Here is a 57,671-nt window from a genome sequence, read left to right as displayed (position 1 = left end):
GCGCGGACCAGGTCCTCGACGGACTCCATCGCCAGGTAGGGGTTCACCGCTGCGGCGCCGAAGCCGATCAGCAGGGCGACGTGGTGCACCTCGCGGACATCGCCCGCCTCCACCAGCAGGCCCACCTGGGTGCGCTGCTTGGTGCGGATGAGGTGGTGGTGTACCGCGGAGGTCAGCAGCAGCGAGGGGATCGGAGCGTGCTCGGCGTCCGAGTGGCGGTCGGAGAGCACGATCAGCCGGACGCCGGACTCGATGGCGGCGTCGACCTCGACACAGATGGCGTCGATGCGGGCGGCGAGCGCCTCACCGCCTCCGCTGACGCGGTAGAGGCCGGAGAGCGTGGCCGCCTTCATCCCGGGCAGGTTGCCGTCGGCGTTGATGTGGATGAGCTTGGCCAGCTCATCGTTGTCGAGCACCGGGAAGGGCAGGGTGACACTGCGGCAGGAGGCCGCGGTGGGCTCCAGGATGTTGCCCGCGGGGCCCAGCGACGAGTGCAGCGAGGTGACGAGCTCTTCGCGGATCGCGTCCAGCGGAGGGTTGGTGACCTGCGCGAACAGCTGGGTGAAGTAGTCGAACAGCAGCCGGGGGCGCGCGGAGAGCGCGGCGATCGGGGAGTCGGTTCCCATGGAGCCGAGGGGCTCTCCACCCGTCCTCGCCATCGGCGCGAGGATGATGCGGAGCTCCTCCTCCGTGTACCCGAAGGTCTGCTGACGGCGGGTGACCGAGGCGTGGGTGTGGACGATGTGCTCGCGCTCGGGCAGATCGCTGAGCTCGATGGTGCCGGCGTCCAGCCACTCCGCGTAGGGCTGCTCCGCGGCGAGGGTGGACTTGATCTCGTCGTCCTCGATGATGCGGTGTTCCGCGGTGTCGACGAGGAACATCTTGCCGGGCTGGAGGCGGCCCTTGCGGATGACCTTCGCCGGGTCGATGTCGAGGACGCCGACCTCGGACGAGAGCACGACCAGACCGTCGTCGGTGACCCAGTAGCGACCGGGGCGCAGACCGTTGCGGTCGAGGACCGCGCCGACCTGGACACCGTCGGTGAAGGTCACACAGGCGGGGCCGTCCCAGGGCTCCATCATCGTGGAGTGGTACTGGTAGAAGGCGCGCCGGGCCGGGTCCATCGAGTCGTGGTTCTCCCACGCCTCGGGGACCATCATCAAGACGGAGTGGGGCAGGGAGCGTCCGCCGAGGTGGAGGAGTTCCAGCACCTCGTCGAAGGAGGCGGAGTCGGAGGCGTCCGGGGTGCAGACCGGGAAGATCCGCTCCAGCTGCTGGGCGTCACCGCCGAAGAGGTCGGAGGCGAGCTGGGACTCGCGGGCCCGCATCCAGTTGCGGTTGCCCTTGACGGTGTTGATCTCACCGTTGTGGGCGACGAAGCGGTACGGGTGTGCCAGCGGCCAGCTCGGGAAGGTGTTGGTCGAGAACCGCGAGTGGACCAGGGCCACGGCGGTGGCGATCCGCCGGTCGGAGAGGTCCGGGAAGAAGGGCTCCAGCTGGCCGGTGGTCAGCATGCCCTTGTAGACGATCGTGCGGGCGGAGAGCGAGGGGAAGTAGACCCCGGCCTCGCGCTCGGAGCGCTTGCGCAGCACGAATGCCTTGCGGTCCAGGGCGATGCCCTGGCTGGCACCGTCACCGACGAAGATCTGTCGGAAGACGGGCATGGTGGCGCGGGCGGTGGCGCCGAGCAGCTCGGGGGCCACGGGGACCTCGCGCCAGCCGAGGACGGTGAGTCCTTCCTCCGTGGCGATGGTCTCGATCCGTGAGACGGCGTCGTCGGTCCCCTGCTCCGGCAGGAAGGCGATTCCGACGGCGTACGCCCCGGCCTCGGGCAGTTCGCATCCGCTGACCTCGCGCAGGAACGCGTCCGGAACCTGGAGCAGGATGCCGGCGCCGTCTCCCGAGTCGGGCTCGGAGCCGGTGGCACCGCGGTGCTCAAGGTTGCGGAGTACGGTCAGCGCCTGTTCCACCAGCTCATGGCTGGCCACACCGGTCAGGGTGGCCACAAACCCGACACCACAGGCGTCGTGTTCGTTACGAGGGTCGTACATCCCCTGAGCAGCGGGGCGACCGTCCATGGGCGACCAGGCGTCGGAACGCATCGGCTCTCCCGTCGTCGTCGTGGCATGTTCAGTGCCGAGGGACGACGTTGGCCCTCTGCGAAATTTCGTGCAGGTTACATGATGGAGTGATTCTCGGAAAGTGGATTCTTCATTCCAACATGCGGACACCCTGGGGGGTGCGGTGAGGTCGCCTTCGGTCAGATCGAGGCCCTGGTGCGGAGCGGGCTTCTTTGCCAGCAGCGCCTACGGCTCATGCCCTGTGATGACGGAATCGAAACCGCCGGGTTACATGACTGTTCTTGCGGCGCCATGCATAGTGTCTCACCCTCGCCGGAATCCGGCTCGGGGACGTCCGTCACACTGGCGTGGCCTGCGAAGACCCACAGTCACCGCGCCTAGCGCGCCGGGGCAGCGCCGTAGGCGCACACGGGGCGCGTCACCTGCGGAGACCGTACGAATTGCGGCGCCGGGGCCGCGCCAGGGAGTGCCTTCGAAGACCCGGCCTAGAGCGCCGCACCGAGCAGGGATCCGAGCCCATAGGTGATCGCCGCCGCCACTGAGCCCAGCGCCAGCTGCCGCAGTCCGCTGTACCACCAGCTGCGCGCCGTCACCCGGGCCACCAGGGCGCCGCAGGCGAAGAGACCCACCAGTGCCAGCAGCACCGCGGGCCAGAGCTCCGCCGCCCCCAGCAGATACGGCAGGACAGGCAGCAGCGCACCCAGCGCGAACGCGCCGAACGACGAGACGGCGGCCACCAGCGGTGACGGCAGATCGTCGGGATCGATCCCCAGCTCCTCGCGGGCATGGATCTCCAGGGCCTGCTCGGGGTCCCGGGAGAGCTGGAGGGCCACCTCGCGGGCGAGCGCGGGCTCCACACCGCGGGAGACGTAGAGCCCGGCGAGCTCCTCCATCTCGTCGACGGGATGCTTGCGCAGCTCCTTGCGCTCCACTTCCAACTCCGCCTGGACCAGCTCCCGCTGGGAGGCGACCGAGGTGTACTCGCCGGCCGCCATCGAGAACGCGCCCGCGGCGAGCCCTGCGAGGCCGGTGATGACGATGGTCTGCGGGGCGACCGCGCCGCCCGCGACTCCGGTCATCAGCGCCAGGTTGGAGACGAGTCCGTCCATCGCACCGAAGACCGCGGGGCGCAGCCAGCCACCGTTGACATCGCGGTGGGAGTGGTTGTCCCGGTGCGCCTCGTGCAGCGGCGCCGCGGTTTCCATGATGGACACGCTGTCCCCTCTCTTCCTGCCGTGTTCGGCGTGTTCCCGGCTGCGGATCAATCGACCTCGCCACCTGTCGAACACCTCGAAAATACGCGCGAAGTAAGGGGCGCGCCAGGAAGGCAGGCCGTACTTACCTCCTCGACGCTGGAGAACATTTGGGGTGACAAGAGGTGATTGTCTGACTCGTGATGCCTGCCTCGGGGCACAGATGGTCGCAACCTGACTCGCGCGTGAAAGGGGCCCGCCCCATGGAGTTGGCCGTCTGCCACCCCACAGACCCTCTCGGGAGCAGGCATCGGCGCCCCTCGGCGCCACCCGCCCCCGTGCCGTACTCGATGCTCAGGGATCGCGCGTGCGGCGCCCTCATCGGACTGGCCGTGGGCGATGCCCTCGGCGCCCCGGCGGAGAATCTGCGCCCCTCGGAGATCCGTAGGCGCTGGGGGCGCATCGAAGGCTTCGTCACCGACGATCCGGCCGGCACGGACGACACCGAGTACGCGATCTTCTCGGGGCTACTCCTGGCCCGGCACGGCTCCGCGCTCACCGTGGCCCACGTGGAGAAGGCGTGGCACCACTGGATCGCCGATCTGGACGAGGGCCCGTTCCGCGGCGCGGGATTCAGCGAGCGCGGCACCCTGGAGAACCTGCGGCGCGGTCTGGCCGCCCCCATCTCGGCCCAGCACCGGCACGCCTGGAGCGACGGACTGGCGATGCGGGCGGCGCCTTTCGGGGTGTTCGCCGCGGGGCGTCCGCTCGAAGCGGCCAGGCTGGTCGCCATCGACGGCACCGTCAGCCATGACGGGGAAGGCATCTACGGAGGCCAAGCGGTGGCGGCTGGAGTGGCAGCCGCCATGGCCGGCGCCGGTCCGGCCGGGGTGATCGGCGCGGCGCTCTCGGTGATCCCCCTCGACTCCTGGACCTCCCGCTCGTTGCGCCGCGGTGTGGTGGCGGCCCAACGGGTGTACGAGGACACCCTGACCATGGAACGCGCCGTGCGCTCCTCGGTAGTGATCGGCGGCTACCCCTGGACGGACCTGGCACCGGAGGCGGTGGGGCTGGCGTTCGGCGCCTTCGCCGCGGCCCGGGGGGACTTCCGCACCTCCGTGCTCACGGCGGTCAACATGGGGCGCGACGCCGATACGACGGCGGCGGTCGCGGGCGCGCTGGCGGGCGCGGTCTTCGGCGCGTCCGCGATCCCGGTCGAGTGGTCTTCGGCGATCGGCCCGGTCCGGGGCAGTTGCCTCCCGTCGATGAGGGGACAGCACATCCTGGACATCGCCGATCTGCTGATGCCAGACGACGATCCGCAGGTCGCCTCGTGAGGAACGGCCGCGCGGGCCACGGCGGGGCCCCGGCGCCCCGGGCCATCGAGGGCCTGCTGCTCGGGCTCGCCGCCGGGGACGCGGCGGGCTGGCCCGCCGCCCGCCACCGGGCCGCCCGGATGCCCGAGTGGACCCGCCGGCTCACCCGTGAACTCGACACCTTCGCCGAACAGAACGCCACCACCACCCTGCCCGTGCCCATCGCCCTCAACCAACCGCCCGAGCCACTGCGGCTCGGCCCGTCCGACGACGCCGAATGGGCCGCCTTCACCGCGGAGACCGTCCTCACCGCGGCCGGCCCGCTGTTCGCGTCCCTGCCGCCCGCCCGACGGATGCGGGCCGCCGTCGACCTCGCCTGGAACTCCCTCGCCGCCGCGATCGCCGCCGCCGCCGAGCGTGCGCCCGAGGTCGAATCGGCGGTTCTGCCCCTGCGGGCACGGATCTCGGTACGGGCGGGCCTCGGGAACCTGGCCACCGGACTGCGCCCGCCTGCCACCGGTCATGACAACCCCCACTACTTCGACGACGCGGCCTGTGTGCGGGCGGTGGTCCTGGCCGTCGCCCACCCCGGGGACCCGAGTTCGGCGGCGACGCTCGCCGAGTTCGACGCGCGCTACACCCAGGACGGGGACGGAGTGCACGGCGCACGGGCGATGGCCGCGGCGATCGCGGCGGCCCTCGGAGGCGCCCGGGTCGACGAGGCCGTGGACGCGGCGCTCGCCCAACTCCCCGACACCACCGAGATCGGCCGCAACGCCCAGCACGCGGTCAAACTCGCCCGGGACGCGGACGCCGCCTTCGACCTCGTACCCCTGTTGGAACATCAGATCGTCGACCACGTCTACAGCTACGGAATCGCCGCCGCCGAGACCGTGCCGGTGGCGCTCGCCGTCGCCACCGCCGCCCGCGGCCGGGTCGCGGAGGCGGTGCCGGCAGCGGCCTGCCTCTCCCGGGTCGCCGACTCGGCGCCCGCCCTCGCCGGGGCACTGACCGGGGCACTCGGCGGTGGAGACACCATCCCCGGCAGTTGGCGAGACGCCTGCCGCACCCTCGCGGGGTGTGCGCTTCCGCGTCTCGCGGGAACCGACCTCGTCGAACTCGCCGAGTTGCTCGCACACACGGAACTGACCGCCCCGGGTGGACAATTCCGGCATGACGCTGAAATCCGAGAGGTTCACGCTCGCGACCCCCACCCTCGATGACCGGATCACCGGCAGTCTGATCGGCGCAGCCGTCGGCGATGCGCTGGGCGGCCCGGTGGAGGGGTACTCACCCGAGCAGATCGCCGAACGGCACGGCGGCAGGATCCACGGCATCGTCGGCCCCTGGCACGGCGAACGCTGGCGCACCGCCCGCCCCCTCGCCCCGTACCACAAGGGCGACGGCCACATCACCGACGACACCCTGATGACGCACGCCCTGATCCGGGTGTACGCCCGGGTACGTGACCATCTGGACGCCTATGCGATCGCCGACCACCTGGTGCCGGACCTGATCTCCACCCCCCGGTGGATCCCCGAACTCGAAGCAGCCGCCCTGCCCCTCCAACGCATCTTCCTCGCCGAGAAGTGGCTGGTGACACGGCTCCACTACGGCCATCACGACCCGCGCGAGGCGGGCTACGGAAACATCGTCAACTGCGGCGCGGCGATGTACATGGCTCCCGTCGGGCTCGTCAACGCGGGCCACCCCGAGGCCGCTTACGCCGAGGCCCTGGACATCGCGGGCGCCCACCAGTCCTCGTACGGGCGCGAGGCGGCCGGAGTCTTCGCCGCCGCGGTCGCCGCCGCCTGTCGCCCCGGAGCGACACCCACCTCCGTCCTGGAGGCAACGCTCCTGCTGGCCAAGGACGGGACCCGGTCGGCCATCGAAGCGGTGGCCGACGTCGCCAGCGGCTACACGGACTTCGAATCGGCGCTGTCCCCGCTCAGGGCCGCGGTCGCCCCCTTCGACACCGTCGGATCCGACTACCGCGCGCCGTCCCTGGCCGCCCGCAGGGCCTCCCGGCTCCATGCGATCGAAGAACTCCCGGTGGCACTGGGCATGCTGATCGTCGGGGCGGGCGACTACCGCCACACGGTGTTGGGCGCCGTGAACTACGGCCGGGACTGCGACTCCATCGCCACCATGGCCGGAGCGATCGCGGGGGCGCTCCAGGGCGAGTCGGCCATCCCTCACGACTGGGCGAAGCAGGTCGCCGAGGCCAGCCGGCTCGATCTGCACGCCCCAGCGCTCGAACTCGCCGCGGTGGCCCGCGAGGTCTTCGCCCGGGACCGGGAGCGCAGACGCGCCCATGAATCCGCGTTCGCCCTGCTCACCGCGGAAGCACGATGAAGACCCCGGCCCCACCGCACGCCCCTGCCCCCGGTTCCACCGCAGCGCCGCCGATCCACGACCCGACCGCCGCACCCCACCCCCAGGGGGGTCGGATGGCCTCGGGCCGCGAGGGCGACCGGCAGCGCACGGACACCTCTCGTACGGACACACCGGGTACGGACACCGCGCGTTCTGCCGGATTGCGCCTGACCTGGGTACAGCCCGAGGACCTCATCGGCCATGAGCTGCGGCAGGCATCGGAGGACGGCCGGGACGCGCGGGCCATCGCCGCCCGCTGGCAGCTCGCGGGCGGCGCCGCACCTCCATCCACTGCGGGAGCGTCCACATCACCCGCACCCCCCGAACTGCGCGCCCTCGCACTACGCCTCCTCGACGAGTTGGCGGACCTGGCCGCGCCCCGGGAGACGACCGAGCCGACCGAGCTGCACGCCATCCGTGCGCTCTGCCCCGACTGGCCCGCGCCACCCGAACGAGGCTCGCCCACCCCAGACGACAGCATCGACCCGTTCGATTCACCCTCACCGTCCGAGAGCGCACCGGCGCCCCACCTCCAGGCCCTCCACGCGGCCTGGCTCGGCCGGGCGGCCGGCTGCCTGCTGGGCAAGCCGGTCGAGAAGCTCCCGCTCGCCGCGATCCGCGCCATCGGTCGCGCGACCGACAACTGGCCCCTGAACAACTGGTTCACCGCACGGGGCCTGCCGGCCGAACTGAGCCGGGCCCACCCGTGGAACCGACGCTCCGCAGCCACCTCGCTCGCCGAGAACATCGACGGGATGCCCGAGGACGACGACCTCAACTACCCGCTGCTCAACCTGCTGCTGCTCCAGCGGTACGGGCGCGACTTCCGCACGGACGACGTGGCCTGGCTCTGGCTCGACGAACTGCCCGCAGGGCGCACCTTCACCGCGGAGCGCATCGCCCTGCGCAATCTCCTCTTCGGTCTGGAACCCCCGCTCTGCGCCCGCCACCACAACCCCTTCCGGGAGTGGATCGGAGCCGCCATCCGGGCGGACGTCCACGGCTGGACCAACCCCGGCGCCCCGGGCCGAGCAGCCGCCCAGGCCCAGCGGGACGCCGCACTCACCCACACCGGGAGCGGCGTCCACAGCGCCATGTTCATCGCCGCCGCCATCGCGGCGGCTGCCGAGCCCGACGTCGACGTCCACCGGGCCCTGTCCATCGGCCTCTCCGTCGTACCCCCCGCCTCCCGGCTGGCCCGTGCGGTCCGCGACGCCATCGAGACCGCCCGGCAGGAAGCGGACTTCGACACCGTCGTCGACCATCTGCACACGGCCCACGGCCACTACCACTGGGTCCATGCGATCCCCAATGCGGCACTGCTCGCCGCCGCCCTGACCCATGCCGACGGGGACTTCACCGGCTCCATCTGCCGTGCGGTCAGCGGAGGATGGGACACCGACTCCAACGGTGCGACCGCAGGTTCCCTCGCGGGGCTGCTCGCCCGACGGCCCGAAGCGCTTCCCCGGCGGTGGACCGCACCCCTGAAGAACCGCCTCTCCACGTCCATCGGCGCGTTCGACGGCATCGGCTTCGACGCGCTCGCCCACCTCACCCACCAGGAGGCGCTCCGCCCATGACCGGCATCGCAGTGCTCGGCAGCACCAACATGGACCTGGTGGCGTACGTCGCCCGCGCACCGAAGCTCGGGGAGACCGTCACCGGGCGGGAGTTTCGCACCATCCCCGGCGGCAAGGGAGCCAATCAGGCGGTCGCCGCCGCACGCGCGGGCGGTGAGGTCACCATGATGGGCGCGGTCGGGTCGGACGCCTTCGGCGACCAGCTACGACAGACCCTGATCTCCTCCGGGGTCGACATCGATCTGCTGCGCACGGCCGACGGCCCCTCCGGCACCGCCCATATCGTCGTCGACGACGACGGGGGCAACGCCATCGTCGTCGTTCCCGGCGCCAATGGCACGGTCACCGCGCTCGCCCCCGGTGACGAGGCCCTGATCGCCACCGCCGATCTGCTCCTCCTCCAACTCGAACTCCCCCTGAGCGCCGTACTCGACGGAGCACGCGCAGCCCGTCGACACGGCGTACGGACCGTGTTGACCCCGGCACCCGCCCAGCCGCTCTCCGACGAACTCCTGTCCGCAGTCGACCTCCTGGTGCCCAACGAGCACGAGGCCGCGACACTCACCGGCACCGCCGACCCCCATCAGGCGGCGGTCGAACTGCTGCGCAAAGTGCCGGAGGTCGTGATCACCCTCGGAGCGGCCGGCAGTCTCCACGCAAGCCGTGACACCGAGCCCTTCACCGTCTTCGCTCCCGAGGTGACGGCGGTGGACACCACCGGAGCGGGCGACACCTTCGTCGGCACCCTGGCCGTCGCCCTCGGAGAGCGGCGGCCCGTGGCCGAAGCCCTGCGCTGGGCCTCCGCAGCCGCCGCCCTGTGCGTCCAGCGCCATGGCGCATCCACCTCCATGCCCTACCGCTCGGAGATCGACAACGCCTCATGACTCAGCCATCGCACACCCCCCACGCGCCCCTGCACGGGATGCGCGTCCTCGATCTGGCCACCCTCTTCGCCGGACCGCTCGCCGCCACCATGCTCGGCGACTTCGGCGCCGAAGTGATCAAAGTGGAGCATCCCCTGCGCCCGGACCCGTCCCGCGGCCACGGCCCGGCCAAGGACGGCATCGGCCTGTGGTGGAAGGTACTGGGCCGCAACAAGCGCACGATCACCCTCGATCTGTCCGCCCCCGGTGGACGCGACACCCTGCTCAAGCTCGCCACCACCGCCGATGTGGTCATCGAGAACTTCCGCCCGGGCACCTTGGAGCGATGGGGCCTTGGCTGGCCCGAGTTGAGCTCGGCCAATCCCCGTCTGGTGCTGGCGCGCGTCACGGCGTTCGGACAACACGGCCCCTACTCCCATCGACCCGGGTTCGGCACGCTCGCCGAAGCGATGAGCGGCTTCGCCGCCATCACGGGTGAGCCCGACGGCCCTCCGACCCTGCCCCCCTTCGGTCTTGCCGACTCGATCGCGGCACTCGCCACGGCCTACGCCGTACTGACGGCACTCACCGCGCGCCACACCACCGAGCGCGGACAGATGGTCGACATGGCGATCATCGAACCGATCCTGACCGTCCTCGGCCCCCAGCCGCTCTGGTACGACCAACTCGGCTATGTCCAGCCCCGCACGGGCAACCGCTCGCGCAACAACGCCCCGCGCAACACCTATCGAACGGCCGATGGGCACTGGGTCGCCGTCTCCACCTCGGCACAGTCCATCGCCGAGCGGGTGATGCGGCTGGTGGGCCGCCCCGATCTGGTCGACGAGCCCTGGTTCACCACCGGGGCCGGGCGCGCCGAACACTGCGACGTACTCGACGAGGCCGTCGGCCACTGGATCGGGCGGCGGACCCGCGCCGAGGCCCTGACCGCCTTCGAGAAGGCGGAAGCGGCCATCGCACCCGTCTACGACGTCCGCGATGTGATGGACGATCCCCAGTTCCGTGCGCTGGAGAGCATCACCGAGGTCCCCGATCCGGATCTTGGCCCCATCCGTATGCAGAACGTCCTCTTCCGACTGTCCGAGACGCCCGGAGCCATCCGATGGGCGGGCCGTGCCCATGGATCGGACACGGAGGCGGTACTGACCGAACTGGGTCTGACCGCTGCCGACATCACCGCACTACGCACCCAGGGAGCCGTATGACCCCTCCCGAGATCCCTCAGATCCCCCAGATCCCCCAGATCCCCCCGGCCCCTCAAACGTCTCAGGCGTCCCATGAATCCCAGGATCCTCAAATCTCTCAGGGTTCCCAGATCCCTCAGGGTCTGGCGAACCCCCTGACATCGACGCTCCCCCCGAAGCCCCCACCCATGACCCCCCTGACCTATCTCTATGTCCCCGGCGACCGCCCGCACGTCGTCGCCAAGGCCCTGGTGTCCGGCGCCGACGCCGTGATCATCGACCTTGAGGACGCGGTGGCCCCCGACCGCAAGGACTACGCCCTCACCGCCACCGCCGAACTGCTCGCAACGCCCCAACCGCTGCCCGTGCACGTACGCGTCAACTCCCCGCGATCCAGGCTCACCCAGCAGGCAGTGGAGGCACTCACCGCACTGCCCGGCCTCACCGCCCTCCGTATTCCCAAGGTCGCACACGCCACTGACATCCGTCGGATCGCCCGACTCGCCCCCGGTGTCCCGCTCCATCCCCTGCTGGAGACGGCCCTCGCGATCGAGCACGCGTACACCATCGCCACCGCGGACCCCGCGGTCCACGGCATCTCCCTGGGGGAGGCGGACCTCCGCGCCGACCTCGGCGTCAAGGACGGCGCCGCACTCGACTGGCCGCGGAGCCGCATCGTCGTCGCCGCCCGCGCCGCCGACCTGCCGCCCCCACCGCAGTCCGTCTTCCCCGACATCCGGGACCTGGACGCGCTGTACGCGTCCTGCGCCCACGGCCGGGCGCTCGGCTTCCTCGGTCGGGCCGCCATCCACCCCCGTCAGCTGCATGTCATCGAGCGCGCCTTCCGCCCCACCCAGCGGGAGATCGAAGCCGCCGAGGAGGTCATCACCGCAGCGGCCACCGACGAGGGAGCGCTCGCGCTGCCCGACGGTCGTTTCGTCGATGCCGCCATCGTGGCCGCGGCCCGCCGCACCCTGTCCATCGCACGCCGGGCGAACACCTTCTGAACCGTGGCCTTCCCATCTCCCGAACGCGCACCGCCCCGGACATGACACGAGGCCGCCGGATGACCTTTCGGTCTCCGACGGCCTCGTCGTCCAGCTCCCCCAAAGCGGGCGGTACGGAGCCGGTACGCACCTGGTGCGCGGGTCAGCCCTTCTTGGCCGATCCCGCATCGGCGACCGCGCCATCGGCATCAGCCGCGCCTGACTGCACATCGCCAGCGGACGGGCCGGAGTCGTCGGACCCGGCAGAGCCGCCCTTGGCGGCCTCGGAGGATTCCGCGCCCGTCTTGCCGGCATTGTCGCTCTGGTCAGCCTTCACGCTCTTGTCAGCGTTCTCGGCGTTCTCGGCGTTCTCGGCGTTCGGGCTCTTCTCTGCGGGCTCACCAGCCGCGGAAGTCCCACCGGTCGTCCCGGTCGCATCCCGATCGGGCTCCACGATCTCCTCGCGCCCCGGCCGGATCCGCGCCGAGACGACGATGTACACCACGGCCAGCACGAAGACGACGATCGAGGTCCAGACGTTGAGCCGCAGGCCCAGCACCTCGTGTGCCTCGTCCACCCGCATGTACTCGATCCAGGCACGCCCCGCGCAGTAGGCGGCGACGTACAGGGCGAAGGCCCGGCCGTGGCCCAGCTTGAAGCGCCGGTCCGCCCAGACCACCAGCAGTGCGACCCCGATGCACCACAGGGACTCGTAGAGGAACGTCGGGTGGTAGGTGCCGGCCTCGCGGTTCACACCCTCGCTGATCTTGAGCGCCCAGGGCAGGTCCGTCGGCTTGCCGTACAGCTCCTGGTTGAACCAGTTCCCCCAGCGGCCGATGGCCTGGGCGATGACGATGGCGGGTGCCATGGCGTCGGCCCAGGCCGGCAGGGGAATGCCACGGCGGCGGCACCCGATCCAGGCACCGACCGCGCCGAGGGCGATGGCCCCCCAGATTCCGAGGCCGCCCTGCCAGATCTTGAAGGCGTCGACCCAGTTCTCACCCTCGCTGAAGTACAGCTGGTAGTCGGTGATCACATGGTAGAGCCGTCCGCCGACCAGGCCGAAGGGCACCGCCCAGACGGCGATGTCGGCCACCGTGCCGGCTTTTCCGCCCCGGGCGATCCACCGCTTGTTGCCGTACCAGACGGCTACGAAGACACCGAGGATGATGCAGAGCGCATAGCCGCGCAGCGGGAGGGGTCCGAGTTGGAGCACTCCGGTCGACGGGCTGGGAATGTAGGCAAGTTCCATGGCAGCTCCGACGCTACCCTGCCGCACGGCGCAGACGGCAACCCGGACGGGCAACGTCTGCATAACGAGCCGCCCGGAGGAACGGCCTCCGCCGAGGCGCCGGCGTGCTCACCGCGCCCGGTGGGCCTGGACCGGCAGGAGCCGGGCGCGACCACCGCCCCGGAGGCCGGTGGTCGTCGCCCAGCGGGTCAAGGCGGAGGAGCGCCCGATCGGCTCCCGGCCCGAACAGAGGCGACGGCCACCAGCGGCGCGCCGAGGACAAGGGCGACCCGGCCCCAGCCCCTGCCCTCGGCTGACCCGCCTCAGGGCGCTTCGGGTGCGGGTGCGGGTCGTTCGGTGCCCCGCTCCTTGCCCTTGTTCGCCTCGGCGACCCACTTCTTCAGATTGGCGACCGAGATCTGCTGTCCGGCCTTGTCCGGGAAGATCGACTCGCCGTTCAGCAGCACCGTCGGCGTGCCGCGGAAGCCACCGTTCACAAAGGCGGTGTTCGACTTCTGGACCCAGGAGTCGTGCTTTCCGTCCTGTACGCAGCTACGGAACCCCGGGGTGTCCAGCCCCTTCACCTTGCCGGCCAACTCGATCAGCTTGTCATTGCTCCCGAAGGCGTCGTCCGGCTCCGGAGGCTGGTTCTGGAAGAGCACGTCGTGGTACGGGACGAACGAGCCCGCGTCCTGGGCGCACGCGACGGCGTTCGCCGCCCGCAGCGAACCCGTGCCGCCCATGTTCCCGTCGATGATCGTGGCCAGGTTGTACTCGACCTTGAGCTGGCCCGACTCCTCCAGCTCATGGATGGTCTTGCGGAAGTAGTTCTCGAACTGCGCGCAGACCGGGCAGCGGAAGTCCTCCCAGATCGTGAGGGTGGAGGGGGCGTCGACCGCGCCCACGGGGATCGCGAGCTGCTCCTTGCCCGCCACCCCGGAGGGGGCCAGCAGCGGCCCCGCCTGACTGGAGCCGTCCTTGTCCTTGCCGGCATTGGCCGCGATCACGCCGACCACGGCGGCCAGGGCGAGGATCGCGACCACGGCGGAGGACACGATGAGCACCCGTCGGCGCTTGTCGCGCACCTTCTCCCGCTCGCGTTCCTGCTGGAGCCGCTCCCGCGCGGTCCCTTTCGGTGCCTGATTCTTCTCGTTCACATCCCGCAAACGAACCGGGGAGGCACCTGCGCGCCTCCCCGGTCCTGGTTCCACCCGTACGAGCGACGACGTACGAGCGGGCTGTCCTAGGTGTCGGCGCGGCCCCTGCGGACGCCGGCCGCCAGTTCGCCGGCCAGACCGCGCACGGCGGCCAGCCCTGCGGCACTGTCCTGGGCTTCCAGGAGCAGCTTCACAAACGCCGAGCCGACGATCACACCGTCGGCGAAGGAGGCGACCTCCGCGGCCTGGACCGCGTTGGACACCCCCAGGCCGACGCAGACGGGGAGCGAGGTGGTGGCCTTGGTGCGCTGGACCAGGTCCTGGGCCTGGGCGCCCACCGACTCGCGCGTGCCCGTGACGCCCATCAGCGACGCCGCGTACACAAAGCCGGAACCGGCCTCGGTGATGCGGGCGATCCGAGCGTCCCTGCTGCTCGGGGCGACCACGAACACCGTGGCGAGTTCGTGCTTGTCTGCGTGCTCGCGCCACACCGTGGACTCCTCGACCGGGAGGTCGGGCAGGATGCACCCGGCTCCGCCCGCTTCGGCGAGTTCGCTGGTGAACCGCTCGATGCCGTACCGGTCGATCGGGTTCCAGTAGGTCATCACCAGTACCGGCTTGCCCGTGGCCGCATGGGCCTCACGCACGGTTCGCAGCACGTCGGCGATCTTGACTCCGCCGCGCAGCGCGATGTCGTCCGCGGTCTGGATGATCGGCCCGTCGAGCACGGGGTCGCTGTGCGGCAACCCCACCTCCACGATGTCGGCGCCGCCGTCCAGGACCGCCTTGACGGCCTCGATGCCACCGTCGACCGTGGGGAACCCGGCCGGAAGGTAGGCGATGAGCGCGGCCCGGTCCTCGGACGCGGCTCGGGCGATGGTGTCCGTCAACAGCGTTCTGTTCCCGCTCACCGGGCGGCCTCCCCTGCTTCTGATGCCTCTGCCGATCCTGCTTGTGCGTCGTACAGCCCGAAGTAGCGGGCGGCGGTGTCCATGTCCTTGTCGCCGCGGCCGGAGAGGTTGATCAGGATCAGCCCCTGCGGGCCCAACTCCCGACCGACCTCCAGCGCACCGGCCAGCGCGTGGGCGGACTCGATCGCCGGGATGATCCCCTCGGTGCGGGAGAGCAGCCGTAGGGCCTCCATCGCCTGGGCGTCGGTGACCGCCCGGTACTCCGCCCGGCCGATGTCCTTGAGGTAGGAGTGCTCGGGGCCGATGCCCGGGTAGTCGAGGCCGGCGGAGATCGAGTAGGGCTCCGTGATCTGGCCCTCGTCGTCCTGGAGGACGTACGAGCGCGAACCGTGGAGGATGCCCGGCTCGCCCGCGGTCAGGGTGGCCGCGTGCTCGCCCGTCTCCACTCCGTGGCCGCCGGGCTCACAGCCCACGAGCCGTACGGCCTCGTCCGGGATGAAGGCGTGGAACAGCCCGATCGCGTTGGAGCCGCCGCCGACACAGGCGACGGCCGCGTCCGGGAGACGGCCCGTGCGCTCCAGGATCTGTCGGCGCGCTTCGACCCCGATGACCCGGTGGAAGTCGCGGACCATGGCCGGGAAGGGATGGGGGCCGGCGACGGTGCCGAAGAGGTAGTGGGTGTGGTCGACGTTGGCGACCCAGTCGCGGAACGCCTCGTTGATGGCGTCCTTGAGGGTCCTGCTGCCGGACTTCACCGGGATGACCTCGGCGCCGAGCATCCGCATCCGGGCGACGTTGAGCGCCTGGCGCTCGGTGTCGATCTCGCCCATGTAGATCGTGCAGTCCAGGCCGAACAGGGCGCAGGCGGTGGCCGTGGCGACGCCGTGCTGACCGGCGCCGGTCTCGGCGATGACGCGCGTCTTGCCCATGCGTCGGGTGAGCAGCGCCTGACCGAGCACGTTGTTGATCTTGTGCGAGCCGGTGTGGTTCAGGTCCTCGCGCTTGAGGAAGACCCGGGCGCCGCCCGCGTGCTCGGCGAACCGGGGGACCTCGGTCAGCGAGCTGGGCCGGCCGGTGTAGTTGACCAGGAGGTCATCGAGTTCGGCGGAGAAGGCCGGATCGGCCTTGGCCTTGTCGTACTCGACGGCGACCTCGTCCACCGCGGCGACGAGCGCTTCGGGGATGAACTTGCCGCCGTAGGCACCGAAGTAGCCCGCGGCGCTCGGAACCTGACCCTCGGGGTCCGGAATGAAGAAGTCAGAAGACATCCGACGTACTCCTCAGAAGGGGTGTGAGCCCCTGATGTCTGGTGTTCACAGGACACGTTGTGCGCACTGGGCGGCCGTTCGCCGCCGCCCGGTGCGCGAGAGGGCCGACTCCCTCACGGGGTCGGCCGGGGATGCTGGGCCCGCCAGGACTACGGGCCTCAGGCGCCGCTGGCTGCTCGGTCGTACCCGACAGCGCTCGATCCGCCCCTTGTCGCGTTCGATGGCGTTCGATCACGCTCTGGGGGATGGGGCATCCGCCGTCCGCTGTCCGAGCTTCCGACCGTTCCGGATGGCCTGAGCGGATCGCCGGCTTCGGCGATCACCCTCGACCGGCAGCCCCGGTCGTGCGGCGCACGGGTCGGGCGACGCCGGAACGACATCGCCGCCCGTGGCTGTCGACCCGTCGCCGCACCTGTGGGAAGCGCGGCAGCCGGGCAGCCGGGAACGGTCAGCACTGGAGCCATGGCCCGTGCCCTGCCCGCGGTCGGCGGGCCATCGGCTCATGACCGATGGCCGACCGCACACGATCAGCCGGGGCACGGGTCAACCGACCGTACGGACAGTTGACGGGCCTAGCTCAGCGGCGCACCTGGCCGGATGCGCCATCGCATCCCGTTGACCTGGCCGGGCTCGGAACCGATGACGTAGCGCACCCGACGCCCGTGCACCCGACGAGCCGGCGCGCGGCAACCGCGGGGGCGGCAGCCGCGGGCCAGGCGGGCGTAGGCATCGGCGCCCGTCAGGAGCGCCGCGCGGGTGGGTGCGCCGGTCATGGGTGGGTTCAGCTCCGTCCGTGCCGCAGCGCCGGGTGTGCCCCGGCGGCGACCAGATCGGCGACAGCCGTGCGCGGGTCGCGCCCGGTGACCAGGGACTCCCCCACCAATACGGCGTCGGCACCCGCATTGGCGTAGGCGATCAGGTCGTGCGGACCGCGCACACCGGACTCGGCGATCTTGACGATGTGGGCGGGGATCTCGTCCACGACCCGCTCGAAGGTGGACCGGTCCACCTTGAGCGTCTTGAGGTTGCGGGCGTTCACCCCGATGATCCGGGCGCCGGCCTCGACCGCGCGCTCGACCTCTTCCTCGTCGTGGACCTCCACGAGCGGGGTGAGCCCGATCGACTCGGCCCGCTCGATCAGCGAGACCAGGGCCTCCTGCTCCAGGGCGGCCACGATCAGCAGGACCAGATCCGCGCCGTAGGCCCTGGCTTCCCAGAGCTGGTAGGCGGTGACGATGAAGTCCTTGCGCAGGACGGGGATGTCGACCCGGGCCCGGACGGCTTCCAGGTCCGCGAGGGAACCGCCGAAGCGGCGCTCCTCGGTCAGTACGGAGATGACGGCGGCGCCACCGGCCTGGTAGTCGGCCGCGAGCGCGGCAGGGTCGGCGATGGCCGCCAGCGCACCCTTGGAGGGGCTGGAGCGCTTGACCTCGCAGATGACCTGGACGCCCTCGCCGCGCAGGGCCGCGACGCCGTCCTTGGCTGCCGGAGCCTTGGCCGCGCGCTCCTTGAGCTCGTCGAGGCTGACGCGTGCCTGCCGCTCCGCGAGGTCGGCGCGTACGCCTTCGATGATCTCGTCGAGCACACTCACCCGAGCGGCCCCCTTCCGGGACGTTGATGGTCAAGGATCAGCCATGTCGATGGTATCCGCAGGAGGCCCTCGGGCTCGCATCCGGGCGCCGCCTGTCCCACTGGATGGGACTCGGCATACCGTCCGACCAGCCCGGGGACGGCCTCGTTCACGGGGCCAGCGCAGAGCCGAAGGGCAGATTCCGAATCACCGTGAAGAGCAGCACGACCGTGCCGATCGACCACCACCACACGGGTCGGAGCGCAAACTTCACCGGCCGGTCCCGTACGGCGTGAATCAGCCAAACCGTCCAGACGACCGCGAAGACGAGATAGCCGACGACCGCCACGGCGTTGGCTCCCAGCGCTGCCGGAAGGTCACCGTGGATGAAGGAGTGGGCACTGCGCAACCCTCCACAACCGGGGCAGAACAGACCGGAAAGGCTCAGGAGGGGGCAGACCGGGTAGTGGCCCGGTTCATGGGGGTCGACGGTGCCGACGTAGGCGAAGGCCGCGGCGACGGCGGTGATCGTCCCGAGGGGGGCGGCCAGCCGTCGCACGAGCGGAACGGGCGGGCCGGGCGCGGGCCCCGGGGAGACGGGAGAGGTCATGGCGTCCACCGTCCGATTCTCTCCAGGAGCACCGAGGGCCGCATCGCTACGGCGTCGGTCGCGTGCCCCGTGTCGGGACTCGCCCGGTGCGGGCGGCCGAGCCGGCGACCGGTCACCGCGGGGTGGGCGAAGGCCCTGCACACGATCCGCGCAGGGCCTTGCGTCCGGGAAGCTGCGGGCAGCGGACTCAGACGGCGGTGTCAGCGGTGGCGGGCGACTTGGAGCGGGCCACCAGCGTGGCGCGCTCGCGGGCGGCCACCCGGTCGGCGGACTCCTTCGGCATGCCCATCCCGGCGGCCTTCATCGCAACGCCGACGACGCCGCCCAGGGCGACGATCGCCAGGCCGCCCCAGAAGCCGAGGGGATTCGCAGCGACCATGAAGACGCCGGAGACGCAGAAACCCAAGAAGGCGATGCTGACGCCGGTCCAGGCGGCCAGGGTGTGTCCGTGGGCGGTGCCCGACATGAGTTGCTCCTCGTTGCTGGTGTCCTGGGGTGGGCGCCCGACGGCGCCACCACGGTGAACTGCTGCTCTGTGGGTGAGCCGGACGCTCGCGGCCCATTGTCCCGTACGCCGTGCACGGACGACGCAGGGGGTCACCCGTGCGCCGTCGATCAGGTGGGGTCCTCGCCGCGGTCGAGGGCCTTCCACAACTCCTCGGGGCGATCGGGGTCCGCGGGGGGCTTGGCCGCCCGTGGGGTCGACTCGCGCTCGTACCGTCCCGACATCGAGGGCCACTGCCGACCGTAGCGAAGGGCGAGCACCCCGGCGAGGAGGATCAGCACCCCCGCGGCCGTGGTGACGAAGGGCCAGGCGGTGTGGGTGAGGGCGTCGATGGTGGCGGACGCGTTGCCGGTGGTGCGGGCGGCCTCCGCGTCGAGCGCCGAGCTGTCGTAGGCGCCGCGGAAGGCGGCGAGGGCCGCGCCCGCACCGCTGAGGGCGAGCACGGCCGCGACGAGCACGCGGCCCGCCCGGCGAACGGCGAAGACGGCGACCAGCGCGGCCAGGCCGACGACGGCGAGGGCGGCCGGCACACCGGTGACGTCCCGGCCCTCGGCGTCAAGTGCGAGGGTGCCGCCGCCGACCTCTGCCGTGCCCTCGGCCCAGGTCTGACCGGAGGTGAGCAGGACGACGGCGGCGCCGATGGCACCGAGCAGCAGGGCCAGGACGAGGGTGCGGCGCCCGTTGTCCGCCATGGAGGACGAGTTGGCGGACCGGGCGCGGGGCTGGGGTACGGGTACAGCGCTCACATACCCCACTATCCCTCATGACCCGAAGGTCCGTTCAGCCGGTGGCCCCCCGGCCGTTCAGCCGGTTGGCCGTGTGCACGGCACGCAGCACGGCAGCCGCCTTGTTGCGGCACTCCGTATCCTCGGCCACCGGGTCCGAATCGGCCACCACACCCGCGCCGGCCTGCACGTACGCGGTCCCGTCCCGCAGCAGGGCGGTACGGATGGCGATGGCCGTGTCGGAGTCCCCGGCGAAGTCGAGATAGCCGACGCACCCGCCGTACAGACCGCGCCTGGACGGCTCCAACTCATCGATGATCTGCATCGCCCGGGGCTTCGGCGCCCCCGAGAGGGTGCCGGCAGGGAAGCAGGCCGTGAGGACGTCGAAGGCGGTGCTGCCGGCGGCGACCTTGCCGGTCACCGTGGACACGATGTGCATCACGTGCGAGTACCGCTCGATGGACATGAAGTCGACGACCTCGACGCTGCCCGGCTCGCAGACCCGGCCCAGGTCGTTACGGCCGAGGTCCACGAGCATCAGGTGCTCGGCGCGCTCCTTGGGGTCGGCGAGCAGTTCGTCGGCGAGTGCCTGGTCCTCCTGCGGAGTGGCGCCGCGCGGGCGGGTGCCGGCGATCGGGTGGAGCATGGCATGCCCGTCCTCGACCTTGACCAGGGCCTCCGGGCTGGAGCCGACGACGTCGAAGTCCTCGAACCGGATCAGATACATGTACGGGCTCGGATTGGTGGCGCGCAGCACCCGGTAGACGTCGAGCGCGCTGGCCGTACAGGGGGTCTCGAACCGCTGTGAAGGCACCACCTGGAACGCCTCACCGGCCCGGATGCGCTCCTTGATGTCCTCCACCGCGTCCTGGTAGTCCTTGCCGCCCCACTCGGCGGTGAAGACGGGCAGTTCGGACGGCGGCAGGGCGGCGGGTACGGAGGCGAGGGGGCGGGCGAGGTCGCGTTCCATCGCGTCGAGGCGGGCCACGGCGTCGGCGTACGCCTCGTCGACCCCGGTGTCGAGGTCGTTGTGGTTGATCGCGTTGGCGATCAGCAGGACGGTGCCGTCCCAGTGGTCGAGCACGGCGAGGTCCGAGGTGAGCAGCATGGTCAGCTCGGGGAGCTTCAGGTCGTCCCGCTCGCCCGGGCCGATCTTCTCCAGCCGTCGGACGATGTCGTAGCCGAGGTAGCCGACCATGCCGCCGGTGAACGGGGGCATCTCGGCGGCCAGGCCGTGCGGGGTGTGCAGGGTCTCCACGGTGGCCCGCAGGGTGGCGAGGGGGTCGCCCGTCACGGGGACGCCGACGGGTGGGGTGCCGAGCCAGTGCGTCTGTCCGTCGCGCTCGGTGAGGGTGGCGGCGCTGCGGACGCCCACGAAGGAGTACCGGGACCAGGACCGCCCGTTCTCGGCGGACTCCAGCAGGAAGGTGCCGGGGCGCTCGGCGGCGAGCTTGCGGTACAGCCCGACCGGGGTGTCACCGTCGGCGAGGAGCCGGCGGTGGACGGGAATGACGCGGCGGTCGGCGGCGAGCTTGCGGAAGGTCTCCAGATCCATGGCGCCCGACCCTACTGGGCGAGCGGGAGCCGGCCCGCGTCGAAGCAGGTGCGGTCCCCGGTGTGACAGGCGGCGCCCACCTGGTCGACCTTGACGAGGATCGTGTCGGCGTCGCAGTCGAGGGCGACGGACTTGACGTGCTGTACGTGACCTGAGGTGTCGCCCTTGACCCAGTACTCCTGGCGGCTGCGGGACCAATAGGTGCACCGGCCCGTGGTGAGGGTGCGGTGCAGGGCCTCGTCATCCATCCAGCCGAGCATCAGCACCTCGCCCGTGTCGTACTGCTGGGCGATGGCTGGCACCAGTCCGTCGGCACCGCGCTTGAGGCGGGCGGCGATGGCGGGATCGAGGGGGCTGGCGGGAACACTGCTGGTCATGCCGTCCATTGTGCCGGGTGTCGGGGGTGTGGCGGGAGGGCGTCCATTGGGCGGACCCGGAGCGCTCGCCGTACGCTGGCGATATGTCGACCCATGCGAAGCGTGAACGACTCCTCCTCGCCGATCTGTTGGAGTCCGCCGGCCCGGCTGCTGCGACCCTGTGCGGGGACTGGACGACCAGGGACCTGGCCGCGCACGTGGTGGTGCGCGAGCGGCGGGCCGATGCCGCGGGCGGAATCCTGCTGGGAGCCCTCAAGCCGCGACTGGAACGGGTGCAGGCGGAGTTTGCGGAGAAGCCCTACGAGGAGCTGATCCAGCTGATCCGGACGGGGCCGCCACGGCTGTCGCCGTATGCGATCAAGCAGGTGGACGAGGCGGCGAACACGGTGGAGTTCTTCGTCCATGCGGAGGACGTGCGGCGGGCCCAGCCGGACTGGACTCCCCGGCCCCTGGACCGTGTCTTCGAGGACGCCCTGTGGGCACGGTTGGAGCGGGCGGCGAAGGTGCTGGGGCGCAAGGCCCCCCAGGGGCTGGTGCTGCGCCGTCTCGACGGTCAGACGGCCGTCGCGCGCCGGGGTGCCCCGGTGGTCACGGTGACCGGTGAGCCCGGGGAGCTGACGCTCTTTGCCTTCGGTCGCCAGGAGGTGGCGCAGGTGGATCTGGAGGGCGAGAAGGAGGCGGTGGAGCGCGTCCGCTCGGCCCCGCTGGGGTTGCCGGGGGCCTGACGGCAGCGATGGTGACGCGGGCCGGCCGGTCGACGGGTGTTGATCGACCGACCCGGTCTGGCCCCGGCACTGCCCCTGCGCGCAGCCCCCGGCCGATGCGCGTACGGGGAGGGGACGGGCGGTGATGGGCGGTGATGGTCTGCTCGGGCCGTCCTACCAGCGAACCGGTAGCCGCCGCACTCCCCTGATCAACATCCCGGACATCCACGGCAGGCTCGCCTCGTCGGCGTCCAGTGCCAGTTCCGGGCACCGCTCCAGCAGCGTGCGCAGGGCGATGCGGCCCTCCAGCCGGGCCAGCGGGGCGCCGAGGCAGTAGTGGAGGCCGTGTCCGAAGGCGATGTGGCCGCGGGCGTCACGGCGGATGTCGAAGCGGTCCGGGTCCTTGAACCGGGCCGGGTCCCGGTCCGCGTCGGCCATGGCGATCAGGACCGGTGAGCCCGCGGGTATGGTCACCCCGCCCATCTCCACGTCCTCCAGGGCGAGCCGTGCCGTGCAGTTCTCCACCGGACCGTCGTAGCGCAGCATCTCCTCGATCGCCCCGTCGAGGAGGCCGAGGTCGGCGCGTAGGTCGGCGAGCTGGTCGGGGTGGTTGAAGAGCGCGCGCAGACCGTTGCCGAGCAGATTGACGGTCGTCTCGTGGCCGGCGATCAGCAGCAGCACGGACATGCCGACCAGCTCGGCGGGCGAGAGCCGGTCCCCGCCCTCGTCCACTGCATGGATCATGGCGCTGAGCAGGTCGTCGCCCGGCCGCTCCCGCTTGGCGACGATCAGTTCGCCGAGGTAGGCGGTGGTCTGGGTGTAGGCGCGGACCTCGGCCTCGGCGCTGGAGGGGGCGACCATCTCGTTGGACCAGGCGCGGAAGGCGTCGCGGTCGAGTTCCGGTACGCCCAGCAGTTCGCAGATGACCGTCATCGGCAGGGGAAAGGCGAAGGCTGCGACCAGATCGGCCCGTCGGGTCCCGTTCGCGAGCATGGCGTCCAGCAGCTCATCGGTCAACTGCTGCACGCGGGGGGCGAGGGAGGCGACCCGCCGTGGGGTGAACTCCCGGGCGACGAGCCGTCGCAGTCGGGTGTGGTGGGGCGGATCGGACATCAGCATATGGGCGAGGGCCGAGTCGTCCCCGCCGGTGTTGACGATCGAGCTGACGTCGCCCGACCGCAGCCAGTCGCGGCTCAACCGGGGGTCGTTGAAGGCCGTTCTGCTCGCCTCGTGGCCGACGACGAGCCATTTCTCCTCGCCGTCGGGGTCGCGCACCCGGTGGACGGGGCCTTCGGCGCGCAGCCGGGCGTAGACGGGGTAGGGATCACGAACGAAGTCGGGGCTGAGCTGTAAGAGATCGACGATGGGCCGGGTCGACATGGTGTGCTCCCTGGGTGAACCGTTGGGAAGTGCACGCACGTTAACCCGGCCCGAGGTGCGGGCGGATACCCATTTTCAGCCGCTTTGATCAGCGGACGGTGTGTCCCGAACGCCTCAGGGCGTCCTTGACTTCGGAGATCTTCAGGTCGCCGAAGTGGAAAACGGAGGCCGCGAGCACCGCATCGGCACCGGCGTCGATCGCCGGCGGGAAGTCCTCCAGCCGACCGGCGCCACCGCTGGCGATCACGGGGACGCTCACATGCGCACGTACCGCCGTGATCATCTCGGTGTCGTAGCCGTCCTTGGTGCCGTCCGCGTCCATCGAGTTGAGCAGGATCTCCCCGGCGCCGAGTTCGGCGGCCCGGTGGGCCCACTCGACGGCGTCGATGCCGGTGCCCCGCCGTCCGCCGTGGGTCGTGACCTCGAACGACCCGGAGGGCGTGCGGCGGGCATCGACCGACAGCACCAACACTTGACGGCCGAAGCGCTCGGCGATCTCCCGGATGAGATCGGGGCGGTCGATCGCGGCGGTGTTCACTCCGACCTTGTCCGCGCCCGCGCGCAACAACTTGTCGACGTCGTCGGGGGACCTGACGCCACCGCCGACCGTGAGCGGGATGAAGACCTGCTCGGCGGTGCGACGCACCACGTCGTACGTCGTCTCCCGGTTGCCCGAGGAGGCGGTGATGTCGAGGAAGGTGAGCTCGTCTGCGCCTTCGGCGTCGTACACCTTCGCCATCTCCACCGGATCGCCGGCATCGCGCAGGTTCTGGAAGTTGACACCCTTGACGACTCGTCCGTTGTCGACGTCAAGACAGGGAATGACCCTGACGGCCAGCGTCATACGTTCTCGCCCGCCTCTCGGCTCGGTGTGCGGTACGCCTCGATCTCCACCTCGACGACCAGGCGCGGATCGACGAGGCCCGCGACGATGACCATGGTGGCCACCGGGCGTACGGCGTCGAACAGTTCCTTGTGGGCCCGTCCGACGTCGTCCACGTCCCGGGCGTGGGTGAGGAACATCCTGGTCCGCACGACGTCCTGCGGTCCGAGGCCCAGTTGTGCCAGGGCGTCGAAGGAGGCCCGGAAGGAGTTCACGGTCTGCTCGTAGGGCGTGCCGTCGGCGATCTCACCGTCCACGACGGACGTACAGCCGGCGACGAGCACGAGCCCGCCCGGCAGTTCGACCGCCCGCGAGTAGCCGAACGCCTCCTCCCAGGGCGCGCCGGTGCTGATCCGCCGCAGTTCGCTCACGCGGACACCGCCGCGAGCGCCTCCTCCAGCGTGAACGCCTTCGCGTACAGCGCCTTGCCCACGATCGCGCCCTCGACGCCCTCGGGGACCAGGGAGGAGATGGCGCGCAGGTCGTCCAGCGAGGAGACTCCGCCGGATGCGACGACGGGGCGGTCCGTCTTGGCACAGACGTTGCGCAGGAGGTCCAGGTTGGGGCCCTGGAGGGTGCCGTCCTTGGCGATGTCGGTGACGACGTAGCGGGCGCAACCCTCGGAGTCGAGCCGGGCGAGGGTCTCGTAGAGGTCGCCGCCGTCGCGGGTCCAGCCACGGCCGCGCAGGGTGGTGCCGCGGACGTCGAGACCCACCGCGATCTTGTCACCGTGCTCGGCAATGATCTTGGCGACCCACTCGGGGGTCTCCAGGGCCGCGGTGCCGAGGTTGACCCGGGTGCAGCCGGTGGCGAGCGCGGCGGCGAGCGAAGCGTCGTCGCGGATGCCGCCGGACAGTTCCACCTTGATGTCCATGGCGCCGGTCACCTCGGCGATCAGCTCCCGGTTGTCACCGGTGCCGAAGGCCGCGTCGAGGTCCACGAGGTGCAGCCACTCGGCACCCGCGCGCTGCCAGGCGAGGGCCGCGTCCAGCGGGGATCCGTACGACGTCTCCGTACCGGACTCGCCGTGTACGAGGCGGACGGCCTGGCCGTCGCGGACGTCAACTGCGGGCAGGAGTTCAAGCTTCGGCATTACAGCGTCTCAATCCAGTTGGTCAGCAGCTGGGCCCCGGCGTCGCCGGACTTCTCGGGGTGGAACTGGGTCGCCCACAGCGCACCGTTCTCCACGGCGGCGACGAAGCGCTCGCCGTGTGTCGCCCAGGTGACCTGGGGTGCGCGGATGGCGGGGTTGGTGATCTCCAGTTCCCAGTCGTGCACGGCGTAGGAGTGCACGAAGTAGTAGCGGGCCTCGGGGTCGAGGCCGGCGAAGAGCCGGCTGTCGGGTGCCGCCTCGACCGTGTTCCAGCCCATGTGCGGAACGACGGATGCCTTGAGCGGGCCGACCGTGCCGGGCCATTCGTCGAGCCCTTCGCTCTCCACACCGTGCTCGATGCCGCGGGCGAAGAGGATCTGCATGCCGACGCAGATGCCCATCACGGGACGGCCACCGGAGAGCCTGCGGCCGACGATCCACTCGCCGCGCGCCGCGCGCAGCCCCTCCATACAGGCGGAGAACGCGCCCACGCCGGGGACCAGCAGTCCGTCGGCGTTCATGGCGGCGTCGAAGTCGCGGGTGATCTCCACATCGGCGCCGACCCTGGCGAGCGCCCGCTCGGCGGAGCGGACATTGCCGAAGCCGTAGTCGAAGACAACAACCTTCTTGGCCTTCTTGCCCTGCTGGCCGGCGCTCATGACCACACGTCCAATCGGAGCACGCCCGCGAGCAGGCACATGAACGAGCCGATGCCGAGGAGGACGACCACTCCGCGCGGCAGGCCCTGCTTCTGGAAGGAGTACATCCCACCGAGGAGGAAGAGGCCGACGACGATCAGGATGGTCGACAGGCCGGTCACAGGGCGCCCTTGGTGGAGGGGAGGATGCCGGCGGCGCGCGGGTCGCGCTCGCTGGCGTAGCGCAGGGCCCGGGCGAGCGCCTTGAACTGGCACTCCACGATGTGGTGGGCGTTGCGGCCGTAGGGGACGTGGATGTGCAGCGCGATCTGGGCCTGTGCGACGAAGGACTCGAAGATGTGGCGGGTCATCGTCGTGTCGTAGGCGCCGATCATCGGAGCCATGTTCTCCGGCTCGGTGTGCACCAGGTACGGGCGTCCGGAGAGGTCGACGGTGACCTGGGCGAGGGACTCGTCCAGCGGGACCGTGCAGTTGCCGAAGCGGTAGATGCCGACCTTGTCGCCGAGGGCCTGCCGGAAGGCGGCGCCGAGCGCGAGGGCGGTGTCCTCGATGGTGTGGTGGGTGTCGATGTGGAGGTCGCCCTCGGTCTTCACGGTGAGGTCGAAGAGACCGTGCCGGCCCAGTTGGTCGAGCATGTGGTCGTAGAAACCGACCCCGGTCGACACATCGACCTGCCCGGTGCCGTCGAGGTCGATCTCGACGACGACGGAGGTCTCCTTCGTGGCCCTTTCGACCCGTCCTACGCGGCTCATGCGCTCTGCTCCTTCATCAACTCACGGACCGCGTCGAGGAACGCGTCGTTCTCCGTCGGGGTGCCGGCGGTGACCCGCAGCCATCCCGGTACTCCGTTGTCCCGGACCAGCACTCCGCGGTCGAGGATCTTCTGCCATGCCGCGTGGGCATCGTCGAACCGTCCGAACTGCACGAAGTTCGCGTCCGAGTCAGTCACCGAGAAGCCGATGGCCCGTAGCTCGGTGACCAGGCGGTCCCGCTCGGCCTTCAGCTGTTCGACGTACCCCAACAGCGTATCGGTGTGCTCCAGCGCCGCGAGCGCGGTGGCCTGGGTGACGGCCGACAGGTGGTACGGCAGCCGCACCAGCTGTACGGCGTCGACCACGGCGGGGGCGGCGGCGAGGTAGCCGAGCCGCAGTCCGGCCGCGCCGAACGCCTTGGACATCGTCCGGGAGACCACCAGGTTCGGTCGGCCCTCGATCAGCGACAGGAGGGAGGGCCGGTGGCTGAACTCCACGTACGCCTCGTCCACGACCACCAGGGACGGCTTCGCGGCCTGGGCGGCATCGAACAGCGCCAGCACGGTGTCCCGGTCGACCGCGGTGCCGGTGGGGTTGTTGGGCGAGGTGATGAAGACGACGTCCGGGCGGTGCTCGGCGATGGCGCGCTCGGCCGCCGGGAGGTCGATGGTGAAGTCGTCGTTGCGCGGCCCGGAGATCCAGTCGGTACCGGTGCCACGGGAGATCAGCCCGTGCATGGAGTACGAGGGCTCGAAGCCGATCGCGGTGCGACCGGGGCCGCCGAAGGTCTGGAGCAGCTGTTGGATGACCTCGTTGGAGCCGTTCGCGGCCCAGACGTTTGCGATGCCCACCGGGTGGCCGGTGGTCCGGGAGAGGTAGGCGGCGAGCTGGGTGCGCAGTTCGACGGCGTCCCGGTCGGGATAGCGGTTGAGACCGCGGGCAGCCTCCCGGACCCGCTCGGCGATCCGCTCCACGAGGGCTTCGGGCAGCGGATAGGGGTTCTCGTTGGTGTTCAGCTGGACCGGAACATCGAGCTGGGGGGCGCCGTAGGGGGACTTGCCGCGCAGTTCGTCGCGGATGGGCAGATCGTCGATGCGCACGCCGTCCGTACCTCTTTCACCTGTCCGTACGCCCCGCGTGGGGGTGCTGTCGCCCACGCCGGTCGCACCACTCGCGATCTTCCGAGCCACGCTCTCGCTGGCCGCGGTGCTCCGTGCAGCCGCCGGCTCACTGCTCACGGCCCGGGACCTTCCAGCCGAAGCGCGCCTTCACGGCGGCACCGTGGGCGGGCAGGTCCTCGGCCTCGGCGAGCGTGACCACGTGGTGGGTGACGTCGGCGAGGGCTTCGCGGCTGTAGTCCACGATGTGGATGCCGCGCAGGAAGGACTGGACGGACAGTCCGGAGGAGTGGCAGGCGCATCCCCCGGTGGGCAGGACGTGGTTGGAGCCGGCGCAGTAGTCGCCCAGGGAGACGGGCGAGTAGGGCCCGACGAAGATCGCACCGGCGTTGCGGACCCGGGCGGCCACGGCGGCTGCGTCGGCGGTCTGGATCTCCAGGTGCTCGGCTCCGTAGGCGTCGACCACCCGCAGGCCCTCGGCCACGCCGTCGACGAGGACGATCGCGGACTGCCGGCCGGTCAGGGCGGGCACGATCCGGTCCTCGACGTGCCGGGTGGCCGCGATCTGCGGTTCCAACTCCTTGTCGACCGCGTCCGCGAGTTCCACCGAGTCGGTGACCAGGACCGCGGCGGCCAGCGGGTCGTGCTCGGCCTGGCTGATCAGGTCAGCCGCGACGTGCACGGGGTCGGCGGTGGCGTCGGCGAGTACGGCGATCTCGGTCGGGCCCGCCTCGGTGTCGATGCCGATCCGGCCGGTGAAGTAGCGCTTGGCTGCGGCGACCCAGATGTTGCCGGGGCCGGTGACCATGTTCGCGGGAGGACAGCCGTCGGGGCCTTCCGTGCCGTACGCGAACATCGCGACCGCCTGGGCACCGCCCACCGCGTACACCTCGTCCACGCCGAGGAGGGCGCAGGCGGCCAGGATGGTCGGGTGCGGCAGGCCGCCGTGCTCCTTCTGGGGCGGCGACGCCAGGGCGATGGAGGCCACGCCCGCTTCCTGCGCGGGGACGGCGTTCATGATCACGGAGGAGGGGTACACGGACCGGCCACCGGGTGCATACAGCCCGACGCGCTCCACCGGAACCCATTTCTCGGTCACGGTGCCGCCGGGGACTACCTGAGTGGTGTGCTCGGTACGCCGCTGGGCGCGGTGAACGATCCTGGCGCGCCGGATGGACTCCTCCAGCGCGGCCCTGACCTCGGGGTCCAGGCCGGCGAGGGCGTCCGCGATGGCGCGGGCGGGCACCCGCACCTGCTCCAGCGCGACACCGTCGAACCTCTCCGCGTACTCGATCAGCGCCGCCGTGCCGCGATGGCGTACGTCCTCGCAGATGGGCCGCACCTTCTCCAGGGCGGCTTCCACGTCGAACTCGGCACGGGGCAGCAGGTCGCGCAGTGCGGCGCCCTCGGGGAGGGCATCGCCGCGCAGATCGATTCGAGAGATCACACAGCCAATTCTCGCAGACCCGATTCGGCTGCTGTTTCCCGTATCACTGGCTGATACGCGACTCAGACCACCCACGGGTGATCGATGACCACTAGCGTTCACTCCGTCACACAGGGGGAAGAACGGCAGTACGGGCCTGGTGACCGGCTGGGCAGGGCGCGCCCCGCACCGGTGTCCGCGACACCGCGGAGGACGCGCACAACTTCACAGAATCGAAGAGGGGGCGGTAGTGACCGAGCCGCTGGACGAAGGCTGCCCGGACGGGCTCACCCTGACCGAGCAGCGCATGTGGAACGCATTCCGCAGCGGCAGCACCTACGACCTCAGCGACCCCGACCCCTTGCTGAACGACCCGTTCTCGCCGCGTCCCTGGGGTCCCGAGCGCAGCGTCCGGGCCACGATCGTCGCTCGACTCCTGCTCAGCGGTCCGACCCCGCACCCCGGGCGGGTCGCCGCACTCAAACTGCGGGGCGTCCTGATCACCGGAACGCTCAAGCTGGCGGGTGGCAGCATCGCGCCCTACGTCGAACTGAACGGCTGTCGATTCGAGAGCGAGATCTGGCTGCCCGAGGCCCACTTCACCACCGTACGGATGGTGGGCTGCGCCATTCCGCGGCTGGAGGCCGCCCGACTGCGCACCGAAGGTGATCTGCATCTGCCGCGCTGCCGGGTCGAGCACGGCATCCGGCTCACGGACGCGCAGATCGGGACCGATCTGCTGATCAACCAGATCCATGTGCGCCCCGACCGCAGGGGCCGGGCGATCACGGCGGACGGGCTGTCCGTCGCCCAGGACCTCCAGGCGGAACTGATCGAGACCTACGGGGAGTTCAGTCTGCGCGGCGCGAAGGTCGGCGTGTCCTTAAGCCTGCGGGGCAGCAGGCTCAGGGCCGCGGGCGAGCGCCGCGCGCTGAACGCACCGCAGATCAGCGTGGAGCGGACGCTCTACATGACCGGCGCCTGGGTGAGCGAGACCACCGGCCGCCAGGGCGCCACTCCCCCGTTCGGCATCGGGCGTGGCGGGGAGTCGGGCCAGGGCACCACCCGTCTCCAGCCCTTCCAGTGCTACGGCGGGGTCCGACTCGACGACGGACGCTTCGGGGACGCGGTGGACCTCCATCGGGCGCGGTTCACGCTCAGCCCGCGCGAGGAACTCTCCCTGCGTCGGATCGTCACCCCGGAACTGCGCTTCAACGCGGTCCGCCCCGAGGAGGGCCGCGTGGTCCTCAACGGGGCGAAGGTGGTGACCCTGGTGGACCTCGCCGCGAGTTGGCCCGGCCCCGGTGGACTGGCCATGGGTGGTTTCGTCTACGAGAACCTGGTGCCGTACGAGGAGTTCCCGCTCAGCAGACGGCTGGAGTGGGTGGCGTCGGCGACCCCCGAGTACTCGCCGGAGCCGTACGAACGCCTGGCGACCGTGTTGCGCAACAGCGGCGAGGACGCGGACGCCCGGGAAGTGCTGCTGGCCAAGCAGCGCCGACGCCGCGAGACCCTGCCGCTGGCCGCGAAGCTCTGGGGCTACCTCCAGGACTGGACCGTGGCCTACGGCTACCGCCCGGGGCGCGCGGCGCTGTGGATGGCGGTGCTCTGGGCCGCCGGGGCGCTGGCCTTCGCCCAGGTGGAACCGGAACCGTTCAAACCCGGCGAGCACCCGCACTGGAACGCGCCCCTGTACGCCCTGGACCTGCTGATCCCGGTGATCAATCTGGGGCAGGACGGCTATTGGCGACTCGACGGGCACTGGCAGTGGGCGGCGGCCGTGCTGGTGCTGCTGGGCTGGATACTCGCCACGACGGTGGCGGCGGGGGCGTCGAGACTGCTGCGCAGGGGGTGACCTCCGACTCGGCGGCGCGTGCCCGGCAATGGCATGCAGGGAAGGGAAGGGAAAGGGAAGCAACCGTGCGGACACGAGGTGCGGCTGCGACTTAACACCAGCCACCTAGTCTCATTCTTTGCGCTCTCTTGACTTTTTTGAGGACAACCTTCCCGGCCGCTACCAAAGCTTCACAGGGCCCCTCTGGCGCCGCCTCCGACCTGCGGTTTTCAATGGCCAGACCATGTCTTTGCTTCGCGCCCTGGTGCGCACCGCGCGGATGATCAGGCACACGTCACGGCTCGGTTCCGTCGACGGCGGGCTGCCCGCCGATGACACCGTGCTCCTCGACGCGCCGGACGAACTCATCGGACCGGCGCTCGTGGCTGCGGCCGTCGGGGAGTTCCGACCTGCCGCCGCCCTCCTGGCCGCCACCCGGTCAGCGGCCGAATGGGAGAACCGCGACCGCTATGTGATGCGGCTCGCCACCTTCGCCTCCTCCCGCGGCGACTGGCTGACCACCTGGCTCGCGGCGGCACCCCATGACCCCGACGCGCTGGTCGTCAAAGCCGAACTGGCGGTCCGCAGGGCGTGGGACTCGCCCGCCAGGTCGGAGCGGCTGCGGGAGATCGGTCCGCTGATCGACGCGGCTGCGGACGGGTGCGCCGGCGACCCGGTGCCCTGGCGCATCGCCCTGGACCACGCACGCGGCACCCACGTCGGACACGCCCGCTTCGAGGCGCTGTGGGAACAGGCGGTCCGTCGCTCCTCCCACCACTACGGCTGCCACGTCGCGGCCCTGCGCTACCTCTCCGCACAGTGGTACGGATCGCACCGCGAGTGCTTCGACTTCGCCGAGCAGGCCGCCGCGGACGCCCTGCCCGGTTCACTCGTACAGGCGCTGCCGGTCCGGGCCGCCTTCGCCTGGCTGGAGAGCGGCGACGGCTCACCGCTGGCGCAGGACCGGACGGACGCAGCGGCGGATCTCGCGATCGCGCTCTCGGCGGGTTACCCCCCGGGCGACCCCTGGCCGGCCGAGGTCCGCAACCTCGCGGCGTACGTCCTGGTGCGGCGAGGGCGCTGGCAGGAGGCCCTGGAGCAGTTCCGGCTCATCGGACCACACGCCACTTCCTTCCCGTGGAGCCGGGTTTCCGACGACCCGCTGGGGCAGTTCCTGGACACCCGCGACGGCGTACGGATCGAGGTTGCGTCCATGACGCCGCTACGGACCTGCCTGGGCGAGCGCACGGACCATTAGGGTTGGCCAGTGTGACCACCGCACGTCTGCCGCTCTTCCCGCTCAACTCGGTCGTGTTCCCTGGCCTCGTTCTCCCTTTGAACGTCTTCGAGGAGCGCTACCGCGCCATGATGCGCGAGCTGCTCAAGATCGATGATTCCGAACCGCGCCGCTTCGCCGTGGTCGCCATTCGCGACGGCCACGAGGTGGCCCCGACCTTGCCCGGACTGCCCGACCAGACCGCCGTGCCCGAGCGCGGACCCGCCGCCGGCTTCGGCGACGACCCGCTCAAGGTGTTCCACGCCATGGGGTGCATCGTGGACGCGGCGACCATCCGGGAACGCGAGGACGGCGGTTTCGAGGTCCTCGCCACCGCCACCACCCGGGTCGCCATCCGCTCGGTCGACGCCAGTGGCGCCTTCCTGCTGGCGGAGGTGGAGGAGATCGGAGATGTGGCCGGAGAGGGCGCGGGCGCACTCGCCGAAGGGGTTCTGCGGGCCTTCCTCAAGTACCAGAAGCAACTGGCCGGGGCCCGCGAACGATCGCTGACGGGCAACGGAGATCTGCCGGACGACCCCACGGTCGTCTCCTACCTCGTCGCTGCCAAGGCCCTGCTGGACACCCCCGCGAAGCAGCGGTTGCTCGAAGCGCCCGATGCCGCGGCACGGCTGCGCGAGGAGCTCACGCTCCTGCGCTCGGAGACCGCGGTCATCCGGCACCTCCCGTCGCTGCCCGCGGCGGACCTGACCAGGCTGCCGACGAGTCTGAACTGAACAGGAACCCCAGCTCCATGGCGAAGAAGGCCAAGAAGACGGGCGGTACTCCCGCGACGGTCGCGCTGAGCGCCGCGGGGGCTGAGTTCGTCGTGCACGCCTACGACCACGACCCGGCAGCCGCCTCGTACGGCGAGGAGGCGGCACGGGTGATGGGAGTGTCCCCGAACCGGGTCTTCAAGACGCTCGTGGCCGAGGTGGACGGCGAGCTGACGGTGGCCGTCGTACCGGTGGCCGGTCAGCTGGACCTCAAGGCGCTGGCGGCGGCGGTGGGCGGCAAGCGGGCGGCCATGGCCGATCCGGCGGCGGCGGAACGGACCACCGGCTATGTCCGGGGCGGGATCTCCCCGCTGGGCCAGCGCAGACGGCTGCGCACGGTACTGGACGACTCCGCGTCCGCCCATTCGACGATCTGCGTCTCGGCCGGACGCAGGGGCCTTGAGGTGGAACTGTCGCCCGCGGCCCTCGCGGAGCTGACGTCGGCCGTGCTGGCCCCGATCGGTCGTGCCTAGGCTCGACCGATCAGGCCGGAGCGGGTCGTATCAGGTCGGGCTGCATCGGCCAGGGCGCATGGGACCAGGGCGCATGGGGCCAGATTGCATCAGGTCAGGTTGCAGCGGGTCAGGCGGGATGCAGAGGGCCCGGTCGTCGACGACCTCCGCCGACGCCGAGCCGACGCATCAGTCGGGCAGCGGCTCCGGGTCACGGGGGCCGAACAGCGCCGTCAGCAGCAGGTGCACCATCATCGCGGCCACCGGCCACGCCAGCAGCGCACCCTTGGCGTTCAGCTCCAGCGGGGCGTCGAACACCACCCCCGCGCCCACGGCCTTCGCATGGGCGACGACATCCTCCGTAGGCCCGAACCAGGTGCCGACCCCCCAGGCGACAAGCGCGCCCAGGAGCCCGCCGATGGCCAGCGCCACCACCAGGGCGATGCCGCCGCGACGGCGGAACACGAATACGCCCGCTGCGCTCACCGCACCGAACGCCAGGCCGAGGAGCGCGAACGTACCGTCGGCACCGACCGCCTCCTCGCCCTCGGAGTCCCGCAGGAAGACCGCCTTGCCGTCGGAGATGAGCGGCACATGGGGGGCCAGGGCCAACCACAGCAGGCCCAGGCCGATGCCCAGGACGGCCACGGCGAACAACACGATCACCGCATCACGGATGTCGTCCCGCAGTACCGCCGCCTCGTGCGGACCCGAGTCCTGATCGCTCGGCGGGGCCTGCCAGGGGTCGTCCCCCGGGGTCCCGGATGCGGACGGGCGGTGTGGTGGGTGCGGCGGTGTCAGCGGTGCGGTCACCCGGCCATCGTGCCAGGCATGGGCCGGGGGCGCCTCACCGGACCGGTCGCCCCTACGGCTACCGCCGGCCACGCCCAGGGCGGCCCCGAAAGCTCACCTGCACCCCGGGGCGCCGGTGAGCACACCAGCGGCGCTGCGCGCCGGTGGGCCGGGCCGCTCAGCGGACGGCGGCCCGCCGGTAGGCCCAGGTCGCCACGGTCAGCGAGACCACGCCCACCACGGCGCAGATCGCCAGGTCGAACCCGACGGCAGCCCAGTCCGGGTTCGGCCCGAAGGTCCGCGCCAGGGCCTCGACCCCGTAGGTGGAAGGCAGCAGATCGCGTGCGTACGAGATCGGTTCCGGCAGTCGGTCCGCGGGCAGGACTCCCAGCAGCAGCGCCGCGGACATGCCCAGTTGCCCGAGCAGGGTGGCCAGTTCCGCCCGGGGCGCGAGCAGACCGAGTGCCGCCCCGAGCCCCGCGAGCGCGGCCCCGGCCAACGGGATCACGGCAAGGAGGATCCATAGATGCGTCATGGGCAGCGAGAACAGGACGCTGCCGGCGATCGCGGTGACGATGGTGCCGGGGACCGTGAAGGAGGCATAGGCGCCGGCCGCACCCAGCACCACGGCCGCGGGCGGCACCGGCAGCGTCGCGTAGTGGTCGAGGCCACCGCTGGCCCGCAACTGCCCGAAGTACTGGGCGAGGAGGTTGAGCGCCACAAAGGCCACGACCAGGACGGAGGAACCGGCGACCACGGCCCGTGCCTCGTCCCCGCCCTCCACCACCCCCCGCATCAAGACCATGATCCCGATGGATTGGAAGGTCGCCACGAACAGCAGCGGAATCCTGGCGACCCGGGCCCGGGACAACTGCGCGGTGTAGACCGCTCCGAGCGCCGGCAGCAGCCGTGCCCGGGGAGCGAGCGGCGCGGGCGCGACGACGGGCGTACCGCGTCCCCTGACCCGCGTCTGCCCGGACACTGCTTCCATGGGCACGATGCTCACGCTTTGACCAGCCCCTTCATCGCGTTCCCCCCGAGAGCCAAATACACGTCCTCCAGGCTGGGGGTTGCCAGCGTGAAGTCGTCGAGCGCAGCGAACGCCGCACCGCCCGTCACGGCGGCGACCGCCGCCCGAGCCTCGTCGGGTGCGAGTCTGAGCACCCAGCGACGGCCCGATTCCTGTGCGGAGCCCCGCAGTGCGGCCACCTCGGGCACATCGAGCGGTGCCCGTTCCCGCCAGACCAGTTCGACACGGACCTCGCCGGCGACGTGTTCCTTCAACCCGCTGGGGGTGTCGCAGGCGATGACCCGGCCGCGTTCCAGTACGGCGACCCGGTCCAGCACGGTTTCCGCCTCGATGACGTTGTGGGTGACCAGGACGACGGTGGTGCCGTGCTCGGCCCGGCGGCGGTCGACCGCGGCCCAGACCGCCCGGCGCGCCACCGGGTCCATACCGGTGGTGGGTTCGTCGAGGACGAGCAGTGGGCGCTCTCCGACGAGGGTCGCCGCGAAGCACGCCAGGCGCCGCTGTCCACCGGAGAGCCGCTTCAACGGCCGCCCGGCCAGCTCTGCCAGGCCCAGTTCGTCCAGTACGGCGTCACGTTCGGCGCGAGCGTCCTTGATCGACAGCCCGCGGAGCCGTCCGGTGGTCTCGGCGGCGAGCGCGACGGTGAGTTCGTCGAGTGCGGTGGATTCCTGCCCGAGGTAGCCGACGAGCCGGGAGGCGCGCTCCGGGTGGCGGACGAGGTCGTGTCCCAGCACCTCGATGCTGCCGGCGTCCGGGCGCATCAATCCGGTCAGCTGACGCACCAGGGTGGACTTGCCGGCGCCGTTGGGGCCGAGCAGTCCGAAGATCTCGCCGCCCTGGACTTCCAGGCTGATTCCATCGGTGGCCCGGACCTCGGGGGTGGCGGGCACCCCACGGCGGGCACGCGCAGCGGGGTACGTCTTGACCAGCCGTCGCACCACGCACACCGTACTCACGAGGTATGAGAGTACGGGGTCGTCCGCGCTACTCCCCGGCGGGGGCGTGTTCCGCTGCCGCCTGGACATCGATCTCGCGCCAGAATCCCGCCCTGATCGCATAGCGGTCGTGTTCGTCGATCTGGTCGTCCTTGTGGGCCAGCAGACCGAAACGTGCTGCGTAGCGCAGCAGTTCCCCGTCGATGCGGTGGGGGATCCGGGGGTACATCGTCGAGAGTTTCTGTACATGGCCGCTCTCGGACAGCCGGGCCATCCAGCGCCGGGCGAAGACCTGCCCCACCTCGAAGGGGTCACCACCGACCGTGGTGATGTCCTCCTCGCGGTCGGCCCAGCGCTGCTCGGCGCTGGTGAGCTGGGCCAGGGTGGGGAGCGATGCGGTCTCGGGCGGCTCGCCGAGGGCCGGGGGGTGGGGGCGTTCCACCCAACCCTTGTCGGAGGACCAGCGCAGGGTGGCGCTCGGCGGCTGGGGCACGGGGGCCGCACCGGAGGCACGCAGACCGGCCAGGTCCTTGGGAGTGGGAACGCCCTTGGAGGGGGGCGGGGCATGGTCGGGGCGATGGTCGCGGGCGGCCGGCTGGGCGCCGTTGGCCCCCGGCTCGGCCGCCGCCTGCGATGCCGCGAGCGCCGACTCGGGCAGCGGGGCGGAGAGGATCGCGGCGATCTCCGGGCGGGGAGCCGGGGGCGGGGCGCAGACTCCGGTGAGTTCCTTGGCCCGTACCGCTCCGGTGATCCAGGCCCGGTCCAGGACGCGTCGTTCGTCGGCTTCGGCAACGAGGTCTTCGGATTGGTTGTAGTCGCCGTCGGCTGCCTGCACGGCCCAGAGGTGGACCGCGACACCGTGTTCCTTGGCCGACATCAGACCGGGCAGGAGGTCGCCGTCTCCGGTGACCAGCACCACATCCGAGCAGGCGCGATTTCTGGCCAGTTCAGTGAGCTCCGCATGCATCGCGGCGTCGACGCCCTTCTGCGCCCAACGCCCGTCGCTGCGGGTGAGCGCACCCAACCGGACGGTGACCCTCGGCATCACCCGCAGCCTGCGGTGTTCGGGCTGTGGGACGCGGTCGGGGGCACCGTCGAACCAGTAGATGCGGAGCAGGGGGCGTTCCGTATCGGCCTCGGCGAGTTCACGAAGGCCCTGGATGAGAGCGGTGTGATCGACGGTGATCCGGGAACGCGCTGGTTCACCGGCGAGCAGGCTCGCAGCGGCACCGAGCAGGTAGCCGGCGTCCACCAGCACAACGCAGCGGTCCACGCGCTCCACCCTCTTTCGCACACTCCGAGGTCTCGGGGACCAAGGATTCTTGGGGATCTTGGGGTTCTGAGATCTTGAGTTCACAGGGGCTGAGGCCCCCGGAGACGCTTGCGAGCCGGGATTCATACCGGCTGCTTCGAGTCTGCCCGACCGCGAAGGGCTAAACGGCCGGAACTCGATCATCGGCGTGGCGGAACCTCGCCAAGCCCCGTGACAAGGGGCGTTTACCCACGGCAATGATCCAAAATGCGACGTATCCCACCATATGTGAGTCTGGTCGCGGCCCTGGCCCCGAGACCCACGATGGAGGCACACCATGGCCAAGCACAAGAATCGCAAGGGTGGCCATCAGCAGGATCGCTCGGCGCAGTCGGAGCGCCGCAACGAGGACGCGAAGTCGACCGCCTACGAAGCACAGGCCCAACCGCAGTCGCAGGCACAGGGCAGCCCGGCGGATGTTGCACGTAAGCACCAGCGGCGTTTCGGCCACAACTGATCATTCCGCTCCGTAGCGCCCGACCGTGGGAACGGTCCGGACGCCGGCATCGCGGAGAAGGGGGCGCGCTCGTCATCACGAGCGCGCCCCCTTTCGTCACTCCTGGGTGCTGGGAGGCCGCCCTGACCGGTCCACCCGGCAGTGCGCGGCCCCTGGCCCACCGTGCGTCACCGCCCGGGCCCCCGCCGGCGCACACCGGTCCCGCCGGCCCACACCGGTCCTGGCGGCGCCTCGAAAGGTCAGCCGGCGAGGCAGGAGGGGCCGAGCAGCACCTTGAGGTCGCCGAAGAGGGCCGGATCGGGCTGTACCCGATGCCGGTCGAGCCTGAGCACGGTGGTGGTGCGGGGCCCCTGGAGCTTGATCCGCACTTCGGTGTTGCCCCGGTGGTGGCTGAGGATCTCGCCGAGCCGGGTGACCATCGGCGGAGTCACCTTGACCGTGGGGATGGTCACCACCACGGGCGCATTGGTGCCGGCCGACGAGAGGTCGGGGACCTGGAGCTCCATGGCGACGAGCCGGGGCACGTCCTCGCGCTTGTCGAGACGCCCCTTGACGAAGACGACGGTGTCCTCGACGAGTTGGGTGGAGACCAGCTGGTAGGTGGCGGGGAAGAACATGCACTCGATGGAACCGGCGAGGTCTTCAACGGTGGCGATGGCCCAGGCATTGCCCTGCTTGGTCATCTTGCGCTGAAGGCCGGAGATGATGCCGCCGATGGTGACGATCGCGCCGTCCGCGTGCTCGCCGCCGGTGAGCTGGGAGATGGAGGCGTCGCTCTTGTCCGACAGAACGTGCTCGATACCGAAGAGCGGATGGTCGGACACATAGAGCCCGAGCATTTCCCGCTCCTGGGCCAGGAGATAGGACTTCTCCCATTCGACATCGGAGAATTCCACATCGAGACCGAAACCGGGCTCGTCGGCGCTGTCGTCTCCGCCCATGCCGCCGAAGAGGTCGAATTGCCCTTCGGCTTCCTTGCGCTTGACCGCCACCACATTGTCGATCATCGGCTCATGGTGGGCGACGAGACCCTTGCGCGTGTGCCCCATCTCATCGAAGGCACCGGCTTTGATCAGCGATTCAACGGTCCGCTTGTTGCAGACGACCGCTTCGACCTTGTCGAGGAAATCGGAGAAGCTCGCGTACTTCCCCTTGGACTTCCGGCAACGAATGATCGAGTCGACCACATTGGTGCCGACGTTCCGAATGGCGGAGAGGCCGAACAGAATGACGTCGTCGCCCTGGGCCGCGAAGTTGGACTCGGACTCGTTCACATTGGGCGGCAGCACCTTGATGCCCATGCGCCGGCATTCGTTCAGATAGACGGCCGACTTGTCCTTGTCGTCCTTGACCGAGGTCAGGAGCGCCGCCATGTATTCGGCGGGATAGTTCGCCTTGAGATAGGCGGTCCAGTAGGTCACCAGGCCGTACGCGGACGAGTGGGCCTTGTTGAAGGCGTAACCCGCGAAGGGCACCAGCACGTCCCACAGCGCCTGGATCGCCTCGTCCGAGTACTGGTTCTTCCGGGCGCCCGCCTGGAAGATCGTGAAGTTGGCGGCCAGTTCCTCGGGCTTCTTCTTGCCCATCACCCGGCGGAGGATGTCGGCCTCGCCCAGCGAGTAGCCCGCGATGATCTGCGCGGCCTTCTGCACCTGCTCCTGGTAGACGATCAGTCCGTGGGTGATGTCCAGAACCTCCTTGAGAGGCTCCTCCAACTCCGGATGGATCGGGGTGATCTCCTGCTGCTTGTTCTTTCGCAGCGCGTAGTTGGTGTGGGAGTTCATTCCCATCGGACCCGGGCGGTACAGGGCCGAGACGGCGGAGATGTCCTCGAAGTTGTCGGGCTTCATCAGCCGCAGCAGGGAGCGCATCGGGCCGCCGTCGAACTGGAAGACGCCGAGCGTGTCACCGCGGCAGAGCAGTTCGTACGTCGTGGGGTCGTCCAGCGGCAGGGCCAGCATCTCCAGGTCGATGCCCTTGTTGGACCGCACCATCTTGATGGCGTCGTCCATGATGGTGAGGTTGCGCAGGCCCAGGAAGTCCATCTTCAGCAGGCCGAGCGACTCGCACTGCGGATAGTCCCACTGGGTGATGGTGACGCCGTCGGTGTGCCGCACCCAGACCGGCGCGTGGTCGGTGATGGTCTCACTGGACATGATCACGCCGGCGGCGTGCACACCCATCTGCCGCACCAGGCCCTCGACGCCCTTCGCGGTGTCGATGACCTTCTTCACATCGGGTTCGTTCTCGTACATGCCCCGGATCTCGCCCGCCTCGCTGTAACGCGGGTGGGAGGGGTCGGTGATGCCGGAGAGGTCGATGCCCTTGCCCAGGACGTCGGCGGGCATGGCCTTGGTCAGTCGGTCACCCATCGCGTACGGGTAGCCCAGCACCCGGGCGGAGTCCTTGATGGCGTTCTTCGCCTTGATCTTTCCGTAGGTGCCGATCATGGCGACCTTGTCGGCGCCGTACTTCTCGGTCACGTACCGGATCACTTCGACGCGCCTACGCTCGTCGAAGTCGATGTCGACGTCGGGCATGGAGACGCGCTCGGGGTTGAGGAACCGCTCGAAGATCAGCCCGTGCTCGATCGGGTCGAGGTCGGTGATGCCCATGGCGTACGACACGATCGAACCGGCAGCCGAACCACGGCCGGGGCCCACGGCGATGCCCTGGTTCTTCGCCCACATGATGAAGTCGGCGACCACCAGGAAGTACCCCGGGAACCCCATCTTGATGATGACGTCCATCTCGTACTCCGCCTGCTTCTGGCGGTCGTCGGGCACACCGCCCGGGAATCGGCGCTCCATGCCGACCCGGACCTCCTCCTGGAACCAGGTGACCTCGGTGTAGCCCGCGGGGATGTCGAACTTCGGCATCAGGTTCCTCGCCTGGAACATGCCGGAGACGTCCACCTGCTCCGCGACCAGCAGCGTGTTGCGGCACCCCTCCTGCCAGGCGTCCGAGGAGTCCACCGCGTACATCTCGTCCGTGGACTTCAGGTAGTAGCCCGTGCCGTCGAACCGGAAGCGGTCCGGGTCGGAGACGTTCTTTCCCGTCTGGATGCACAGCAGCGCGTCGTGCGCCGCGGCCTCCTGGGGATACGTGTAGTGCGAGTCATTCGTCACCAGCGGCGGAATGCCGAGCTTCTTCCCGATCTCCAGCAGACCGTCCCGCACCCGGCGCTCGATCTCGATGCCGTGGTCCATCAGCTCCAGGAAGTACCGCTCCTTGCCGAAGATGTCCTGGTACTCCGACGCCGCCTTCAGCGCTTCGTCGAACTGCCCCAGCCGCAGCCTGGTCTGCAACTCGCCCGACGGACACCCGGTGGACGCGATGAGACCTTCGGACCACTGGGCGATGGTCTCCTTGTCCATGCGCGGCCACTTCTGCAACCACCCCTCCTTGTAGGCGTCGGATGAGAGGCGGAAGAGGTTGTGCAGTCCCGTGCTGTTCGCGGCCCAGATGGTCTTGTGCGTGTATCCACCGGAACCGGAGATGTCATCGCGCTTCTGGTGCGGCTGGCCCCACTTGATCTTCCGCTTGTTCCGCCGGGACTCCGGGGCCACGTACGCCTCGATCCCGATGATCGGCGTCACCCCGGCCTTCTTCGCCTGATGGAAGAAGTCGTACGCCCCGTGGAGGTTTCCGTGGTCCGTCATCGCGATGTGCGACATGCCCATCTCATTGCAGGCAGCGAACATGTCCTTCAGCCGCGCCGCACCGTCCAGCAGCGAGTACTGGGTGTGCACGTGCAGATGCGTGAAGGGCGGCTTGGTCACGGCTGGGGCCTCCGGAGAACGGGCGATGAAGGGCGGCGAGGGAGTCTGGGGGGACAGGCTGGAAGTCTACGACTCCCCACCGACACCTCACGGCACGGAAGGCGGGTCCCGCGGACCCGGGGTTCGGGTCCGCGGGACTAGGGTTGGAGGTCCGCGGACCGGAGCGTCAAAGTCCGCAGCACCGAGATGCGGGGTGCTCGATCCAAGGCTCCGGCCAGGGCTTCGGCCGGGCACTCCCGGCGGTGGCCGAGCGTTGGACCGACTGGAGCGGCGTTCCCGGCCCGGGCGGGTGGGGAAGCGTCGATCGACCCGCACGTACCGCACCAGGAGGCACAGAGCGATGCCGGTTTTGCACCCCGCCGAAGACACGGCCGACGAGCGCGGCGAGGAGATACTCGCCGTCTTCGAGACCGCGTTCGGCGAGCTCCTGGCCGCCGACCCGGCGGCGTTCCGGGTCAAGTTCCGCAAGATGGCCTCGTCGGCGTTCGCCTTCTACCGGGGCACGGCCAGCCTCTTCTACCACGATCTGGAGCTGGAGCGGCCCAAGCCGTACGAAAGCCACCCGTATCTGGATGAGCGCACCAGCCGCGTCTGGATCCACGGCGACCTCCACGCCGAGAACTTCGGCACCTACATGGACTCCAACGGCCGGCTCGTGTTCAACGTGAACGACTTCGACGAGGCGTACGTCGGCCCCTTCACCTGGGACCTGAAGCGCCTGGCGGCCTCGCTGGCGCTGATCGGCTACACCAAGGCACTGAGCGACGGACAGATCAGCGAGTTGGTCCGGGTCTGCGCCGCCGCCTACCGCGAGCGCATCCACGCGCTGGCGTCCGGGGCCAAGGACGACGACGTACCACCGTTCACCCTGGACACCGCGGAGGGTCCGCTGCTGGACGCGCTGCGCGTCGCCCGCTCGCTCACGCGCTTCTCCCTGCTCGACTCCATGACCGAGATCCGCGACTTCGAACGGCGCTTCGCCCCCGGCGGCGGTTCCATCGAGCTCGATGCGGCCACCCGGTACAAGGTGTTGGCGGCGTTCGACGGCTATCTGGAGACGCTGCCCGAATCGAGTCTGACCCGCCCCGATTCCTACCGGGTGAAGGACGTCGTCGGCAGACGCGGCATCGGCATCGGCTCGGCCGGACTGCCCTCGTACAACATCCTGCTGGAGGGCAACAGCGACGCCCTGGAGAACGACGTCGTCATCTATATGAAGCAGGCGCAGACGCCCGCCGTCTCCCGGCACATCGACGACATGACCGTACGGGACTACTTCCACCACGAGGGCCACCGCACGGTGATATCCCAGCGGGCCCTTCAGGACCACGCCGATCCCTGGCTGGGTTGGACCGAGTTGGACGGCGCGGGCCAACTGGTCGCCGAGGTCTCGCCCTACGCGGTGGATCTCGACTGGTCGGACATCGACGATCTGGACGAGATCGCCGCGGTCGTCGCCGACCTCGGGCGGGCGACGGCCACCATGCACGCCGCCGCGGACGACGAGAGCGGCCACTCGCTGGTGCCGTTCTCGACCGAGCGGGCCATCGACGCGGCCATCGCGGCCGACGAGGAGGGCTTCCCCGCGCTGCTGATCGACTTCGCCCACCAGTACGGCGCCCGGGCCAGACGGGACCACCAGATCTTCGTCGACCTCTTCCGCAACGGACGCATCCCGGGCCTGGCGGGGAACGGCATCCGTTAAGGCTCCTCTCAGGGAGCCATGGCACACTCGCAGACGATGGACGTATCGGGAATGCAGCTCAGGACGGTACGGGCAGCGATCTTCACGGCACTGGTCGTGACGCTGTCCGCTGCTTCCCATGTGCTGCTCTCCCGCTCGCCACTCCCGTGGACCGCGCTCGCCGGGCTCTCGGCGGGCGTCTTCGCGATCGCCTTCCTCCTCTCCCGCCGAGAGCGGGGCTTCTGGCGGATCGCCGGCCTCCTCATCCCGCTGGAGCTGGCCGCCGACACGGTGTTCACCACCGGCCAGGACCTCTGTTACGGACCTGGAGGCGGCCCGGTCACGGGATCGCTGAGGGCGCTGGGCCTCGATGTGCTGTGCGGGGGGAGCGCGGGCGCCGCGCTGCCCGGAGTCGCCGGGGCGGATCCCGGCGCCACCACCGTGCTCGGCACCACGCATCCCGCACTGCCCTGGGTCCTGCTCGCCGCGCATGTGTCCGTCGGTCTGCTGGCGGCGGCCTGGCTGTGGCGCGGCGAAGCGGCGCTGTCGGGGCTGATGCGGACGATGGCCGCTTTCGCCTTCCGTCCGCTCCTGCTCGCCGTCGTCGTGGCGAGGGGCCTGACTCGCCCCCTGCGACTCCCGGCGCGGTCACTGCCCCGGCACACGGCCTCCCGCACCACCCTCCTGGTGCACTCCCTCGGGCTGCGCGGCCCTCCCGGTACCGTCGCGGCTTTCGGCTGAGCTGAGCCCGGCCCCGTAAGGCCACGGTCACACGTGGTCGCGGTCCCGGTCCCGGTCCACCGGTGGTCACGGGCGGTCAGAGCCCTGACCCACCGGCGGTCACAGGCGGTCATGGTCAAAACGGCCCGCCTGATGGTGACCATCCACGGTCCCGTGCCCAGCCCCTTCCGGACATCGCGCACACGGCTGGCCCGCCCCGACGGGTGACGGGCCGATCCCGTGCTCGAAGGGCGGCCCCGGAGTGGGCCTCAGCCGCCATGGGTTCTCCCCCGGACGAGCGCTGCCGACTCCGCGCCGGGTGCAGACCCTCTCAGCCGTGACGCACAGGGGGTCCACCCCATGTCGCCCTTTCCCTCAGTTCCCCCATTCTTCTGCACCTTCCGGTGCGGCATCACACGGAGTGATTCAGCATGAGTGCACGCAACAACAAGGCGAACAAGGCCGCGGCCCGCGAGCGGCTGCGCCTGGAGCGCGAGGCGCAGGCCAAGAAGGACAAGACGCGTCGGCAGCTGATCGTCGTGGGCTCCACCATCGCCGTACTCGCGGTGGCCGGTGGCATCAGCTACGGCGTGATCCAGTCCAACGAGCCGGACCACTGGGAGTCGGTGAGCAAGGAGAAGACCGTCACCGCGCCCAAGAACAGCGACGGCACCAACGGAACCAACGTCGTCATCGGCAAGCCCGAGGCCAAGAAGACCCTGGAACTGTACGAGGACGCCCGCTGTCCCTCCTGTGCCAAGTTCGAGCAGGGCGTCGGTGAGACGATCAAGAAGGACCTGGCCGCGGGCAAGTACAAGGTCAAGTTCGTCGGCGCGACCTTCATCGACAACATGGACCAGGGCGAAGGCTCGAAGAACGCGCTGAGCGCCATGGGCGCCGCCCTGAACGTGAGTCCGGAGGCGTTCTCCGACTTCAAGGCCGCCCTGTACTCCAAGGAGTTCCACCCCACCGAGAGCAAGGACGACTTCGCCAAGGACTCCTACCTGCTGAAGGTCGCCGACTCCGTACCGGCCCTGAAGGGCAATGCCGAGTTCAAGAAGAACGTCGAGGACGGCACGTACGACGCCTGGGCGATGAAGATGTCCGGCGCCTTCGACAAGAGCGGGGTCGGCAGCACCCCGACCCTCAAGGTCGACGGCAAGAAGGTGGTCGTGGAGGGCACGGACACCCCGCCGACGACGGCCACCGAGTTCAACACCGCCATGGACCGTGCGCTGAAGGGCTGATCCACCCGGGCTGGCTGTCGCCCGCAGCCGCCAAGCGCCCCACGGCCGGGCCGGCATGACACGGACGTGTGCGCACCGAGCCCACGGCGACTCCCGACGGCAGCACCCGCGAACGGCACCGGGCCCGCTCCTCCTCACGGTCGAGCGGGCCCGGGCCGCCAGCGCAATCACGCCCTGCGACATCACGCGGGTGGCGGCTGTCCCAGCGTGGTCAGCTGTTCCCGAGCGTCGCCAGGAAACCGAGCGCCACCCGCCAGGTCTGCTCGGCAGCGGCCTCGTCGTAGTCCGGGAGGTCGGGGTCCGTGTAGAGGTGACCTGCCCCCGGATAGCGGTAGATCTCCACGTCTGCTCCGGTACGCCCCATCCCCAGGTACCAGGCGGTCAACCAGTCGTGCGGCTCGAAGGCGTCCGGGTCCGCGATGTGCAGTTGGACGGGCAGTTCGTCGACGGCGGCGTTCGGTGCGATGTCCGAGGTGCCGTGCAGCAGAAGCAGTCCGCGCGCCTTGGTGTCCCCGAGCGCCAGGTTCTGGGCGATGGATGCCCCCAGGGAGAACCCCGCGTACACCAGACCGCGTTCCGAGTAGGGCGCGGCGGCGAGCACCGCCCGCTTCAAGAGCTCGTCCTTGCCGATCCGCTCCTTGCAGGCCATGCCCTCCTCGACCGTGTCGAAGGTCTCCCCCTTGTACAGATCGGGCGTCCACACCCGGTGACCGGCGGCTTCAAGACGCTCGGCTGCCGCACGGACAGCGGGCCGCAGGCCATAGGCGGAATGAAGAAGCATGATGTCCATGGAGTCAGGTTACGTTCGAAGACATGGAGAACGTGCTGCGCCCATTGATTGTCCTCGGCGGTACGGCCGTGCTCACGCTGCTCGTGGGCTGGCTCGCTGACCTGCTACTTCGCCGTGCCGACGCGCGGCATCCCGAGGCTCCCCTGTGGGGTCTGCTCCGACAGTGCCGAGTTCCGCTCCAAGTGGTCCTCGCCGCCGCCTTGTTGCGGGGCAACTACCGACAGGCGGAACTGGAAACCATCCGCGACCACCACGCGGGCATCGGACAGGTACTGACCCTGGTCCTGATCGGTGCCTCCGCCTGGCTGGTGGTGAAGATCGCCACGGCCATCGTCGAATCCACCTACAGCCGCTATGCGGCGGCCACCCGTGATCCGGCCCGGGTCCGTCGGGTCCGCACCCAGGTGACCCTGATCCAACGCGTGGTCATCGCCGTGGTGGGTGTCGTGGCCGTCGCCGCGATGTTGCTGACGTTCCCCGCCATGAAGACCGTCGGTACCTCGATGCTCGCTTCGGCCGGACTCATCGGCATCGTGGCGGGCGTCGCCGCCCAGTCGACCCTGGGCAACCTCTTCGCCGGGTTCCAGATCGCCTTCGGTGACATGGTCCGCATCGGTGACACCGTGGTGGTCGACGGCGAGTGGGGAACCGTCGAGGAGATCACCCTCACCTTCCTGGCCGTTCGGACCTGGGATGAGCGCCGGATCACCATGCCGGTGTCCTACTTCACCAGCAAGCCGTTCGAGAACTGGTCACGCGGTGGAGTGCAGATGACCGGCACGGTCTACTTCCATCTGGACCACTCCACTCCGGTGGCCCGGATGCGGGAGCAGTTGCACGAGGTCATCAAGGAACACCCCGCGTGGGACGGACGTGACTGGTCGCTCGCGGTCACCGACACCACGCCGACGACGATCCAGGTGCGTGCCGTGGTGACGGCGAAGGACGCGGACGACATCTGGACCATCCGCTGCGCCGTGCGCGAGCAGTTGATCGGCTGGCTCCATGAGCACCACCCCCACGCGCTGCCGAAGGTCGCGACCGCGCCGGCCGCACTGCTGGGCACCGCCGAGCCGACTGCGGTGGCCTCCCTTCCGAACGGCCGTGTGCCGAAGGAGGGCCCTACCCCGGACGATGAGCCGGCACGGACGGGCCGCGGCTGACGAGGGCGGCGTGGCGTGGTCACCGGTTCCCGTGGGTGTACCCCACTGGCCGATGCGTCGTGGCCGCCGGCTGGCGCGGCCCGAGGGGTCCCCTTCAGTGGCCGCGCTCCGCACCACCGTTGACCTGGATCACCTGGGCGGTGATGTGTCCTGCGGCGGAGGACGCCAACCAGTGCAGGGTGCGTGCGATGTCCCCGGGGTGGCCGATGCGCCCGGTGGCGGTCTCGGCGACCAGGGCGTCCTTGCGCTCCTGCATCAGGGGTTCGCCGAAGAAGTCGGTTTCCTCGACCAGCCCCGGTGCCACAACGTTGACGGTGATCCCCCGCGGACCGAGCGCCCGGGCCAACTGGAAGGCGTACGGGTGGAGGGCGGCCTTCGACGCCCCGTACGCAACCGACCCCGACCCACGGTAGGCCGCGATGGAGCTGAGGAAGAGCACTCGGCCACCGGGGGTCGCCAGATGCTCCTTGAGCGCCTCGGTGAGCAGGGCGGCGGTAAGGGTGTTGAGCCGAAAGTTCAAGGTCCAGTCATGTGCCAGAGCGGCCAGTGGGCTGTCGTGGGCGGGTTGCTTCTCCCGGCCGCCGTTGCCACCGGCGCTGTTCACCAGGACGTCGACCGCTCCGTACTCGCGCTCGACGAAGGCGACAGCGCGCAGGACATCCGCTGGATCTCTGAGGTCGACGGCGAAGTGTCCGGCGGACGGCAGCCGTTCGGCCGCATGGGCCAGGACCTCCTCGCGGCGGCCCAGTAGCACGACCCGGTCACCTTCGGCAGCGAATGCCTCTGCCGTGGCGAAGCCGATTCCGGTGCCGCCGCCACTGATCACCACGGTACGTGCCATGTCAGGAGCGTAGGCGGCGCTCGTACGGAAGGAACGGAGGCGCGAGTCATCGGCGGTGGTGGTCCCCGTCCCTGGCTCCGCCTTAGCCCCCACGGACAAACCCGGTTCGATGACCCCGGTTCGATGACTGCGGGTCGATGACTGCGGGTCAATGACTGCGGTTTGATGACCCCGGGCTGACGCTCCGACTGCGGGCGCTCCGAGGCGGGCGATGGCGATCAGCGCAGGCTGTGCACATCCAGTTGTCTCAGCACCCGGTCGACCACCTCGGGATGGGCACCCGGCTCACTCCGCGCGGACAGGACCTCGTGCCGTGCGGCCGACATCATCTCCCGCTGGATGCGCCGCATCGTCCGTACCCGCTCGGTGCGTTTCGCGTACCAGTCGCGTCGGTCCTCGTCGACGATGTCGGGGCTGATCCGTGCTCCCACCTCGTAGGCACCGCGGAGGAGCCGCTCGCTGATCTCATCCGGAAGGTCCTCCACCGCTTCGATCTCCCGTAGCCGGTGGCGGGCCGCTTTGGCCGCTCTGATGGCGAGATCGTGTTCCAGCCGGCGCTCGGCATCCCCGTCGGCCCGCACTCCGAGGCGGCGTACCAACCAGGGCAGTGTCAGTCCCTGGAGGAGGAGCGTGGCGAGGATGACGACGAAGGCGACGAAGACGATCTCGTTGCGCGCGGGGAAGGGCGCCCCGCTGTCCGTGGTCAGTGGAAGGGCGAGCGCCAGGGCCACCGAGGCCACTCCTCGCATTCCTGACCACCACATGACGACGGTCTCCCGCCAACTGACCGGAATGTCCTCGTCGAAGTCACGGCGGGAGTGCAGCTTCTTCGCCAGCCAGGTGGCGGGGAGCAGCCAGAGGAGTCGTACGCCCACGACGACGCCGGTGATCGCCGCACCCCAGAGCAGCAGCTGCGGCACCCGCCCGTCCTCCGTGCCGAAGACGGTGTGGAGTTCGAGTCCGATGAGTCCGAAGGCCACCCCGGTGACGAGTGTGTCGATGATCCGCCAGAAGGTGTTGCCGGCGAGCCGGCCCATCACATCGTCGGCGTCTGCGGCGTGTTCGGCCAGATAGAGGGCCGTGGTCAGCACGGCGAGCACGCCGGAGCCGTGTAGTTCCTCGGCCAGTACATAGGCGACGAACGGCACCATCAGGGAGAGTCCGACCTGAAGGGTGGCATCGCCGAGAAGGCCCATCAGCTTGTTGGTGACCCATCCCAGCACTAGTCCCACCACGACGGCGACCACGGCCGAGAGAACCAGTTGGCCGACTACTTCCGGCCAGGAGAACGTACCGCTGACCACCGCGGCGATGGCGACGTGGTACAGGACGATGGCGGTCACATCATTGAAGAGCCCTTCCCCCTCCAGGATGGAGACGAGCCGGCGTGGCAGACCGAGCCGGCCGGCGACGGCGGTGGCGGCGACGGGGTCGGGCGGGGCGATCAGGGCGCCGAGGGCGACGGCCGCGGCGATGGGCAGTCCCGGCACGAGCGACTGGGCAACGGCCGCGACCGCCACGGTGGTGACGAAGACCAGGGCGACCGCGAGCAGCAGGATGGGGCGCACATTGGCGGCGAACTGTCGCCAGGAGGTGCGTTGGGCCGCGGCGTAGAGCAGGGGCGGCAGGATGAGCGGAAGAATGAAATCGGGCGGGATCTCCACCGTGGGGACGAAGGGGAGGAAGGCGACTCCCGCTCCGGCCAAGGTCATCAACACGGGTGCCGGCAGATCGAGCCGTTCACCGAGGGGCACGGTCACCACCGCTCCGAGCAGCAGGACGAGCAGCAGCGCCACCTGGTCCACGAGTGTGCCCTCCGGGGTGGGAGACCTCCACGATCAGGGGCACAGCCTGCCATGCGGGATGCACTTTTTGTCCGAATGGACCGAACCCTGCCGCACGGCGTGATCGTCCCGGTCCTCGACGGCCCACCTCGGGCTCAGTCGAGCAGCTCTCGTCTCATCGACCGGTGCGGGATACCTGCCTCCGTCATTTCCTCGCCGTAGGGCGCATAGCCCAGCCGCTCGTAGAAACCGAGGGCATGACTCTGCGCATGGAGGTCCACGGCTTTGAGCCCACGATCACGCGCGGCTTCCTCCACGGCCTGCACCAGCGCCACGCCCACACCTCGTCCGCGGGCCGTCCGGAGCACGGCGAGCCGGCCCAGGGAGCCGATGGTGGGATCGCCCCCGGTGCGCTCTGCGGCGGCCGGCCCGTGGAGCAATCGGCCCGTCCCCAGGGGCGCACCCTCCGTGTCGACCGCCACCACGTGCACGGTGTCGGCTTCGGGCTCGTCGAAGACGTCGTACTCGATGTCCTCGGACACGCCCTGTTCGACGATGAAGACCGCACGGCGTACGGCGAAGCACGCCTGCCGGTCTGCGGGATCTTCCGCCACTCGCACCCGGACCACGCTCAGGCGCTCTCCGCCGCAATCGTGTCGAGCGCCTGGCGCAGGTCGTCGGGATAGCCGGACTCGAACTCCACCCACTGGCCGTCGGACGGGTGCTCGAACCCCAGTCGTACGGCGTGCAGCCACTGCCGGGTCAGTCCCAGCCGCTTGGCCATCGTGGGGTCGGCGCCATAGGTCAGATCGCCCACGCAGGGATGCCGGTGCGCCGCCATGTGCACCCGGATCTGGTGGGTGCGGCCGGTCTCCAGCTTGATGTCGAGCAGTGAGGCGGCCCGGAACGCCTCCAGCAGGTCGTAGTGCGTCACCGACGGCTTGCCCTCAGCGGTGACCGCCCACTTGTAGTCGTGGTTGGGGTGGCGACCGATGGGCGCGTCGATCGTGCCGCTCATGGGGTCGGGGTGCCCCTGCACCAGCGCGTGGTACCGCTTGTCGACCGTACGCTCCCGGAACTGCTGCTTCAGCAGCGTGTACGCCCGCTCCGACTTGGCGACCACCATCAGCCCGGAGGTCCCGACGTCGAGTCGGTGCACGATGCCCTGGCGCTCGGCCGCACCGGAGGTGGAGATGCGGTAGCCCGCGGCAGCGAGGCCACCGATCACGGTGGTGCCGGTCCAGCCGGGGCTGGGGTGCGCGGCCACACCGACGGGCTTCACGATCACCACGATGTCGTCGTCGTCATGGATGATCTCCATGCCTTCGACGGGCTCGGCCACGATCTGGACCGGAGCGGGGGCCTGGGGCATCTCCACCTCAAGCCATGCACCGCCGTGGACCCGCTCGGACTTTCCCACCGCGGAGCCGTCGACCAGCACTTTCCCCGCAGCGGCCAGCTCGGCCGCCTTGGTACGAGAGAACCCGAAGATCCGGGAGATGACGGCGTCGACGCGCTCGCCTTCAAGGCCATCGGGTACGGGCAGGGTGCGGATCTCGGGAAGCGTGCTCACCTGTCGAGTATGCCTTGTCCGTCACGGTGCACCGCCGCCGGAGCCGATACCTGTGGATAACTCGCCCACCAGCGGTGGGCGCGGCGGTTCCCGGTCAGTCCTTGTGGACGGTCCCGTCGGGGTCCAGTCCACGGAAGGAGAGGATCACGATCAGGATGCCGCCGCAGACGATCGCGGAGTCGGCCAGATTGAAGACGGCGAAGTGCTTGGGAGCGATGAAGTCGACCACCGCGCCCTCGAAGACTCCGGGTGCCCGGAAGATCCGGTCCGTGAGATTGCCGAGCGCACCGCCCAGCAGCAGACCGAGCGCGATGGCCCACGGCAGGCTGTAGAGCTTCCGCGCCAGCCGTGCGATCACCACGATCACCGCCGCGGCGATGACGGTGAAGATCACGGTGAAGGCTTCGCCGATGCCGAAGGCGGCACCGGCGTTCCGTACCGCTTCGAACTGCAACCAGTCGCCGATGATCTCAATGGGCGGATGGTGCTCCAGCTTCGCCACCACGATCATCTTGGTGACGAGGTCGAGCGCGTACGCCACGACCGCCACGCCGAAGAGCACGGCGATCCGCCGTCTGCCCTTCGGCTGCTCGGCCGACGCCGCAGCGTCGTCGCCGTCCACATCCGGCGTACCGATGGTCCGCTCCGCCTCTGCCACGTGAGTCCCTCAACCTAGGTGCCTGACTGACCACGAGGGTACGCCACGGGCGTACGGACTCAGCCCCTGCGCTCCTGCTTCTGTTTGCACTCCACACACAGTGTGGCGCGGGGGAATGCCTGCATACGGGCCTTGCCGATGGGCTTTCCACAGTTCTCGCAGACTCCGTAGGTGCCCGCGTCCAACCGCAGCAGCGCACGCTCCGTCTGCTCCAGCATCTCGCGGGCGCCGGCCGCGAGGGACAGCTCGTGCTCACGGGTGATGTTCTTCGAGCCCATGTCGGCGTCGTCGTCGCCCGCTCCCCCGCCGGAGTCCCGCATCAATCCCATCAGCGCGGCCTCGGAGGCGGCGAGCTGGGCATTGAGCCTGGTCACCTCGCCCTCCAGCTCCGTGCGGGCCTCAGCGACCTCCTGTGGGGTCCATGGATCCTCGCCCGGGCGCACCGCAAGCTCCTGCGGGCCGGCAGCAGCCGCCGTGCGGGCCGTGGGCACCGCCGTCGGGCCGTCGTCGGCAGCCACGGTCTTCTCTGTTCCCACCGTTCTGGCTCCTGTCTGCTTCGCGGCCTCAGCCGTCCGAGCCGCGGATGCGGCGCTGTGTGCGGCCTGAGCAGCCGCGGTCTTCTTCGGGGGTACTCGCACGCCGGTTCGATCCGACGCTTTCCCCGTCGCGCTCTTCTTAGCCGCGACCTTCTTCGCCGTCTTCTTGGCCGTGGTCTTCTTCGTCGCCTTCTTGGCAGTCGCCTTGGTCGTGGTCTTGGCTGCGGTCTTCTTGGCCGTGGTCTTCTCGGTCGCCTTCTTCGCGGTCGTCTTGGTCGTGGTCTTGGCTGCGGTCTTCTTCGCCGTGGTCTTCTTCGTCGCCTTCTTCGCCGGAGCGGACTTTCGGTCGTCGGCGGCCTTCTTCGCCGCTCCGGGAGATGCACCGGGAGATGCACCGGCAGAGCCTTCCGCTCCCCCGGCGCTCGCCGCAGCCGCGGTGGATCGCCCGGACGCCGATTCACTCTCGGCAGTCTTCTTCGCCACCATGGCCGCGGCCCCTTCACATATTGTGATCTTGCACGCGAATCGTTCTGGGACGATAAATCGACCTCAGCTCCGCAGCAAACGGGGCACACCACCTATTCCGCTCGTAAGTCGCTCCGTCAAACGAACCTGCATCCGTTGTGCCCAGCTCCCCGCCCGGCGAACCGGCCCGGCGAGCGACCGTGGCACGTCGAGGCCCGCGGACGCCGATCTGGCCATTCGGGTCAAGCGGCGGGCCTTCTCCGTACCCGACAAATGCCGGTCGTGATCACCCACGGCGCCCCTTACACTGGCCGGAGCGAAAGGCTTGGATGGGGACGAGTAGCGTCGTACGCAGCCATGAGCGACCCGGGGACGGTGAGAGCCCGGGGGCGAGCGCGATGTGAAGCATCACCCCGGAGCTGTCGGAAGAAAGCCGTCAGGCGAGTAGACCCGACTGCGCGACCCCAATGAGGGGGCGGTGCGCCCTGCGCCGCCAAGGAGGGTGGTACCGCGGGAGCAATTCGCTCTCGTCCCTCCGACGGAAGAGAAACTGTCCGCCGGAGGAGTTCGTCGATGACACCCCCGCAGTACCGCCAGGTGCCCGCCCAGGTCGACCTGACCGCGCTGGAGCACGCCGTGCTCGACTTCTGGCGCGACAACAAGGTCTTCGCCAAGAGCCTCGCCCAGTCCGAGGGCCGCCCCGAGTGGGTCTTCTACGAGGGCCCGCCGACCGCCAACGGCATGCCGGGCGCCCATCACATCGAGGCCCGCGTCTTCAAGGACGTCTTCCCCCGGTTCCGCACCATGCGCGGCTACCACGTCGCCCGCAAGGCCGGCTGGGACTGCCATGGGCTGCCGGTGGAACTCGCCGTCGAGAAGGAGTTGGGCTTCTCCGGCAAGAAGGACATCGAGGCGTACGGCATCGCGGAGTTCAACGCCAAGTGCCGTGAATCCGTCAGCCGCCACACGGACGCCTTCGCCGAGCTCACCGAGCGCATGGGCTACTGGGTAGACCTCGACGACGCCTACTGGACCATGAAGCCCGAGTACATCGACTCGGTCTGGTGGTCGTTGAAGGAGATCTTCAACAAGGGACTGCTCGTCCAGGACCACCGGGTGGCGCCCTGGTGCCCCCGGTGCGGCACCGGTCTCTCCGACCACGAGTTGGCCCAGGGGTACGAGACGGTCGTCGACCCCTCCGTGTTCGTCCGCTTCCCGTTGACCTCCGGGCCGCTCGCCGGCGAGGCGTCCCTGCTGGTGTGGACGACGACCCCGTGGACCCTGGTCTCCAACACCGCAGTCGCCGCGCACCCCGACGTCACCTATGTGGTCGCCACGAACGGCGAGGAGCGGCTCGTCGTCGCCGAACCGCTGGTCGCGAAGGCCCTCGGCGAGGACTGGGAGCTGACCGGAACGACTTTCACCGGCGCGGACATGGAGCGCTGGACCTACGAGCGCCCGTTCGACCTGGTGGAGTTCCCCGCCGAGGCGCACTACGTCGTCAACGCCGAGTACGTCACCACCGAGGACGGTACGGGCCTGGTCCACCAGTCCCCCGCGTTCGGTGAGGACGACCTCAAGGTCTGCCGGGCCTACGGACTGCCCGTGGTGAACCCGGTCCGCCCCGACGGCACCTTCGAAGAGGACATCCCGCTCATCGGCGGCGTCTTCTTCAAGAAGGCGGACGAAAAGCTCACCGCAGACCTCCAGGCGCGTGGCCGGCTCTTCCGGCACGTCCCGTACGAGCACAGTTACCCGCACTGCTGGCGCTGTCACACCGCGCTGCTCTACTACGCCCAGCCCTCCTGGTACATCCGCACCACCGCGGTCAAGGACCGGCTGATCGCGGAGAACGAGGCGACCAACTGGTTCCCGGACTCGGTCAAGCACGGCCGGTACGGCGACTGGTTGAACAACAACATCGACTGGGCCCTGTCCCGCAATCGCTACTGGGGTACGCCGCTGCCCATCTGGCGCTGCGAGGAGGACCACCTCACCTGCGTGGGCTCCCGGGCCGAACTGTCCGAACTGACGGGCGCCGACCAGTCGGCGCTGGATCCGCACCGCCCCTACATCGACGACGTCACCTTCGACTGCCCCCAGTGCTCGAACACGGCGACGCGCGTACCCGAGGTCATCGACGCCTGGTACGACTCGGGTTCGATGCCCTTCGCCCAGTGGGGGTACCCGTACCAGAACAAGGACATCTTCGAGAAGCGCTATCCGGCGCAGTTCATCTCGGAGGCGATCGACCAGACGCGTGGATGGTTCTACACGTTGATGGCGGTCGGGACGCTGGTCTTCGACAAGTCGTCCTATGAGAACGTGGTCTGTCTCGGCCATATCCTCGCCGAGGATGGCCGAAAGATGTCGAAGCACCTGGGGAACATCCTTCAGCCGATCCCGCTGATGGACCAGCACGGCGCAGATGCCGTCCGTTGGTTCATGGCGGCCGGCGGTTCTCCCTGGGCCGCGCGCCGCGTGGGTCACGGCACCATCCAGGAAGTGGTGCGCAAGACCCTGCTCACCTACTGGAACACCGTGGCGTTCCAAGCCCTGTACGCACGGACCTCCGGCTGGGCACCCTCCGCGGCCGATCCCGCCCCGGCCGACCGCACGGTGCTGGACCGCTGGCTGCTCAGCGAGCTCCACGCCCTGGTGGACCAGGTCACCGAGGCGATGGAGGGGTACAACACCCAGCGTGCAGGAAAGCTGCTCTCGGCCTTCGTCGACGATCTCTCGAACTGGTACGTGCGCCGCTCCCGCCGCCGCTTCTGGCAGGGAGACCCGGCGGCACTGCGGACGCTGCACGACGTGGTCGAGACGGTCACCCGCATGATGTCCCCGCTCACCCCCTTCATCACGGAGAGGGTCTGGCAGGACCTGGTGCGTCCGGTGTCGCCGGAAGCTCCGGAGTCCGTGCACCTCAGCTCCTGGCCGGACGCCGACCTCGACGCGATCGACCCCGAACTGTCCCGGCAGATGGTGCTGGTGCGACGGCTGGTGGAACTGGGTCGAGCGACCCGGGCCGAGTCCGGCGTAAAGACCCGTCAGCCGCTGTCGCGCGCCCTGGTGGCCGCGCACGGTTTCGACACGCTCTCCGCCGAATTGCGCGCACAGATCACCGAGGAGCTGAACGTCTCCTCACTCGCCTCCCTCTCCGAGGTCGGCGGTTCGCTCGTGGACACGACGGCCAAGGCCAACTTCCGTGCACTCGGCAAGCGGTTCGGCAAGGGAGTCCAGGCGGTGGCCAAGGCCGTGGCCGCAGCGGACGCCGCTGAACTCTCCCTCGCCCTGCGGAGCGGTACGGCGACCTTGGAGGTCGAGGGCGAGACGATCACCCTGGCCCCGGACGAGGTCATCATCACCGAAACCCCGCGGGAGGGCTGGTCGGTTGCCTCCGACTCGGGCGCCACGGTGGCGCTCGATCTGGAGATCACCCCCGCCCTGCGCCTCGCGGGCCTGGCCCGTGACGCCATCCGACTGATCCAGGAAGCCCGCAAGAACAGCGGACTCGACGTGGCGGACCGGATCGCGGTGGTGTGGAGTTCATCGGACGCATCCACGACGGAGGCGCTCACCGCCCATGCCTCCCTCATCGCGGATGAGGTACTGGCCACGTCGTTCACCGGATCGGAACCGGACGACACATACGGCCCCTCCTTCACCGACGATTCGCTGTCGCTGACCTTCCATCTGCGCAAGCAGTAGCTTCCGCGGTCGAGCCGGGGCGGTCCTCGATGAGGGCCGCCCCGGCTTCTTCATGCCCAAGGGCGCCCCGTGGAGCCGGGAAGCGACGGTGACGACGCTCGCGATCGCCCGCCCGTTGACCACCGAACCGCCAGCGTTTCCCCCTTGGGCAGGGCAACCGAGTGCCCCGACGGCAGCGCACCACGGACCTCCGCATATGTGGATGTCCGATGAGATCGCTCAACTACGCCACGCTGGAACGGGCGCCGTGCTGGGCGCGGGGGAACGGGCGAGGTACCCATGACGAGTACGACCCCATGGAAAAGGGCCGTGCCCAGGACTGGTGTCCTGGGC

52 protein-coding genes (1 of these 52 running past the window's edge) are annotated in these 57,671 nt (G+C 70.0%); 18 read left to right on the top strand and 34 right to left on the bottom strand.

Annotated elements, in window-relative coordinates; genetic code table 11:
* Together gltB and ACFXJL_RS14820 are read right to left on the bottom strand one after the other, a co-directional pair.
* On the bottom strand, positions 1-2,102 hold the 5' end (the start) of the coding sequence (gltB, locus tag ACFXJL_RS14825; protein ID WP_384692391.1) for a glutamate synthase large subunit. Its footprint begins 2,464 nt before the window's first position; the window shows 2,102 of its 4,566 coding nt (coding positions 1-2,102); it begins with the start codon at positions 2,100-2,102; the stop codon falls past the left edge of the window.
* A gap of 464 nt (positions 2,103-2,566) precedes the next feature.
* Positions 2,567-3,295: a VIT1/CCC1 transporter family protein gene (locus tag ACFXJL_RS14820; RefSeq protein WP_384692388.1), complete on the bottom strand. Its 729-nt coding sequence runs from the start codon at positions 3,293-3,295 to the stop codon at positions 2,567-2,569.
* 242 nt (positions 3,296-3,537) lie between these two features.
* Here ACFXJL_RS14820 and ACFXJL_RS14815 point away from each other — a divergent pair, with 242 nt between their 5' ends.
* From ACFXJL_RS14815 to ACFXJL_RS14785, 7 genes are all read left to right on the top strand, one after another.
* Positions 3,538-4,611 (top strand): ADP-ribosylglycohydrolase family protein, encoded by a 1,074-nt coding sequence (locus ACFXJL_RS14815; RefSeq protein ID WP_384634841.1) that lies wholly within the window; start codon positions 3,538-3,540, stop codon positions 4,609-4,611.
* On the top strand, positions 4,608-5,813 hold the full coding sequence (locus ACFXJL_RS14810) for an ADP-ribosylglycohydrolase family protein (protein WP_384634837.1): 1,206 nt from the start codon (positions 4,608-4,610) through the stop codon (positions 5,811-5,813). The genes ACFXJL_RS14815 and ACFXJL_RS14810 overlap by 4 nt, the downstream gene beginning before the upstream one ends.
* Positions 5,764-6,945 carry an ADP-ribosylglycohydrolase family protein gene (locus ACFXJL_RS14805; protein ID WP_358877731.1) on the top strand — a complete coding sequence of 394 codons (1,182 nt, stop codon included), beginning with the start codon at positions 5,764-5,766 and terminating at the stop codon, positions 6,943-6,945. Before ACFXJL_RS14810 ends, ACFXJL_RS14805 begins: the two co-directional genes overlap by 50 nt.
* Entirely contained in the window at positions 6,942-8,546 is a 1,605-nt protein-coding gene (locus ACFXJL_RS14800) for an ADP-ribosylglycohydrolase family protein (RefSeq protein WP_384692384.1), read from the top strand. The genes ACFXJL_RS14805 and ACFXJL_RS14800 overlap by 4 nt, the downstream gene beginning before the upstream one ends.
* Positions 8,543-9,430, top strand: coding sequence for a ribokinase (gene rbsK, locus ACFXJL_RS14795; protein WP_358877733.1), 888 nt, complete (start codon positions 8,543-8,545; stop codon positions 9,428-9,430). The genes ACFXJL_RS14800 and rbsK overlap by 4 nt, the downstream gene beginning before the upstream one ends.
* A complete protein-coding gene (locus ACFXJL_RS14790; protein WP_358877734.1) occupies positions 9,427-10,635 on the top strand; it encodes a CoA transferase in 1,209 nt (402 codons plus the stop codon). The genes rbsK and ACFXJL_RS14790 overlap by 4 nt, the downstream gene beginning before the upstream one ends.
* Positions 10,636-10,802: 167 nt before the next feature.
* Positions 10,803-11,621, top strand: a complete 819-nt coding sequence (locus ACFXJL_RS14785) for a CoA ester lyase (protein ID WP_358877735.1) — start codon at positions 10,803-10,805, stop codon at positions 11,619-11,621.
* 142 nt (positions 11,622-11,763) lie between these two features.
* Here the strand turns inward: ACFXJL_RS14785 and lgt are convergent, their stop codons facing one another.
* The 11 genes from lgt to hisI all read right to left on the bottom strand — a co-directional run bounded on the left by lgt (position 11,764) and on the right by hisI (position 21,518).
* Positions 11,764-12,852, bottom strand: coding sequence for a prolipoprotein diacylglyceryl transferase (gene lgt / locus ACFXJL_RS14780; protein WP_384692379.1), 1,089 nt, complete (start codon positions 12,850-12,852; stop codon positions 11,764-11,766).
* A gap of 302 nt (positions 12,853-13,154) precedes the next feature.
* Positions 13,155-13,988 (bottom strand): thioredoxin domain-containing protein, encoded by an 834-nt coding sequence (locus tag ACFXJL_RS14775; RefSeq protein ID WP_329017300.1) that lies wholly within the window; start codon positions 13,986-13,988, stop codon positions 13,155-13,157.
* An 86-nt stretch (positions 13,989-14,074) separates the two neighbouring features.
* Complete coding sequence (trpA, locus tag ACFXJL_RS14770; protein ID WP_358877738.1) at positions 14,075-14,899, bottom strand: tryptophan synthase subunit alpha; 825 nt, start codon at positions 14,897-14,899, stop codon at positions 14,075-14,077.
* Complete coding sequence (gene trpB / locus ACFXJL_RS14765) at positions 14,896-16,167, bottom strand: tryptophan synthase subunit beta (RefSeq protein WP_384634825.1); 1,272 nt, start codon at positions 16,165-16,167, stop codon at positions 14,896-14,898. The genes trpA and trpB overlap by 4 nt, the downstream gene beginning before the upstream one ends.
* 572 nt (positions 16,168-16,739) lie before the next feature.
* Positions 16,740-16,940, bottom strand: a complete 201-nt coding sequence (gene trpM, locus ACFXJL_RS14760; protein ID WP_358877740.1) for a tryptophan biosynthesis modulator TrpM — start codon at positions 16,938-16,940, stop codon at positions 16,740-16,742.
* An 8-nt stretch (positions 16,941-16,948) separates the two neighbouring features.
* On the bottom strand, positions 16,949-17,758 hold the full coding sequence (trpC, locus tag ACFXJL_RS14755) for an indole-3-glycerol phosphate synthase TrpC (RefSeq protein WP_358877741.1): 810 nt from the start codon (positions 17,756-17,758) through the stop codon (positions 16,949-16,951).
* 148 nt (positions 17,759-17,906) lie between these two features.
* A complete protein-coding gene (locus ACFXJL_RS14750) occupies positions 17,907-18,347 on the bottom strand; it encodes a DUF2752 domain-containing protein (protein ID WP_384634818.1) in 441 nt (146 codons plus the stop codon).
* A 187-nt stretch (positions 18,348-18,534) separates the two neighbouring features.
* A complete protein-coding gene (locus ACFXJL_RS14745; protein ID WP_329017317.1) occupies positions 18,535-18,813 on the bottom strand; it encodes an HGxxPAAW family protein in 279 nt (92 codons plus the stop codon).
* Between the two features lie 149 nt (positions 18,814-18,962).
* Complete coding sequence (locus tag ACFXJL_RS14740) at positions 18,963-19,607, bottom strand: TIGR02234 family membrane protein (RefSeq protein ID WP_358877743.1); 645 nt, start codon at positions 19,605-19,607, stop codon at positions 18,963-18,965.
* A gap of 25 nt (positions 19,608-19,632) precedes the next feature.
* Entirely contained in the window at positions 19,633-21,132 is a 1,500-nt protein-coding gene (locus ACFXJL_RS14735; protein ID WP_384692372.1) for an anthranilate synthase component I, read from the bottom strand.
* An 11-nt stretch (positions 21,133-21,143) separates the two neighbouring features.
* Positions 21,144-21,518, bottom strand: coding sequence for a phosphoribosyl-AMP cyclohydrolase (gene hisI, locus ACFXJL_RS14730; RefSeq protein ID WP_384692369.1), 375 nt, complete (start codon positions 21,516-21,518; stop codon positions 21,144-21,146).
* Positions 21,519-21,592: 74 nt separating this feature from the next.
* Here hisI and ACFXJL_RS14725 point away from each other — a divergent pair, with 74 nt between their 5' ends.
* Positions 21,593-22,234 carry a TIGR03085 family metal-binding protein gene (locus ACFXJL_RS14725; RefSeq protein ID WP_358877745.1) on the top strand — a complete coding sequence of 214 codons (642 nt, stop codon included), beginning with the start codon at positions 21,593-21,595 and terminating at the stop codon, positions 22,232-22,234.
* A 153-nt stretch (positions 22,235-22,387) separates the two neighbouring features.
* Here ACFXJL_RS14725 and ACFXJL_RS14720 read toward each other — a convergent pair whose 3' ends face one another.
* From ACFXJL_RS14720 to hisD, 9 genes are all read right to left on the bottom strand, one after another.
* Positions 22,388-23,593, bottom strand: a complete 1,206-nt coding sequence (locus ACFXJL_RS14720; RefSeq protein WP_384692366.1) for a cytochrome P450 — start codon at positions 23,591-23,593, stop codon at positions 22,388-22,390.
* 88 nt (positions 23,594-23,681) lie between these two features.
* Positions 23,682-24,437: an imidazole glycerol phosphate synthase subunit HisF gene (gene hisF, locus ACFXJL_RS14715; protein ID WP_384692363.1), complete on the bottom strand. Its 756-nt coding sequence runs from the start codon at positions 24,435-24,437 to the stop codon at positions 23,682-23,684.
* Positions 24,434-24,847, bottom strand: a complete 414-nt coding sequence (locus ACFXJL_RS14710; protein WP_358877747.1) for a RidA family protein — start codon at positions 24,845-24,847, stop codon at positions 24,434-24,436. Before ACFXJL_RS14710 ends, hisF begins: the two co-directional genes overlap by 4 nt.
* Entirely contained in the window at positions 24,844-25,569 is a 726-nt protein-coding gene (gene priA, locus ACFXJL_RS14705; protein ID WP_329017340.1) for a bifunctional 1-(5-phosphoribosyl)-5-((5-phosphoribosylamino)methylideneamino)imidazole-4-carboxamide isomerase/phosphoribosylanthranilate isomerase PriA, read from the bottom strand. The genes ACFXJL_RS14710 and priA overlap by 4 nt, the downstream gene beginning before the upstream one ends.
* Positions 25,569-26,228 carry an imidazole glycerol phosphate synthase subunit HisH gene (hisH, locus tag ACFXJL_RS14700; RefSeq protein ID WP_384692359.1) on the bottom strand — a complete coding sequence of 220 codons (660 nt, stop codon included), beginning with the start codon at positions 26,226-26,228 and terminating at the stop codon, positions 25,569-25,571. The genes priA and hisH overlap by 1 nt, the downstream gene beginning before the upstream one ends.
* Complete coding sequence (locus tag ACFXJL_RS14695; RefSeq protein ID WP_329017346.1) at positions 26,225-26,389, bottom strand: hypothetical protein; 165 nt, start codon at positions 26,387-26,389, stop codon at positions 26,225-26,227. The genes hisH and ACFXJL_RS14695 overlap by 4 nt, the downstream gene beginning before the upstream one ends.
* Complete coding sequence (gene hisB / locus ACFXJL_RS14690) at positions 26,386-26,979, bottom strand: imidazoleglycerol-phosphate dehydratase HisB (RefSeq protein ID WP_358877749.1); 594 nt, start codon at positions 26,977-26,979, stop codon at positions 26,386-26,388. Before hisB ends, ACFXJL_RS14695 begins: the two co-directional genes overlap by 4 nt.
* Positions 26,976-28,079, bottom strand: coding sequence for a histidinol-phosphate transaminase (locus ACFXJL_RS14685; protein ID WP_358877785.1), 1,104 nt, complete (start codon positions 28,077-28,079; stop codon positions 26,976-26,978). The genes hisB and ACFXJL_RS14685 overlap by 4 nt, the downstream gene beginning before the upstream one ends.
* Positions 28,080-28,206: 127 nt before the next feature.
* Positions 28,207-29,544 carry a histidinol dehydrogenase gene (gene hisD, locus ACFXJL_RS14680; RefSeq protein ID WP_358877750.1) on the bottom strand — a complete coding sequence of 446 codons (1,338 nt, stop codon included), beginning with the start codon at positions 29,542-29,544 and terminating at the stop codon, positions 28,207-28,209.
* 286 nt (positions 29,545-29,830) lie between these two features.
* Here hisD and ACFXJL_RS14675 point away from each other — a divergent pair, with 286 nt between their 5' ends.
* The 4 genes from ACFXJL_RS14675 (at position 29,831) to ybaK (ending at position 33,879) form a co-directional block, all read left to right on the top strand.
* Positions 29,831-31,378, top strand: coding sequence for an oxidoreductase (locus ACFXJL_RS14675; protein WP_384634888.1), 1,548 nt, complete (start codon positions 29,831-29,833; stop codon positions 31,376-31,378).
* Positions 31,379-31,601: 223 nt separating this feature from the next.
* Entirely contained in the window at positions 31,602-32,615 is a 1,014-nt protein-coding gene (locus tag ACFXJL_RS14670) for a hypothetical protein (protein WP_358877752.1), read from the top strand.
* An 11-nt stretch (positions 32,616-32,626) separates the two neighbouring features.
* Positions 32,627-33,367 (top strand): LON peptidase substrate-binding domain-containing protein, encoded by a 741-nt coding sequence (locus ACFXJL_RS14665; protein WP_358877753.1) that lies wholly within the window; start codon positions 32,627-32,629, stop codon positions 33,365-33,367.
* A gap of 17 nt (positions 33,368-33,384) precedes the next feature.
* Positions 33,385-33,879: a Cys-tRNA(Pro) deacylase gene (gene ybaK / locus ACFXJL_RS14660; protein ID WP_358877754.1), complete on the top strand. Its 495-nt coding sequence runs from the start codon at positions 33,385-33,387 to the stop codon at positions 33,877-33,879.
* Between the two features lie 168 nt (positions 33,880-34,047).
* On the opposite strand, the gene ACFXJL_RS14655 is transcribed toward ybaK, so the two are convergent.
* The 4 genes from ACFXJL_RS14655 to ACFXJL_RS14640 form a co-directional block, all read right to left on the bottom strand.
* The gene (locus ACFXJL_RS14655; RefSeq protein ID WP_358877755.1) at positions 34,048-34,671 is read right to left on the bottom strand and encodes a DUF2567 domain-containing protein; all 624 of its coding nucleotides are present in this window, start codon (positions 34,669-34,671) and stop codon (positions 34,048-34,050) included.
* A 157-nt stretch (positions 34,672-34,828) separates the two neighbouring features.
* Complete coding sequence (locus tag ACFXJL_RS14650) at positions 34,829-35,641, bottom strand: ABC transporter permease (protein WP_358877756.1); 813 nt, start codon at positions 35,639-35,641, stop codon at positions 34,829-34,831.
* 11 nt (positions 35,642-35,652) lie between these two features.
* A complete protein-coding gene (locus ACFXJL_RS14645; RefSeq protein WP_358877786.1) occupies positions 35,653-36,618 on the bottom strand; it encodes an ABC transporter ATP-binding protein in 966 nt (321 codons plus the stop codon).
* Positions 36,619-36,664: 46 nt separating this feature from the next.
* A complete protein-coding gene (locus ACFXJL_RS14640) occupies positions 36,665-37,888 on the bottom strand; it encodes an NYN domain-containing protein (RefSeq protein WP_358877757.1) in 1,224 nt (407 codons plus the stop codon).
* A 316-nt stretch (positions 37,889-38,204) separates the two neighbouring features.
* Between ACFXJL_RS14640 and ACFXJL_RS14635 the strand changes: the two genes are divergently transcribed.
* Positions 38,205-38,384, top strand: a complete 180-nt coding sequence (locus ACFXJL_RS14635; protein ID WP_358877758.1) for a hypothetical protein — start codon at positions 38,205-38,207, stop codon at positions 38,382-38,384.
* Between the two features lie 239 nt (positions 38,385-38,623).
* On the opposite strand, the gene dnaE is transcribed toward ACFXJL_RS14635, so the two are convergent.
* The gene (dnaE, locus tag ACFXJL_RS14630; RefSeq protein WP_358877759.1) at positions 38,624-42,166 is read right to left on the bottom strand and encodes a DNA polymerase III subunit alpha; all 3,543 of its coding nucleotides are present in this window, start codon (positions 42,164-42,166) and stop codon (positions 38,624-38,626) included.
* Between the two features lie 340 nt (positions 42,167-42,506).
* Between dnaE and ACFXJL_RS14625 the strand changes: the two genes are divergently transcribed.
* The 3 genes from ACFXJL_RS14625 (at position 42,507) to ACFXJL_RS14615 (ending at position 45,817) form a co-directional block, all read left to right on the top strand.
* On the top strand, positions 42,507-43,871 hold the full coding sequence (locus tag ACFXJL_RS14625) for a DUF2252 domain-containing protein (protein ID WP_358877760.1): 1,365 nt from the start codon (positions 42,507-42,509) through the stop codon (positions 43,869-43,871).
* Between the two features lie 36 nt (positions 43,872-43,907).
* Positions 43,908-44,591: a hypothetical protein gene (locus ACFXJL_RS14620; RefSeq protein ID WP_384634885.1), complete on the top strand. Its 684-nt coding sequence runs from the start codon at positions 43,908-43,910 to the stop codon at positions 44,589-44,591.
* A 410-nt stretch (positions 44,592-45,001) separates the two neighbouring features.
* Positions 45,002-45,817 carry a DsbA family protein gene (locus ACFXJL_RS14615; RefSeq protein WP_358877761.1) on the top strand — a complete coding sequence of 272 codons (816 nt, stop codon included), beginning with the start codon at positions 45,002-45,004 and terminating at the stop codon, positions 45,815-45,817.
* A gap of 211 nt (positions 45,818-46,028) precedes the next feature.
* On the opposite strand, the gene ACFXJL_RS14610 is transcribed toward ACFXJL_RS14615, so the two are convergent.
* Positions 46,029-46,607: a dienelactone hydrolase family protein gene (locus ACFXJL_RS14610; RefSeq protein WP_384634787.1), complete on the bottom strand. Its 579-nt coding sequence runs from the start codon at positions 46,605-46,607 to the stop codon at positions 46,029-46,031.
* A gap of 23 nt (positions 46,608-46,630) precedes the next feature.
* On the opposite strand from ACFXJL_RS14610, the gene ACFXJL_RS14605 reads away from it, so the two are divergent.
* The gene (locus ACFXJL_RS14605; RefSeq protein WP_384634784.1) at positions 46,631-47,770 is read left to right on the top strand and encodes a mechanosensitive ion channel family protein; all 1,140 of its coding nucleotides are present in this window, start codon (positions 46,631-46,633) and stop codon (positions 47,768-47,770) included.
* A 94-nt stretch (positions 47,771-47,864) separates the two neighbouring features.
* Here ACFXJL_RS14605 and ACFXJL_RS14600 read toward each other — a convergent pair whose 3' ends face one another.
* The 6 genes from ACFXJL_RS14600 to ACFXJL_RS14575 form a co-directional block, all read right to left on the bottom strand.
* Complete coding sequence (locus tag ACFXJL_RS14600; RefSeq protein WP_384692348.1) at positions 47,865-48,611, bottom strand: SDR family NAD(P)-dependent oxidoreductase; 747 nt, start codon at positions 48,609-48,611, stop codon at positions 47,865-47,867.
* A gap of 218 nt (positions 48,612-48,829) precedes the next feature.
* The gene (locus ACFXJL_RS14595; RefSeq protein ID WP_384692345.1) at positions 48,830-50,416 is read right to left on the bottom strand and encodes a Na+/H+ antiporter; all 1,587 of its coding nucleotides are present in this window, start codon (positions 50,414-50,416) and stop codon (positions 48,830-48,832) included.
* 134 nt (positions 50,417-50,550) lie between these two features.
* Positions 50,551-51,024: a GNAT family N-acetyltransferase gene (locus tag ACFXJL_RS14590; RefSeq protein ID WP_384692342.1), complete on the bottom strand. Its 474-nt coding sequence runs from the start codon at positions 51,022-51,024 to the stop codon at positions 50,551-50,553.
* Positions 51,025-51,026: 2 nt separating this feature from the next.
* Entirely contained in the window at positions 51,027-51,968 is a 942-nt protein-coding gene (locus ACFXJL_RS14585) for an RluA family pseudouridine synthase (protein ID WP_358877766.1), read from the bottom strand.
* A gap of 94 nt (positions 51,969-52,062) precedes the next feature.
* Positions 52,063-52,626: a signal peptidase II gene (gene lspA / locus ACFXJL_RS14580; RefSeq protein ID WP_329017404.1), complete on the bottom strand. Its 564-nt coding sequence runs from the start codon at positions 52,624-52,626 to the stop codon at positions 52,063-52,065.
* 59 nt (positions 52,627-52,685) lie between these two features.
* Positions 52,686-53,648: a TraR/DksA family transcriptional regulator gene (locus tag ACFXJL_RS14575; protein ID WP_384692338.1), complete on the bottom strand. Its 963-nt coding sequence runs from the start codon at positions 53,646-53,648 to the stop codon at positions 52,686-52,688.
* A gap of 552 nt (positions 53,649-54,200) precedes the next feature.
* Between ACFXJL_RS14575 and ileS the strand changes: the two genes are divergently transcribed.
* The gene (gene ileS / locus ACFXJL_RS14570) at positions 54,201-57,338 is read left to right on the top strand and encodes an isoleucine--tRNA ligase (RefSeq protein WP_384692335.1); all 3,138 of its coding nucleotides are present in this window, start codon (positions 54,201-54,203) and stop codon (positions 57,336-57,338) included.
* The last annotated feature ends 333 nt before the right edge of the window (positions 57,339-57,671 follow it).

Source organism: Streptomyces sp. NPDC059256 (assembly GCF_042753785.1).
Taxonomy (GTDB): Bacteria; Actinomycetota; Actinomycetes; order Streptomycetales; family Streptomycetaceae; genus Streptomyces.
The sequence above is the reverse complement of the archived record's forward strand: the minus strand, read 5'-3'. Positions and strand labels throughout refer to the sequence as shown.

Excerpts from the sequence above, each read along its gene's own strand:
- ACFXJL_RS14735 (WP_384692372.1), bottom strand. The coding sequence starts at position 21,132 with ATGGATCTGGAGACCTTCCGCAAGCTCGCCGCCGACCGCCGCGTCATT.
- ybaK (WP_358877754.1), top strand. The coding sequence starts at position 33,385 with ATGGCGAAGAAGGCCAAGAAGACGGGCGGTACTCCCGCGACGGTCGCG.
- lgt (WP_384692379.1), bottom strand. The coding sequence starts at position 12,852 with ATGGAACTTGCCTACATTCCCAGCCCGTCGACCGGAGTGCTCCAACTC.
- ACFXJL_RS14745 (WP_329017317.1), bottom strand. The coding sequence starts at position 18,813 with ATGTCGGGCACCGCCCACGGACACACCCTGGCCGCCTGGACCGGCGTC.
- ileS (WP_384692335.1), top strand. The coding sequence starts at position 54,201 with ATGACACCCCCGCAGTACCGCCAGGTGCCCGCCCAGGTCGACCTGACC.
- ACFXJL_RS14725 (WP_358877745.1), top strand. The coding sequence starts at position 21,593 with ATGTCGACCCATGCGAAGCGTGAACGACTCCTCCTCGCCGATCTGTTG.
- ACFXJL_RS14625 (WP_358877760.1), top strand. The coding sequence starts at position 42,507 with ATGCCGGTTTTGCACCCCGCCGAAGACACGGCCGACGAGCGCGGCGAG.
- ACFXJL_RS14670 (WP_358877752.1), top strand. The coding sequence starts at position 31,602 with ATGTCTTTGCTTCGCGCCCTGGTGCGCACCGCGCGGATGATCAGGCAC.
- ACFXJL_RS14605 (WP_384634784.1), top strand. The coding sequence starts at position 46,631 with ATGGAGAACGTGCTGCGCCCATTGATTGTCCTCGGCGGTACGGCCGTG.
- ACFXJL_RS14790 (WP_358877734.1), top strand. The coding sequence starts at position 9,427 with ATGACTCAGCCATCGCACACCCCCCACGCGCCCCTGCACGGGATGCGC.
- ACFXJL_RS14675 (WP_384634888.1), top strand. The coding sequence starts at position 29,831 with ATGTGGAACGCATTCCGCAGCGGCAGCACCTACGACCTCAGCGACCCC.
- hisF (WP_384692363.1), bottom strand. The coding sequence starts at position 24,437 with ATGACGCTGGCCGTCAGGGTCATTCCCTGTCTTGACGTCGACAACGGA.
- ACFXJL_RS14750 (WP_384634818.1), bottom strand. The coding sequence starts at position 18,347 with ATGACCTCTCCCGTCTCCCCGGGGCCCGCGCCCGGCCCGCCCGTTCCG.
- trpM (WP_358877740.1), bottom strand. The coding sequence starts at position 16,940 with ATGACCGGCGCACCCACCCGCGCGGCGCTCCTGACGGGCGCCGATGCC.
- ACFXJL_RS14805 (WP_358877731.1), top strand. The coding sequence starts at position 5,764 with ATGACGCTGAAATCCGAGAGGTTCACGCTCGCGACCCCCACCCTCGAT.
- ACFXJL_RS14610 (WP_384634787.1), bottom strand. The coding sequence starts at position 46,607 with ATGGACATCATGCTTCTTCATTCCGCCTATGGCCTGCGGCCCGCTGTC.
- priA (WP_329017340.1), bottom strand. The coding sequence starts at position 25,569 with ATGCCGAAGCTTGAACTCCTGCCCGCAGTTGACGTCCGCGACGGCCAG.
- ACFXJL_RS14815 (WP_384634841.1), top strand. The coding sequence starts at position 3,538 with ATGGAGTTGGCCGTCTGCCACCCCACAGACCCTCTCGGGAGCAGGCAT.
- hisH (WP_384692359.1), bottom strand. The coding sequence starts at position 26,228 with ATGAGCGCCGGCCAGCAGGGCAAGAAGGCCAAGAAGGTTGTTGTCTTC.
- rbsK (WP_358877733.1), top strand. The coding sequence starts at position 8,543 with ATGACCGGCATCGCAGTGCTCGGCAGCACCAACATGGACCTGGTGGCG.
- ACFXJL_RS14575 (WP_384692338.1), bottom strand. The coding sequence starts at position 53,648 with ATGGTGGCGAAGAAGACTGCCGAGAGTGAATCGGCGTCCGGGCGATCC.
- ACFXJL_RS14600 (WP_384692348.1), bottom strand. The coding sequence starts at position 48,611 with ATGGCACGTACCGTGGTGATCAGTGGCGGCGGCACCGGAATCGGCTTC.
- hisI (WP_384692369.1), bottom strand. The coding sequence starts at position 21,518 with ATGGACGGCATGACCAGCAGTGTTCCCGCCAGCCCCCTCGATCCCGCC.
- ACFXJL_RS14720 (WP_384692366.1), bottom strand. The coding sequence starts at position 23,593 with ATGTCGACCCGGCCCATCGTCGATCTCTTACAGCTCAGCCCCGACTTC.
- ACFXJL_RS14615 (WP_358877761.1), top strand. The coding sequence starts at position 45,002 with ATGAGTGCACGCAACAACAAGGCGAACAAGGCCGCGGCCCGCGAGCGG.
- trpB (WP_384634825.1), bottom strand. The coding sequence starts at position 16,167 with ATGTCTTCTGACTTCTTCATTCCGGACCCCGAGGGTCAGGTTCCGAGC.
- ACFXJL_RS14650 (WP_358877756.1), bottom strand. The coding sequence starts at position 35,641 with ATGGAAGCAGTGTCCGGGCAGACGCGGGTCAGGGGACGCGGTACGCCC.
- ACFXJL_RS14635 (WP_358877758.1), top strand. The coding sequence starts at position 38,205 with ATGGCCAAGCACAAGAATCGCAAGGGTGGCCATCAGCAGGATCGCTCG.
- ACFXJL_RS14620 (WP_384634885.1), top strand. The coding sequence starts at position 43,908 with ATGGACGTATCGGGAATGCAGCTCAGGACGGTACGGGCAGCGATCTTC.
- hisB (WP_358877749.1), bottom strand. The coding sequence starts at position 26,979 with ATGAGCCGCGTAGGACGGGTCGAAAGGGCCACGAAGGAGACCTCCGTC.
- ACFXJL_RS14785 (WP_358877735.1), top strand. The coding sequence starts at position 10,803 with ATGACCCCCCTGACCTATCTCTATGTCCCCGGCGACCGCCCGCACGTC.
- ACFXJL_RS14800 (WP_384692384.1), top strand. The coding sequence starts at position 6,942 with ATGAAGACCCCGGCCCCACCGCACGCCCCTGCCCCCGGTTCCACCGCA.